This window comes from Marinobacter sp. THAF197a (genome assembly GCF_009363275.1).
Lineage (GTDB): Bacteria > Pseudomonadota > Gammaproteobacteria > Pseudomonadales > Oleiphilaceae > Marinobacter.
In genome coordinates, this window is the sequence record NZ_CP045324.1 from 4020219 (window position 1) to 4077889 (window position 57671).

General features: G+C 57.7%; 51 protein-coding genes (2 of these 51 cut by a window edge). 40 read left to right on the top strand and 11 right to left on the bottom strand.

The window, feature by feature from the left end; genetic code table 11:
- From FIV08_RS18540 to FIV08_RS18605, 14 genes are all read left to right on the top strand, one after another.
- Nucleotides 1-1153 carry the 3' portion of an EAL domain-containing protein gene (locus FIV08_RS18540; RefSeq protein ID WP_152439708.1) on the top strand. It extends 1061 nt beyond the left edge of the window, so the window shows 1153 of its 2214 coding nt (coding positions 1062-2214); its start codon lies beyond the left edge, outside the window; the stop codon is at nt 1151-1153.
- Between the two features lie 62 nt (nt 1154-1215).
- Nucleotides 1216-1536: a hypothetical protein gene (locus FIV08_RS18545; protein WP_152439406.1), complete on the top strand. Its 321-nt coding sequence runs from the start codon at nt 1216-1218 to the stop codon at nt 1534-1536.
- Nucleotides 1537-1782: 246 nt separating this feature from the next.
- Nucleotides 1783-2226, top strand: coding sequence for a MerR family transcriptional regulator (locus FIV08_RS18550; protein WP_152439407.1), 444 nt, complete (start codon nt 1783-1785; stop codon nt 2224-2226).
- Entirely contained in the window at nt 2219-4807 is a 2589-nt protein-coding gene (locus FIV08_RS18555; protein ID WP_152439408.1) for a heavy metal translocating P-type ATPase, read from the top strand. The genes FIV08_RS18550 and FIV08_RS18555 overlap by 8 nt, the downstream gene beginning before the upstream one ends.
- A gap of 132 nt (nt 4808-4939) precedes the next feature.
- Nucleotides 4940-5389 carry a DUF411 domain-containing protein gene (locus FIV08_RS18560; protein ID WP_152439409.1) on the top strand — a complete coding sequence of 150 codons (450 nt, stop codon included), beginning with the start codon at nt 4940-4942 and terminating at the stop codon, nt 5387-5389.
- Nucleotides 5390-5546: 157 nt separating this feature from the next.
- Nucleotides 5547-7265 (top strand): GGDEF domain-containing protein, encoded by a 1719-nt coding sequence (locus FIV08_RS18565; protein ID WP_152439410.1) that lies wholly within the window; start codon nt 5547-5549, stop codon nt 7263-7265.
- Between the two features lie 72 nt (nt 7266-7337).
- Nucleotides 7338-9323, top strand: coding sequence for a ribonuclease R family protein (locus tag FIV08_RS18570; RefSeq protein ID WP_152439411.1), 1986 nt, complete (start codon nt 7338-7340; stop codon nt 9321-9323).
- A gap of 245 nt (nt 9324-9568) precedes the next feature.
- The gene (locus FIV08_RS20000) at nt 9569-9760 is read left to right on the top strand and encodes a hypothetical protein (protein WP_152439709.1); all 192 of its coding nucleotides are present in this window, start codon (nt 9569-9571) and stop codon (nt 9758-9760) included.
- Nucleotides 9669-11237 (top strand): hypothetical protein, encoded by a 1569-nt coding sequence (locus FIV08_RS18580; RefSeq protein WP_058090799.1) that lies wholly within the window; start codon nt 9669-9671, stop codon nt 11235-11237. Before FIV08_RS20000 ends, FIV08_RS18580 begins: the two co-directional genes overlap by 92 nt.
- Nucleotides 11238-11250: 13 nt before the next feature.
- On the top strand, nt 11251-11892 hold the full coding sequence (locus FIV08_RS18585; RefSeq protein WP_058090800.1) for a CsgG/HfaB family protein: 642 nt from the start codon (nt 11251-11253) through the stop codon (nt 11890-11892).
- The gene (locus tag FIV08_RS18590) at nt 11876-13102 is read left to right on the top strand and encodes a hypothetical protein (RefSeq protein ID WP_152439412.1); all 1227 of its coding nucleotides are present in this window, start codon (nt 11876-11878) and stop codon (nt 13100-13102) included. Before FIV08_RS18585 ends, FIV08_RS18590 begins: the two co-directional genes overlap by 17 nt.
- Before the next feature lie 25 nt (nt 13103-13127).
- Nucleotides 13128-13574: a YcfL family protein gene (locus FIV08_RS18595; RefSeq protein ID WP_058090802.1), complete on the top strand. Its 447-nt coding sequence runs from the start codon at nt 13128-13130 to the stop codon at nt 13572-13574.
- Nucleotides 13574-14383: a hypothetical protein gene (locus FIV08_RS18600; protein WP_058090803.1), complete on the top strand. Its 810-nt coding sequence runs from the start codon at nt 13574-13576 to the stop codon at nt 14381-14383. Before FIV08_RS18595 ends, FIV08_RS18600 begins: the two co-directional genes overlap by 1 nt.
- A 57-nt stretch (nt 14384-14440) precedes the next feature.
- Nucleotides 14441-14644, top strand: a complete 204-nt coding sequence (locus tag FIV08_RS18605) for a hypothetical protein (protein ID WP_058090804.1) — start codon at nt 14441-14443, stop codon at nt 14642-14644.
- 10 nt (nt 14645-14654) lie between these two features.
- Here FIV08_RS18605 and FIV08_RS18610 read toward each other — a convergent pair whose 3' ends face one another.
- Nucleotides 14655-15554 carry an acyltransferase gene (locus FIV08_RS18610; RefSeq protein WP_152439413.1) on the bottom strand — a complete coding sequence of 300 codons (900 nt, stop codon included), beginning with the start codon at nt 15552-15554 and terminating at the stop codon, nt 14655-14657.
- Nucleotides 15555-15734: 180 nt separating this feature from the next.
- Here FIV08_RS18610 and FIV08_RS18615 point away from each other — a divergent pair, with 180 nt between their 5' ends.
- Complete coding sequence (locus FIV08_RS18615) at nt 15735-16886, top strand: alpha/beta fold hydrolase (RefSeq protein ID WP_152439414.1); 1152 nt, start codon at nt 15735-15737, stop codon at nt 16884-16886.
- 134 nt (nt 16887-17020) lie between these two features.
- On the opposite strand, the gene FIV08_RS18620 is transcribed toward FIV08_RS18615, so the two are convergent.
- Nucleotides 17021-17698: a haloacid dehalogenase type II gene (locus FIV08_RS18620; protein ID WP_152439415.1), complete on the bottom strand. Its 678-nt coding sequence runs from the start codon at nt 17696-17698 to the stop codon at nt 17021-17023.
- 140 nt (nt 17699-17838) lie between these two features.
- Between FIV08_RS18620 and FIV08_RS18625 the strand changes: the two genes are divergently transcribed.
- From FIV08_RS18625 to FIV08_RS18670, 10 genes are all read left to right on the top strand, one after another.
- Entirely contained in the window at nt 17839-18750 is a 912-nt protein-coding gene (locus tag FIV08_RS18625; RefSeq protein WP_152439416.1) for a LysR family transcriptional regulator, read from the top strand.
- A 222-nt stretch (nt 18751-18972) separates the two neighbouring features.
- Nucleotides 18973-20193: a Bcr/CflA family multidrug efflux MFS transporter gene (locus FIV08_RS18630; protein ID WP_152439417.1), complete on the top strand. Its 1221-nt coding sequence runs from the start codon at nt 18973-18975 to the stop codon at nt 20191-20193.
- 287 nt (nt 20194-20480) lie between these two features.
- Nucleotides 20481-20978 (top strand): thiol peroxidase, encoded by a 498-nt coding sequence (gene tpx / locus FIV08_RS18635; protein WP_152439418.1) that lies wholly within the window; start codon nt 20481-20483, stop codon nt 20976-20978.
- 282 nt (nt 20979-21260) lie between these two features.
- Nucleotides 21261-22592, top strand: coding sequence for an MATE family efflux transporter (locus FIV08_RS18640; protein ID WP_228715455.1), 1332 nt, complete (start codon nt 21261-21263; stop codon nt 22590-22592).
- Nucleotides 22593-22715: 123 nt separating this feature from the next.
- Nucleotides 22716-25523: a monovalent cation/H+ antiporter subunit A gene (locus FIV08_RS18645; protein WP_152439419.1), complete on the top strand. Its 2808-nt coding sequence runs from the start codon at nt 22716-22718 to the stop codon at nt 25521-25523.
- Nucleotides 25523-25861 (top strand): Na+/H+ antiporter subunit C, encoded by a 339-nt coding sequence (locus FIV08_RS18650; RefSeq protein ID WP_061331990.1) that lies wholly within the window; start codon nt 25523-25525, stop codon nt 25859-25861. The genes FIV08_RS18645 and FIV08_RS18650 overlap by 1 nt, the downstream gene beginning before the upstream one ends.
- Nucleotides 25858-27387 (top strand): monovalent cation/H+ antiporter subunit D, encoded by a 1530-nt coding sequence (locus FIV08_RS18655; protein WP_152439420.1) that lies wholly within the window; start codon nt 25858-25860, stop codon nt 27385-27387. The genes FIV08_RS18650 and FIV08_RS18655 overlap by 4 nt, the downstream gene beginning before the upstream one ends.
- A complete protein-coding gene (locus FIV08_RS18660; protein WP_106696101.1) occupies nt 27384-27878 on the top strand; it encodes a Na+/H+ antiporter subunit E in 495 nt (164 codons plus the stop codon). The genes FIV08_RS18655 and FIV08_RS18660 overlap by 4 nt, the downstream gene beginning before the upstream one ends.
- A complete protein-coding gene (locus tag FIV08_RS18665; protein ID WP_058090815.1) occupies nt 27871-28140 on the top strand; it encodes a K+/H+ antiporter subunit F in 270 nt (89 codons plus the stop codon). The genes FIV08_RS18660 and FIV08_RS18665 overlap by 8 nt, the downstream gene beginning before the upstream one ends.
- An 11-nt stretch (nt 28141-28151) precedes the next feature.
- Complete coding sequence (locus FIV08_RS18670; protein WP_072678092.1) at nt 28152-28481, top strand: Na+/H+ antiporter subunit G; 330 nt, start codon at nt 28152-28154, stop codon at nt 28479-28481.
- Here FIV08_RS18670 and FIV08_RS18675 read toward each other — a convergent pair.
- Nucleotides 28478-28906, bottom strand: a complete 429-nt coding sequence (locus tag FIV08_RS18675; RefSeq protein ID WP_061331993.1) for a thioesterase family protein — start codon at nt 28904-28906, stop codon at nt 28478-28480. The two genes, FIV08_RS18670 and FIV08_RS18675, sit on opposite strands and share 4 nt — an antisense overlap.
- Before the next feature lie 288 nt (nt 28907-29194).
- Between FIV08_RS18675 and FIV08_RS18680 the strand changes: the two genes are divergently transcribed.
- Nucleotides 29195-30823: an MBL fold metallo-hydrolase gene (locus FIV08_RS18680; protein ID WP_152439421.1), complete on the top strand. Its 1629-nt coding sequence runs from the start codon at nt 29195-29197 to the stop codon at nt 30821-30823.
- Nucleotides 30824-30836: 13 nt separating this feature from the next.
- Here the strand turns inward: FIV08_RS18680 and FIV08_RS18685 are convergent, their stop codons facing one another.
- On the bottom strand, nt 30837-30995 hold the full coding sequence (locus FIV08_RS18685; protein WP_068351496.1) for a YqaE/Pmp3 family membrane protein: 159 nt from the start codon (nt 30993-30995) through the stop codon (nt 30837-30839).
- A 191-nt stretch (nt 30996-31186) separates the two neighbouring features.
- Here FIV08_RS18685 and FIV08_RS18690 point away from each other — a divergent pair, with 191 nt between their 5' ends.
- The 3 genes from FIV08_RS18690 to FIV08_RS18700 are packed head-to-tail and all read left to right on the top strand — an operon-like array spanning nt 31187 to nt 34144.
- On the top strand, nt 31187-32605 hold the full coding sequence (locus FIV08_RS18690) for a succinylglutamate desuccinylase/aspartoacylase family protein (protein ID WP_416376901.1): 1419 nt from the start codon (nt 31187-31189) through the stop codon (nt 32603-32605).
- 46 nt (nt 32606-32651) lie between these two features.
- Complete coding sequence (locus FIV08_RS18695) at nt 32652-33620, top strand: DMT family transporter (RefSeq protein WP_152439422.1); 969 nt, start codon at nt 32652-32654, stop codon at nt 33618-33620.
- Nucleotides 33617-34144, top strand: coding sequence for a carbohydrate-binding protein (locus tag FIV08_RS18700; protein ID WP_152439423.1), 528 nt, complete (start codon nt 33617-33619; stop codon nt 34142-34144). The genes FIV08_RS18695 and FIV08_RS18700 overlap by 4 nt, the downstream gene beginning before the upstream one ends.
- Here FIV08_RS18700 and FIV08_RS18705 read toward each other — a convergent pair.
- Nucleotides 34139-35320, bottom strand: coding sequence for a MalY/PatB family protein (locus tag FIV08_RS18705; RefSeq protein WP_228715564.1), 1182 nt, complete (start codon nt 35318-35320; stop codon nt 34139-34141). The two genes, FIV08_RS18700 and FIV08_RS18705, sit on opposite strands and share 6 nt — an antisense overlap.
- A gap of 197 nt (nt 35321-35517) precedes the next feature.
- On the opposite strand from FIV08_RS18705, the gene FIV08_RS18710 reads away from it, so the two are divergent.
- Both FIV08_RS18710 and FIV08_RS18715 read left to right on the top strand, forming a co-directional pair.
- The gene (locus FIV08_RS18710) at nt 35518-36405 is read left to right on the top strand and encodes an AEC family transporter (RefSeq protein WP_152439425.1); all 888 of its coding nucleotides are present in this window, start codon (nt 35518-35520) and stop codon (nt 36403-36405) included.
- Nucleotides 36406-36439: 34 nt separating this feature from the next.
- Complete coding sequence (locus tag FIV08_RS18715) at nt 36440-37330, top strand: prenyltransferase (protein ID WP_152439426.1); 891 nt, start codon at nt 36440-36442, stop codon at nt 37328-37330.
- Here the strand turns inward: FIV08_RS18715 and FIV08_RS18720 are convergent.
- The gene (locus tag FIV08_RS18720) at nt 37320-38963 is read right to left on the bottom strand and encodes a methyl-accepting chemotaxis protein (RefSeq protein WP_152439427.1); all 1644 of its coding nucleotides are present in this window, start codon (nt 38961-38963) and stop codon (nt 37320-37322) included. The genes FIV08_RS18715 and FIV08_RS18720 overlap by 11 nt on opposite strands.
- A 206-nt stretch (nt 38964-39169) precedes the next feature.
- Between FIV08_RS18720 and FIV08_RS18725 the strand changes: the two genes are divergently transcribed.
- The gene (locus FIV08_RS18725; RefSeq protein WP_152439428.1) at nt 39170-41671 is read left to right on the top strand and encodes an acyl-CoA dehydrogenase; all 2502 of its coding nucleotides are present in this window, start codon (nt 39170-39172) and stop codon (nt 41669-41671) included.
- On the opposite strand, the gene FIV08_RS18730 is transcribed toward FIV08_RS18725, so the two are convergent.
- Nucleotides 41668-42519: a helix-turn-helix domain-containing protein gene (locus tag FIV08_RS18730; RefSeq protein WP_172972303.1), complete on the bottom strand. Its 852-nt coding sequence runs from the start codon at nt 42517-42519 to the stop codon at nt 41668-41670. The two genes, FIV08_RS18725 and FIV08_RS18730, sit on opposite strands and share 4 nt — an antisense overlap.
- Before the next feature lie 253 nt (nt 42520-42772).
- On the opposite strand from FIV08_RS18730, the gene FIV08_RS18735 reads away from it, so the two are divergent.
- Together FIV08_RS18735 and FIV08_RS18740 are read left to right on the top strand one after the other, a co-directional pair.
- Complete coding sequence (locus FIV08_RS18735) at nt 42773-43738, top strand: esterase/lipase family protein (RefSeq protein ID WP_152439430.1); 966 nt, start codon at nt 42773-42775, stop codon at nt 43736-43738.
- A 52-nt stretch (nt 43739-43790) separates the two neighbouring features.
- A complete protein-coding gene (locus FIV08_RS18740) occupies nt 43791-44834 on the top strand; it encodes a lipase secretion chaperone (protein ID WP_152439431.1) in 1044 nt (347 codons plus the stop codon).
- On the opposite strand, the gene FIV08_RS18745 is transcribed toward FIV08_RS18740, so the two are convergent.
- Complete coding sequence (locus FIV08_RS18745) at nt 44779-45753, bottom strand: LysR family transcriptional regulator (RefSeq protein ID WP_152439432.1); 975 nt, start codon at nt 45751-45753, stop codon at nt 44779-44781. The two genes, FIV08_RS18740 and FIV08_RS18745, sit on opposite strands and share 56 nt — an antisense overlap.
- A 355-nt stretch (nt 45754-46108) precedes the next feature.
- Between FIV08_RS18745 and FIV08_RS18750 the strand changes: the two genes are divergently transcribed.
- Nucleotides 46109-46990, top strand: a complete 882-nt coding sequence (locus FIV08_RS18750) for a DMT family transporter (RefSeq protein ID WP_152439433.1) — start codon at nt 46109-46111, stop codon at nt 46988-46990.
- Nucleotides 46991-47253: 263 nt separating this feature from the next.
- Here FIV08_RS18750 and FIV08_RS18755 read toward each other — a convergent pair whose 3' ends face one another.
- The 3 genes from FIV08_RS18755 to FIV08_RS18765 form a co-directional block, all read right to left on the bottom strand.
- Nucleotides 47254-47520 carry an EAL domain-containing protein gene (locus tag FIV08_RS18755; RefSeq protein WP_081496573.1) on the bottom strand — a complete coding sequence of 89 codons (267 nt, stop codon included), beginning with the start codon at nt 47518-47520 and terminating at the stop codon, nt 47254-47256.
- Nucleotides 47521-47653: 133 nt separating this feature from the next.
- Nucleotides 47654-48814, bottom strand: coding sequence for an NAD(P)/FAD-dependent oxidoreductase (locus tag FIV08_RS18760; RefSeq protein ID WP_053115264.1), 1161 nt, complete (start codon nt 48812-48814; stop codon nt 47654-47656).
- Between the two features lie 32 nt (nt 48815-48846).
- Nucleotides 48847-51465: a helix-turn-helix transcriptional regulator gene (locus FIV08_RS18765; RefSeq protein WP_104270339.1), complete on the bottom strand. Its 2619-nt coding sequence runs from the start codon at nt 51463-51465 to the stop codon at nt 48847-48849.
- A gap of 222 nt (nt 51466-51687) precedes the next feature.
- Here FIV08_RS18765 and FIV08_RS18770 point away from each other — a divergent pair, with 222 nt between their 5' ends.
- From FIV08_RS18770 to FIV08_RS18790, 5 genes are all read left to right on the top strand, one after another.
- On the top strand, nt 51688-52911 hold the full coding sequence (locus FIV08_RS18770; protein WP_199185490.1) for an alkane 1-monooxygenase: 1224 nt from the start codon (nt 51688-51690) through the stop codon (nt 52909-52911).
- Between the two features lie 137 nt (nt 52912-53048).
- Nucleotides 53049-53567 carry a rubredoxin gene (locus tag FIV08_RS20005; RefSeq protein WP_011783984.1) on the top strand — a complete coding sequence of 173 codons (519 nt, stop codon included), beginning with the start codon at nt 53049-53051 and terminating at the stop codon, nt 53565-53567.
- Between the two features lie 51 nt (nt 53568-53618).
- Nucleotides 53619-55073 (top strand): aldehyde dehydrogenase family protein, encoded by a 1455-nt coding sequence (locus FIV08_RS18780; RefSeq protein ID WP_011783983.1) that lies wholly within the window; start codon nt 53619-53621, stop codon nt 55071-55073.
- 27 nt (nt 55074-55100) lie between these two features.
- Complete coding sequence (locus tag FIV08_RS18785) at nt 55101-56699, top strand: GMC family oxidoreductase (protein WP_091642703.1); 1599 nt, start codon at nt 55101-55103, stop codon at nt 56697-56699.
- A 37-nt stretch (nt 56700-56736) separates the two neighbouring features.
- Nucleotides 56737-57671: the 5' portion of a long-chain-fatty-acid--CoA ligase gene (locus FIV08_RS18790; RefSeq protein WP_227714495.1), read on the top strand. 751 nt of this gene lie beyond the right edge of the window; only the first 935 of its 1686 coding nucleotides appear in the window; the start codon lies at nt 56737-56739; its stop codon lies beyond the right edge, outside the window.

The window sequence follows — 57671 nt, forward strand, 5'->3', positions numbered from 1 at the left end:
TCAGTTTGGCGACGAACTGCTGATAAAAGTCTCTGAGCGGCTGAACAGCCTGAGCAATGAGCGGATTCTGGTGGCCTACTCAGGCGGCGACGAGTTCATGATCTGCCAGCAACACGTCGACGACATTGACGATGTGATCCACCTGCTTGGCCAGATCAAGCAGTGCTTTGCAGAACCATTCGAGGTTCAGGGCGATGCCCACAGCATTACCGCCACCATGGGTGTCGCCGTGTATCCCCAGAGCGGACTGGACGCCGACACCCTGCTCCGGAACGCCGATATTGCCCTTTACCGTGCCAAGGAGCAGGGCCGCAATACTTACCAGTTCTACACCGAAGGCATGCAGGATCGTGAGGTGATGCGCCTGGAGCTGGACAAGGATCTGAGCCAGGCCCTGGCCAACGACGAGTTTGTGCTGTTTTATCAACCCCAGCTGAACCTGCAAACCGGTGAGATCAACAGTGTGGAGGCCTTGATCCGCTGGCAGCATCCCCGCCGCGGGCTTTTGGCACCCATCGAGTTCATCCCCCTGGCGGAAGAGAGCGGTCGGATTACCGAGATCGGCCGATGGGTGGTGCTTGCCGCCTGTCGCCAGCTCGCCAATTGGCGTGGCACAGCTTGCGAGCAACTGAGGATCGCGGTAAATCTTTCAGGCCGGGAGCTGGATGATGAATCATTGGTGGAACATGTACGGGATGCCCTGTTATCGGAAGAAGTGGACCCGAGCATGCTGGAAGTGGAGCTGACGGAAGAGATCTTCATCCAGAACATTGAACACAACCTGAATCAGTTGTCGCGTCTGCATCAGCTGGGGGTTCACCTGGCCATTGATGATTTCGGCGTGGGCTATTCGTCCCTCGGCTATTTGCGGGATTTCCCGGTAGATCTGCTGAAAATTGACCGGTCGTTTATCACCGATGTGACCGAGCGCCATGACGACGCAGTCATCACCCGGGCCGTGATCAATCTTGCCCACAACCTCGGCATTCAGGTGGTGGCCGAGGGCGTGGAAACCGAGGAGCAACTGAACTTCCTCAAGACGCACCGGTGCAACCTGGCCCAGGGCTATCTGATCAGCCGGCCGATTCCGGCTGAGGACCTGGAAACGGCCCTTGCGGAGGGCATTCTGTTTACCAGCCAGACTGTTAAATAGGGTTTGTAATTGCGGCTTCTGATCCCCAAACTTCTCTTTAACTTTTTCTTTGAGTGATGTTTATGTCTGCCAGATATCTGACTCCGGAGCAGGATGCCAGGCTGCGCCGCTGGGAGCGTTGGAACAAGAATTATTTTATCTTTGCGTTTGTCGCACTGATTGTGGTGTTGGTGTTCAGCAGTCAACTGGGCATTTCCAGCGGCGATGATTGGGGTTCGCTCGGGTTTTTGCTGGTGTTGCTGGTGGCTCCGATTGTTGTGTTGCAGTTGCGGCTTCAATGCCCGGTCTGTGGCGTGAAGATTGGCTGGCAGGCGAAGCTGATGGCGCCTGATCAGTGCAAGTCTTGTGGTGTGTTTCTTCGCTCTAAAAACTCTTCTTCCTGATATCCTGCCTGAAAACCTTTGACCTGTGAGTTGGTCCAAGGTTTTAGTCTACCCTCAATGTAGCGAGTGAGCCGCGCTGGCACGGGGGTAGCCCTTCCGAAAACCGCTGCAAGTACATCCCTGTACGCTTGCTCTCCGCCATCCATGGCTACGAGCATTTTCGGAAGGGCTACCCCCGCACCAGCACTCCGCCAACTTTAGTCGTGGATTCCTTTTGCATCCGCGAATTTGGGTGAGTGATCTGCCATGAAAGTGAAAGAACTGGCCAACGCCGCCAACGTAAACCCCGATACCGTCCGGTTCTACACCCGGGAGGGTCTGTTACAACCCACCCGCAACCCGGACAACAACTACCAGCAGTACGATGCCGAAGATCTGCGCCGGCTTCGGTTTGCCCGTAAAGCCAGGCAGTTGGGGTTTTCGTTGCCGGAGATTCGGCAGATTCTGGCCCGGGCGGATGATCAGCATTCGCCCTGCCCGATGGTTCGGGACGTGTTTCAGCAGCGGTTGGTGGTGGTTGAGCGGGAGATTGCTGAATTGCAGCAGTTGCGCAAGCGGATGATTTCGGCGTTGGCTGCCTGGCAGGAGATGCCGGACGGGACGCCGGATGGGCATACCATTTGTCGGTTAATTGAGCACTGGGACGATCCCTCGGCCGAGTCTTGTTGCGAGGAGCCAAAGCATGAGTGATGCACCTGAACTGAAACCGGCGCTGTCGATTTCCGGTGCCACCTGTCAGGGCTGTGCCAGGAAGATTCGCACGGCCCTGGAGCCGATGACCGGCAGTACCGAGCTGGTTGAGGTCGATTTAGACGCGCAGACGGTGGCCTTGCCTGACGGGGTGGATCTGGTCGAGGCGGCGCGGGTTGTAACGGAAACGGGGTATCCGGCAGAGCCTCTGACGAATTCAGAGCCTGCGTCTTGTTGCGCTTCAAAAACAGCCTCTTCGCACAACCGCACTTCCGGCGCTGGCCAAGCGCCCGCCGAGTCGGCAACTGAACCTGGTCAGGCAGCCGAAGCAGCGAAGGATGATCAGACTGCGCTGTCGGTTTCAGGGGCAACCTGCGCATCCTGTGTTGCCAGTATCGAGAAGGCGTTGCTGTCGGTGCCCGGGGTGACCCATGCTCATATGAACCTGGCGGATAACACGGCTACGGCCAGCGGCAAGGCCGAGCCGGATGCGCTCATCAAGGCGGTGGAAAGTGCCGGCTATGGCGCCAGTGTGATAGAAGATGCCGACGCCGCTGATGATCGCCGACAGGCGGAGGATAAAAAGCAGTACAAGGTGCTGCTGGTGAAGATGGCCATCAGTCTGGGCCTCGGCTTGGTGTTGATGGTCTGGGGTATGGGTTTCGACACCATGATGGTGACGGAGGCCAATCAGCTTACCTGGATCAATTTCGGCGTTCTGACCCTGGGTGTGATGGTCGCCACCGGCGGGCATTTCTTTACCGGGGCCTGGAAAGCGTTCAAGCACCACAATGCCAATATGGATACCCTGATTGCCCTGGGCACGGGTACGGCCTGGCTGTATTCCATGGTGGTGTCGAGCGTGCCGGAGCTGCTGCCGGAGATGGCGCGGCATGTGTATTTTGAAGCTTCCGCCATGATCATCGGCCTGATCAACCTGGGCCAGGCATTGGAGCTGCGGGCCAAGGGCAAAACCTCTGAGGCGGTGCGGCGGTTACTGGACCTGCGGGCCAAGACCGCCCGGGTGATTCGCAACGGCGAAGAACAGGACCTTCCCGTTGAGCAGGTTCGCAAGGGCGACCACATACGGGTTCGGCCCGGAGAGAAGTTGCCGGTAGACGGGGTGATCGTGGAAGGCAACACCCGCATCGACGAAAGCATGCTGACTGGCGAACCCATGCCGGTGAGCAAGGCGAAGGATGATGAGGTGTCGGCCGGCACTCTGAACACCCACGGTTCGATCATTTACGAAGCCACCCGTGTCGGCAGCGAGACGGCGCTGGCGCAGATCATCAAGCTGGTGAAAAAAGCCCAGGGCTCGAAACCGGCCATTGGCCGGTTGGCCGACAAGATTTCCTCGGTGTTCGTGCCCACGGTCATGCTGGTTGCCATCGCCGCGGCACTGGTCTGGTACAACGTGGGGCCAGAGCCGGCGGTGGTTCACATGATGATAGCGGCCACCACCGTGCTGATCATTGCCTGCCCCTGTGCTCTGGGCCTGGCTACGCCGATGTCGGTGATGGTGGGCGTCGGCAAGGCTGCCGAGTATGGCGCGCTGATTCGCCAAGGGGATGCGTTGCAGACCGCCGGCAAGATCGATCTGGTGATTCTGGACAAGACCGGCACCATCACCGAGGGCCACCCGGCCGTCACACGGATGACCGCCGTTGATGATAACGATAACACCCTGTTGGCGCTGGCAGCCGGGCTGGAGCGCCACTCCGAACACCCTTTGGCAGAGGCGATACTGAACCGGGCCAGCGAAGATGGCGTAGAGCCTGAAACCGTGACAGATTTTGAAGCGCTCAACGGTAAGGGCGTGCAAGGCCAGTTCGATGGCCAGACGGTGCGCCTCGGCAACCGGCGCTGGCTGGAGACAGAGGGCATCGACGTGACCAATCTGGATTCGGCTGCCAACACCATTACCGAAGAAGCCGGCACGCCGTTGTTTCTGGCACTGGGCGCTAAGGTGCTTGGCGTAATCGGGGTAGCCGATGCCATCAAGCCGGATTCCGAAGCCGCCATCCGACGCCTGCATGACGCGGGCATCAAGGTGATGATGGTGACTGGGGACGTTGATGCCACCGCCAAGGCCATCGCCGCCAAAACCGGTATTGATGACTACCGGGCCGAAGTACTGCCCGAGAACAAGGCCGAAGTGGTCAGCGAGATGCGCGGTAAAGGCTACACCGTGGCCATGGTCGGCGATGGCATCAACGACGCCCCGGCACTGGCGGCCGCAGATGTCGGTTTTGCCATTGGCACCGGCACCGATGTCGCCATTGAAAGCGCAGCCATAACCCTGATGCGCGGCTCCCTGCACGGCGTGCCGGATGCCATCGAAATTTCCCGGGCGACAGTCACCAACATCAAACAGAACCTGTTCGGGGCGTTTGTATACAACACAATGGGTATTCCCGTGGCGGCCGGCCTGCTCTACCCTGTCTGGGGCATTCTGATGAGTCCGATCCTGGCCGGGGCTGCCATGTCGTTGTCGTCGGTGACGGTGGTATCCAACGCCAATCGACTGCGCCTGTTCAAAACCAGCCAGGTCCCGGCTCAGCAAGAGGAGTGGAACTGATGGAGACAATTCTGGTCAACGCAGCAGGGCTGGCCCTGATGGCTGCCGTGGTCTGGTGGTTCTGGTTATCCGACAGCAACTCCGGCCCGAACAAATGATTCTGTTTACACATGCATGACTGAGGTAACCGCCATGAAAAAACACACCTTAGCCCTTGGCCTGGTGGCCGCCCTGGGGTTCAGTACCACAGCCGTCGCCGGCGGAGCCGCCCAGAGCATTCACGTCTACAAATCGCCCACCTGCGGCTGCTGTGGCGACTGGATCGACCACCTGGAAGAAAACGGGTTCGACGTCACCGCCACCGATACCGATGACATGGGCAAGATCAAGGCGGACGCCGGGTTGATTCCGGGCCTGGGTAGCTGCCACACCGCCTTTGTCGGCGACTATGTGGTGGAGGGCCACGTGCCGGCGGAGGATATCAAACGCCTGCTGAGCGAGGCGCCGAAAGCCACCGGTATCAGTGTTCCGGGTATGCCGATGGGCTCGCCCGGCATGGAGATGGGCGACCGTAAGGATCACTACAAGGTCATCCTGTTCAACAAGGAAGGCCAAACCCGGGTGTTTGCCGAGCACAACTGACCGTTTTGCGTTCAGGTCAGGATATCCGCGTGCAGCCGGCCCGGCTGCGCGCCCATGAAGCTTGCGGGTCTGTCTGTTTTTTCTACACTGTCGTTCCTGGCTGTTCTATTATGGGCGTCGGTGTTGGAAACAAAACAACTACTCGCAGGGATTCAGCTTGAGCCTTAAAACCCGCCTACTCGGCCTCGCATCGTTACTGATCATTCTCGCGGCGTCTGCCTCCTGGCTGGCCTACCGGGAGTTGTCAGAAGACATCATCGAACGCTGGGGCAAGCAGGTTACTGAAATTCAGGTGCGTTACGACAGCGCCCGACTGTTGCAGTCCCTGGAACGGGAAATCGGCCTGGCCAGGCAAATGGCGCAATCCTCTACCCTGCTGCAATGGGCCGCCAGCCCGGACAATTCCGAGCTAACCTCCGCTGCCATCCGCCAGATGGAAACCTTCCGCAATAACTTTCGGGACAACAGTTACTTTGTTGCCCTGCGGGAGAATGGTCACTATTACTACAACAATGCTGACAATCAGTATGCCGGTGACCAGTTCCGTTACGTACTGGACCCGGAGAAGCCGGATGATGCCTGGTTCTTCCAGCTGATCGAAGAAGGCCGGGATTTTCACCTGAACGTGAACCCGGACCAGGAACTCGGGGTTACCAAATTGTGGATTGACGTGCTGATGCGTGATGAGAGCAACGAGATTCTCGGCATGGTCGGTACTGGTCTCAATCTCGATACCTTCCTGCAAGACATTGTCGACATTGGCCAGGAAGGCATCACCACGTTGTTTGTGGACTACAACGGCGCCATTCAACTGTACCGCGACCACAATTACATCGACTTCGCCAGCATTATCAAACCCGAAGGCCAGAAGAACACCGTGGACCTGCTGTTTGAGGATCGCCAGGACAAACAGCAGATCCTGGGCATGTTGCAGATGCTCAAACAACGCAACGGTGAGGACGGCGCGGTGGAAAGCGGGTTTGTCACCATTGATGGCCGCAAGCACCTGGCCGGGGTGGCCTTCCTGCCGGCCATAGGCTGGTTCGAAATCACCTTGCTGGATCTGAATGCCCTGGTGCCAACCAGCTACCTGTGGCCTCTGGTGGCCGTCTTCCTGGTGGCGCTGCTGGTCTCGCTGATCGCTTTCCACCTGATCATTCAGTCACGCATTCTCAAACCGGTATTGAGCCTGGAGTCTGCGGTAATGCGCCTGCGGGAGGGGCGGTTTGACCTGCCCTACCTGCCCAAACCGGATAACGAAATCGGCCGGCTGGTGGACCACTTTGAAAAGATGACCCGCACGATGCGGGATACCACCGCCGAGTTGGAGCACAAAGTCGCGAAACGCACGGAAGAACTGCATCGGCTGGCACGGGTGGATGCCCTCACGGGCCTGAAAAACCGCCGCGGCCTGGATGAAGTCATCGAACAGGAAATCCAGCGGGCCGAACGCGAGGGTAAGGGATTCGGGCTGATCTGGCTGGACATCGACCATTTCAAAACCATCAACGACACCCGTGGCCATCAGGCCGGCGACGACATTCTGTGCCGGGTGGCGCTCTGGCTGAAAGCTGCCGTTCGCCCCTACGACCACCCGGGCCGCTGGGGTGGCGACGAGTTTGTGGTACTGCTGTCCCCCTGCGACAAAGACACCCTGGAACAGATCGCCAACCGGGTACGAACCAGCGTGGAGCAGGAAAGCCAGCGTACAGGTACATCGGTCACCATCAGCGTAGGTGGCTATTTCAGCCAGCCTGGCGATGATATGGACACCTTGCTCCGTAACGCCGATCATGCCCTGTATCAGGCCAAACGCGGGGGGCGTAACCGGGTTTGTATCCACGCTGCCACCGGCGAAGAGACACACCCGGCCTGACAGATCTGACTCCCACCTGCATAACCGTTATACTCCGCTGCATCACCCATTTTATAGCCAGGTCTTTTCTACATGCTCAATGCCGACGCTCTCAATCAGTTGCGCCAGCTGAAAACCGATATCAAGCAGAACAAGGTGGTCTTCCCGGGCACGGTCAAGCCCACCAACGGGCGCTTTGGCTTTGTGGCTCTGGATGAAGGGCGGGATGTGTTCCTGCCACCGGAAGAAATGCAGAAGGTGCTGCCCGGAGATCGGGTGAACGTCACCGAGCAGGAAGTGGAAAAAGGCAAAACCCAGGGCGTGGTGGACGAGCTTCTGGAATCGCACCTGACCACCTTTGTTGGCCGCTACCTGATCAAGGGCAAGGGCCACTTTGTGGCACCGGAAACCCCGGGCATCAACCGCTGGATCTTCATTCCACCGAAAGAACGCATGGGTGCCGAGCCCGACGACTTTATTTACTGCCAAATCCATCGCCACCCGATCAAGGACGGTAAAGGTCAGGCAAAAGTCCTGCGAGTCATCGGCAAGGCCGGCCAACCGGGCATCGAACGGGCGTTCACCCTGGCCAATTTTGACCTGGCGGACGCCTGGCCGGAAGAGGTTCAGAAACAAGCCGATGCCCTGACTGAAGAATCCGTCGCGACCCATACCGAGGGCCGGGAAGACCGTACCGAGCAACCCTATGTGACCATCGACAGTCCGGGCACCCAGGACATGGACGATGCCCTGATGGCCACGCCCAATGCCACTGGCTGGACGCTGTCCATTGCCATTGCCGACCCAACGGCGATGATCGAACCGGGCAGTCCGGCCGAGGAAGAAGCCTTCAACCGGGCCACCGCCATCTATTTCCCGGGCGAGCCGCTGCCCATGCTGCCCGACAGCATCAGTACCCGGCTATGTTCGCTGATGCCGGATGTAGCCAGGCTGGCTTTGGTGTGTGACCTGCAGGTAAATAACGACGGCAGCCTGGGCGATTACAGCTTCCGTCAGGCCATGATCCGCTCCAAGGGCAAGCTGAGCTACGAACTGGTCTCCCACCTGATCGAAGGCCGGGAAGACGACGAGATCAAGGCTCTGCCAGACGAGGTCGCCAACAGCCTCGACCAGCTGCATCAGGCCGCCACTGCCCTGCGTAAATGGCGCGCCGAACACGCACTGCTGAGCCAGGACCGGCCGGAATTCCGCCTGCGCCTGGATGAAAACAAGCGTATTCGGGTGATTGAACCCTCGGTGCAAAACGAAGCCCACCGGCTGGTGGAGGAAAGCATGGTGGCCGCAAACCGCTGTGCCGCGGACTTCCTGACCCAGCAGGGCAAAGGCCTGTTTATCCAGCACCCGGGCCTGCGGGACGACCGCACCGACAACATCCGGAAATTGCTGGAAAGTCATGCGCCGCACCTGGCCGAGCACGACGCCAGTACCGCCGAAGGCTTCAAAGCGTTGATGAAACACAGCGATCAGCCACAGGCCGAGGTACCAGTGAAAGCCATCCTGTCCCGCCAACTGGCCCGGGCCGAGCTGGGCTTTGACGCCGCGCCCCACCAGGGTATGGGGCTGGCTGCCTACACCACGTTTACCTCACCGCTGCGCAAGTTTTCAGATTTCTATGTACACCGGCTGATTAAAGCGGCGCTCTGGGATACCCCCATCAAACCTCTCAACAGCCAGCAACTGGAGGCCCTGCAGGCCACCCAGTTCCGCGCCCGCCAGGCCGCCAACACCTTGGAAACCTGGCTCAAGGCCGACTTCGCCAAGACCCTGCCGGAAGACCCCATGGAGGGCACCATCAGCCGTACCATGCCCTCCGGTTTCTTCGTGCGGCTGGACAGCAACGGGCTGGAAGGCTTTGTCAGCTGCAAGGATCTGGAAGGCAAGTACGGTTTTGACCCGGTCACCCTGCGACTGGTGCATAACAAGAACGGCCGTATCTTTCAGCTGGAGCAGCGGGTTACCGTCAGCTTCGCTGGCGTGGACGACGAGCGCCGGCAGATCAATTTCAAGCTGATCAAGGCCGAAGAAATCGCTGGCGCCCAGGAAACCACAGGCGACTGATTCCATCCAATCAGAGACCGTACCGTGCGTTGCAGATTATCCAGACGCACGGCATTTTTTCTGGAAAAGCGCTGAACAGCAGGGAAAATCAGCGCTCGATTCAAAAATTTACGATATTTTACAAAGACACCCGTTCTTGATTTTCGTCATTAATTCAAAGCAATAATCCACCATAGCCCTCCGTTTTGCCTGCCATCTCCCTGTTGGCCTGAAAAGCTCTATTCCAATAGTTCGCATCATGAAGTATTTGTAACCACAAATATCGACTACGTCACATCCGGCGACAGTCAATAGATCAGGCGCGTCACCGAAAGAGGCGCGCCATTACAGTCAGGGACCTAAACAATGAAGAAATTCCTCGACCGGGGGCGGCTAACTACAGCAACGTTGGTACTGGCAACGTTCGCGTTACCTGGCTGCATGGTGTATCAGATTGACCAAAGCTCGCTTGATAGGGACGCCCGCGCTTACCAGCAGCCCGCGCCTTTCCAGACCGAATCGCCGATTCTTACCCCTTGGCTCACACCGGCATCGGACGATCTGCCAACCGTAGAGGTGGTGCAATCCCAGGCAACCCAGTACAACGACATGTCGGGGCTGAATTTCGTTGCGAGCATTTTGACGCTCACATTGATCCCCGCCGTTGGATCCTATGACTACACCGATACGCTGACCGTCGCCTGGGAAGGCGAGACACTGGCCAATAGTTCGGCGAACTATGCGGTCAAGGAATATATGAGTTTGTACTTCCCAACCCCCATGCTGTTTATGGGGTCACTGTATGACATGGGCGGCCTTGATCTGGAAGACACGCAGAACACCATTGGTGTCATACATGCACGCAATATAGCCGATGCCATTGCTCGTCAGCAGCCGTTGTACGAGCGAGTACCCCAGAACGATCCAGAGGCCCTGGCTAACTTCGTGAAGTCTGGTAGCGCTCCGTTATTCCACCCCCGCGCAACCGCTCGAATTGCTGCCCTGGCTCCGGCAAACAACCCCATGGAGTATCACCAGCAATACGCAAACCTGTCAGGGTACGTCAATCTGCTTCCCCTGGAGTGGCAGGCCTGGCTGATCGGCCCGGATGGTCTGAAAGGCTGGCAGATTAAAGCCGCTTTGGACAACGGTGAGGACGAATCTGAGATGTTACGCAAAGTGGTCAGCAGTTACCCGGAAGAGCTGGCCGAATGGAATCGCACCGCCCGTCAAACCGAAGCCCGATACCGTGAATGGTTCAGCCACACCAACCCAGCACTGGTCTCGAACCTGCTGGAAGCGCAGTCACAGCAAAGAGCACAGTGGCCCTATTACGCCAATATGACCGAAGAACATCATCAAATACTGATCGAAAACGGTGTTCCAGACAGTATTGTGGCTTACATGACCAACGCAGAACGATCCTCCGAACTCGTCGCCGCAGCAAAAACCGGCCCATTGCAGGATTCCCAGGGCCGCATGCTTACCGAAGAACAGCTACTGGAACGTCTGGTGCGCAACGACAACAACGGACGATTTATGAGTCCCTACACGAGTGACGGAGTGCTGGCCGAATGGGTCAATCTGGCTAACAATGCAAACATGGGCGCAACTGCCGGCTCTGCTGTTGGCGCCGTAGCCGGGGCCTACGCCGCCAACAAGGCGCTGGACTTTGTTCCTTTCGGGCTGGGCGGATTGGTTGGCGGAGCCGTCGGTGCCGAAGTGGGTAAGGAAGTTGGGCGGGAGAGCGCCATCTCCGCCTCCGGCGGCTGGGAAGCCATCAAGTCGGCCTCAGACCGGAGCTTCGATTCCCTCCCCAATATGGCCCGCTACCTGAAACAGAAATACGGCACCACCGCAAACTTTACAGATGCGATGCGCGCCGCCACGCAGATTTACCCGGAGTTCAGTTCCGTACTGGCTTCCACCAATTAACCGGAGACGTTTTATGATGAAGGGAACCACCAAGGCACTGTTCACCGGCATGGCAGCAGCCTCTCTGTTGCTGGTTGGCTGCGCGGGCCAGATTGATAACACCCGTGGTAAGGCCACGGTTTACGAAGATGCCTCGACCACCGGGCGAGTGGGCGGTGTCGGCATCGAGAGCCAGGACATCGTGGCCATTACCGATCAGATGATGCGGGACATGCTGGCCAACCGCATGCTCGCCGGGCGCGACATTCCGCCCCGGATCATCATCGACAACGCATACATGCGTAACGAGAGCTCCTCGGTGGTCAACACCAATATGCTTACCGATCGGCTGCGCATTGAGCTGAACCGGGCCTCCAATGGCCGGATGATTTTCGTTGGCCGGGAATACGCCGGCATGGTGCAGCAGGAACGTGACCTGAAACGTGATGGTGCGGTGGATGGTGGCACCATTCGCTCCACCGTAGCCCAGGCCGGTGCGGATTATCGCCTGGCGGGCCGCATCACCTCCCTGGATGCCTCCGATCGCAGCGACGGCACCCAGTCTCGCTATAGCCAGATCAGTTTCGAGATGGTGGATATGGAGCTGGGCACCATTGTCTGGAGTGGCCTGTACGAAATGCGCAAGGCGGGCCGAGACGATGTGGTTTATCGCTGAGTTCAAACCGGCCGTTCTGGCCACGGCGGTGCTGTCGGTCGGACTGGCCGGCTGCGCCACCGGGCCGAAGACCTTCGACCGCGCCGGCCTGACCAGCGAGCAGGCGGCCGTTGTCGCCAGCAAGCCGACCGTCATTCGGCAGGATTACCAGAACCTGTATGAGGAGGGGCGCCGCAACGAGGTCCTGAACCTGATGGAGATCGGCCTGAAGGCGTACCGGGCAGGTGACCTGGACGAAGCCCGGCGCAGCCTGGACCGTGCCCGCGTGATCATCGAGAGCGTGTACGCCGACGATGAATCTGCCCGTAAAGCCCGCAGTATCTGGTACGAAGAGGCGGAAAAAGACTTCAAGGGCGAACCCTACGAACGGGCCATGGTGTATCTGTACCTGGGGCTGATTTTCCTGGAACAGGGGGATTACGGCAATGCCCGGGCCAGTTTCATCGGTGGCCTGCTGCAGGATGCCTTTGCCGAGGAAGAGCAGTTCAGCTCTGACTTTGCAGCGCTGATTTACCTGGCCGGCTGGGCGGCCCTGCAGATGGACAGCCAGCAGCTGGCGCAACAGCACTTCACCGAACTGCAGGCCTTCCGCCCGGATGCGCCTGTCCCCAATGGCGAGCACAATGCACTGCTGATTGTCGAAACCGGCACCTCGCCCCGCAAGCTGGGTGATGGCGTCGGCCACTATCAATTGGTGTACCGCCGCGGTCGAAACTTCAGTGATGTAGGCGCACAGTGGCAGCACGGCGATCAGTGGGAAACGGTGTACCCAATGGAAGACATTTACTTCCAGGCATCCACCCGGGGCGGCCGCGCCATTGACCGTATTGTGGAAGGCCAGGTGCAGTACAAGGAAACCACCCGCGATATCGGCACCAACCTGAGCGATATCAGCCAGAACAGCCTGTTGGCCGGCGCCAGTGCCTCCGCCGGGGGCGTACTGGGGGCAGGCTTTGCCGCCATCAGCCTGGTCAGCGTAGCCGCACAGGGTATGTCTGCTTCCGCCAACGTGCGGGCCGATATCCGTTACTGGCAGTCGCTGCCCGACACCCTGCACATCATCCCGGTGTCGGCCGAGCCCGGCCAGCAAGTGACCGTGCGCTTCCTGGATGCCAATGGCAACGCCATTCCAGGCATGACCGATACCACCGAATTCAGATTCGACGGACGGGGGCGAGGACTGGCCCTTGCGACGTCCCAACGGCCATAACCCGGCCGCCAAAAGGAGAGAGACCATGTTTCGAAACTTGATTGCTGTAGCCGCCGCCGGCTTGATCGTTGCAGGCTGCAATACCTTACCTGCGGATTCGACCGATATCGCGGAACGCACGGCACCGCTGGAATACAACACCGTGGTGTTCACCGATTACAACCTCAGCCGCACCTGGGACGACGGCATTCGGGACGCCGGGCGCGTTTACCGTTTGTCGGTTGAAAACCACGGCCAACGCCCTACCGAAACAGGGACCACCGAGGTATTCGCGGTGCTGCGTAACCACACCGATTTCGACTACCAGATCGAGGTTCGCACCCAGTTTTTTGACGACTATGGCGTACCGGTAGATGCCCGCCCAACGTGGCAACGCTCGACCATTCCGGCCAACAGCGTCAGTGCCTACAAAACCTTGTCCACCACGACCCAGCCACTGAAATATCGCATTGAAGTCCGGGAGATCAACTGATGAACCGCTCACTGGTTGCGGGCTTGTTGCTTGGGGCGATGCCTATGGTGGCGCTGGCGGCTAACGATCACCCGGCTGCGCCCATGAAGGCGCCGCATCAGAAACCCCTGACCGAGCAGGATCTGCGGGCCGAGGCCAACGCCTCCCAACGCACCGAATCGGCCGAGGCGATTATTGAGCGCTTCCGGGCAGGTCTGGGCAATTCCAATCCGAGGATCGCTGTTTTCTGGAACCGGGCCTTTAACGATCAGGTCAGCGACTGGGCCAGCCAGCGGCGGGTGGTGGTCTCAGAGCAAGGCAGTCTGCATGGCAGCATTCCGGACGGCAACGTGAGCCTGGACGGCAAAGCCCGTGGTGCAGCCCAGGTGGAAACCCGGGGGGCACGGCGTTCTGCCCCGATGGCACCGGCCTTTGATCTGCAGGCCGGATTGGTCTCCCAGCTGACCCGAGCCGGCGCCACCATTGTCGACCGCGATGCCATCATGCGCATTAGCGACAATGCCCTGGAGAACGGCGATTTCTCACGTCTGTCCCCAGACCAGGCACGACTGGAAATGCGGGCGCTCAGCCAACATGCGGACTATCTGATGGAGCTCAGCCAGGTTGCCGGCAATGAATTCACGATTCGCGTTCTCAACGTCACCAACGGCGCTATCCAGGCCATGGTCAGCTCTAATGGCGTGCCCCCAGCTACCGACGCCGATCGTCGGTGGATTGCTACAGACCGGGGTTTTGAGAAGCGGGAGCGACAGGTTTCCCTTAGGGATGTGGGCCAGGAACTGGCGCTGCAAACCCTGGCAGAACTTTAAAACCGGGGGCGTTGGCACCACGTATATCTAAGGGGGATCGAATAAGGGAGGTGCACCATGACCATCAGCCCCCAGGAATTTCTGAAGAAATACGGCTTCGACAAAGACGAGGAAGAGCGTGATCACAGTCTTCGTGAAAATGCGATGGATCACGCCAAACACCTGAAGCGCCCCCATGCCGGGACGCCTCACGATTGGGAAGAATGGGAGCGCTACAAGCGCGAACATCCGGATGAGGTGGAAGACGAAGACGAGTCCTGACCCGTTTCGTTCACGCGCTCTCAGCCAGCGCCTGACTCAGGCGCTGGTCCTTGCTTTGCCACAACTCTCCCAGCCATTCCTTCACATTCCGACGATGTTCGGCATCGCTGGAATAGTCTCGACCTTTCAAGTGCTCCGGAATTAACTGGGTGCTGATATCCAGCTGGACCTCCGGCACCCGGCCACACATGAAATCCCAGAAGGTAGGCGCGCCGTTGGGGTAGGCAATGGTTACGTCTACCAGGGTGTCGATGGAATCGCCCATGGCATCCAGCACAAAGGCGACGCCGCCGGCTTTCGGCAGCAACAGGTTCTGGTAGGGGGATTTCTGCTTGTCGTGTTTGGCTTTGGTAAAGCGGGTGCCTTCGACAAAGTTCATGACGCTTACCGGGGTGTAGCGGAATTTTTCACAGGCCTTGCGGGTGGCTTTCAGGTCTTCACCGCGTTTTTCCGGGTGCTTGATCAGGTACTCCCGGGTGTAGCGTTTCATGAACGGGAAATCCAGGCCCCACCAAGCCAGACCAATCACCGGTACCCAGATCAGTTGCTGCTTGAGGAAGAACTTGAGGAATGGCGCCCGACGGTTGAACACCCGCTGCATGGCAAAGATATCCACCCAACTCTGGTGGTTGCTGAGCACCAGGTACCAGCTTTCCCGTTTGAGATTGTCGGCACCCGTGACCTGCCAGCGGGTGCCGTGGGTCAGCTTCATCCAGCCCGTGTTGCAGGCCACCCAGGATTCCGAGATCCAGATGATCGCTTTGGTGCACAATACCCGGAACCCCTTGTGCGGAATGATCAGTTTCAGCACCGCCGGAATGTACAGCAGCAGGCACCAGAACAAGGTGTTGAGTCCCAGCAGAATGGAGTTGAGCACGCCAATGATCGGGGCAGGCAAGAAACTGAGCATGAGGATCCTGTTTTCATTGTAGTTACGGGAAGGCCGATATCATAACAATGAGATACAGGATTGGGCAGTGGCCTGAAGTGACCATTATGCCGGCCAGATGTGACGGTTTTGCCATGGCACCCGAGCAACTGCCCGCCTATCCTGTCCGGACCAGTGACTGAAGTATCAACGGAAACACACATGCTTAACCCCGTGAAAACAGCCCTCAACATCACCTCCGACCTCGCTCGCCAGGGCACCCTCTATGCCGGCAACGCCTTTGACCGGGTGTTTCGCGCCGCCAGCCTGGTGCAGGCGGGCCAGACCCCGTTTGAAACCCTCTATTCGGACGGATTGGTCAGCCTGCGTTACTACCCGCCACTGAAAGAGGATTTCATTGAGCTGGACGATCTGGTGATTCCGGTGGAACGCACAACCCATCGCACACCGATTGTGATCATCCCGCCCCTGGCAGTGAACATGCTGATCTACGATCTGTTCCCCCAGCGCAGTCTGGTGCGTTTTTTGAGGGCGAAGGGATTCGAGGTGTATCTGATTGACTGGGGCATTCCCAAGCGGGAGCACACCCACTACAACATGCATACCTATGTGGCGGAGTTGCTGCCGGCCTATCTGAACCGAGTGCGGGAGCACAGCGGCGAGCAGGAGCTGTCGCTGCACGGCTGGAGCATGGGCGGCATGTTCACGCTGTTCTACTCGGCCCTGAGCAAGGATCAGCACATTCGCAATGCCATTGTGCTGGGCTTGCCGATCGACAGCCATGCCTCCGGCGCCATCGGATGGATGTACCAGCGCATCGCGGATGTTGCCGGCGTCGTACGCAAACGCACGGGGTTTCAGTTGCACAGTATGAAGCCGCACTGGTTTCACACACCTGGCTGGGCCAACACCATCGGTTTCAAGCTGAGCAATCCGATTGGCAGTGTGATGGGTTACTGGGAGCTGATTGTGCGCCTGGGTGACCGGGAGTTTGTCACCAACCATGCCACCACGTCGGCGTTTCTGGACCGGATGGTGGCCTACCCCGGCGGGGTGATTCAGGATACGGTGGTGCGGGTGTGGATTGATAATCAGCTGGCTAAGGGGCAGATCCAGATCGGCGAGGATTTCGCGCGGCTGGAGAATGTGAATGCCAACTTACTGGCGATTGCCGGCCAGGAGGACACCTTGGCGACGCCGGGGGCGGCGAAGCGGGTGATGGATCATGTCAGTTCCACCGACAAGACGTTTCGGGTAGCGCCTGGGGGGCATATGGGAATTCTGGCCGGGAGTAAGGCGCCCAAGGCTTCCTGGCTGGAGCTGGCGGAGTGGCTGGATGCTCGGTCTGGCTGACCCGTTATCGGAGTCTGTCGGCAGGGGTTGGAGAGGGGTTCCAAAACGGAAAACGTGGTTTTCCTGATTGTTTTGGAACCCCTCTCCAACCCCTGCCTTCGCTGACTGTTTGATATGCCTATTGAAAGCTGCTTTCAGGTATTAAGAGCCTTGAGACTCTCGGGAAGTTGAGAAAGGCTTTGGATTACTGCTGACGGCTCTATGCCCCAGTCTTCGAAAACCCTGTTTTCATCCCGCTTTACCCAAATCGCTGACAACCCGGCCGCTCTGGCACCGATCACATCCCAAGCGTTGCTGGATACCAGGCACAGGGGGCTATCCCAGGCGCCGGTGGCGCGGCGGGCGTAGGTGTAGACGGCGGGATCGGGTTTGAAACTTTTGATGTCATCCACCGACACCAGGCCATCGAACTGGTCCAGCAGGTTGTTGTGGCCGAGCACCTTTTCCAGGGCGGGGTAGCTGCCGTTGGAGAAGGCAAACAGAGGGTATTGGCCTTTCAGGGCCTGCAGGGCTGGCAAGGCATCGTCAAACGCGGGGAGGGACAGGTAGGCGGCCATGAGTTGGTCTTCCCGCGCCTTGCTCAGCTCCAACTGGTGCACGGCCATGGCATAGCGCAGCGCCTGGCGGGTGCATACGCCGAAGTCTTCGTAGACTCGCATCAGGCCCTTTCGGAACGAAAACTCCAGCTGTTTTTCCCGCCAGAGCCCGGCAACCGCCGCTGCCTGCTCGCCTGCATCCTGCTCAAGCAGCCGGGACATGCCCATCGGATCTACTAAGGTTCCATAAACATCAAACGCCAAAGTGGTTTTCATGTTTGCTCCTGTTCCGGGGAAGTGCGCCTCAATATTGAACGATTACTCAACTTAGACCAACCGGACTTTAGTGGCAAAACCGATCAACCAGGCCCGGTTCCCTGATGACTTGGCTCTTGCGCTCGCCTAAACTGCCAACCATGAAGCCTGTTGATATGTTGAACCTGGACCTGAGATCACTCGCCACCTTCGTTGCTGTACTCGACGAGGGCGGGGTGTCGCGTGCGGCCGTTCGGTTGGGGGTGACGCAATCGGCGGTAAGCCATACTCTGGAGCGTTTGCGCCAGGCCTTCGGCGACCCACTGTTTGTGAAATCCGGCCGGGGCATTGTGCCAACCGACTATGCCCTGCGAACCGGGCCGCACATACGTCAGCTACTGGACGACCTGCGCACCCTGCCCTCGGGGCCGCCGTTTGAGCCGGCGACGGCGGAATTTACATTTACCATCGCGGCCAACGACTACCAGCGGGATCTTTTGTTACCAGGTTTGGTGAAGACGCTCCGGGAGCAGGCGCCGGGTATTCACTTGCAGGTCATTCCCTCCGGTATTCCCAATGCCGATCTGCTGCGCAAAGAGGCTTGTGATCTGGTGATCAGTCCGTTTGCGCCGGAAACCACAGATATCATGCAACGGGGTTTGATGGCGGACCGGATGGTGGTGTTCTACGACCAGAATCACCGTGACGCGCCGGCTGACCTGAAGGATTACATGAACGCCGACCACATCACCGTGCTATTCGCCACTGGCGAGAAGCCCGGGCTGGACAGCACCATGGAGGCACGGGGGCTGAAACGGCGCAGCGTGGTGACCGTCTCAAACTTTTCCGGACTGCCTGCCTTTTTAAGAGGTACCAACCTGCTGGCATCGGCCCCGGAACGGATGAGCACGCAGCTGATGCAAGACTTCGCCTACGTGCCTCTACCCTTTGAATACAACCCCTTCACTTTACTCATGCTCTGGCACCGCCGCCACCAGACAGACCCCGCCCACCGCTGGGTTCGCAACCAGGTGAACTCCGTGGCGGCCACCATGAACGGTCTTCACGATTAATCAATCGATTTTGCTCATGTATTGCATGAAAGGGGACGCCGTTATTTTTGCGAGCCGATCGTCCTAGACTTCCCGCCCTAATGTTGCCTGTCAGGTTGGGGGACGGCTTTCCAAAACCTTGCGGAGCCAGGGATGGCGGAGCAGAGCGTACAGGGATGTATTCACAGCGTGTTTTGGAAAGCCGTCCCCCAACCTGACACTTCACCGAAGTCAGGAATCGACGTGCTCGCACTCACCAGCATCTGGACAACCATTCTATTGGCCGCCGCCGTGGCACTTGGGCCGATGGCTATCGATATGTACCTGCCTGCGCTGCCGCAGATTGGTGCTGACTTTAATGCCGGTACCGATCAGGTTCAGTTCACGCTGAGTATTTACCTGATTGGTTTTGCCCTTGCCCAGCTTGTTTGTGGACCGTTGGCAGACCGGTTTGGACGAAAACCCGTCATGATCGGCGGCATGCTGCTTTTCGCCCTCGCCAGCATTGGCTGCGCGCTGGCCAGCAACATCGAATCATTGCAGTTGTTCCGATTCCTGCAAGCACTCGGCGGTTCCGCAGGACCAGTCCTCGGCAGAGCCGTGGTGCGGGACGTTTATACGCCCCGGGAAGCGGCAAAAATTCTCGCCCTGCTGGCCGGCATGATGGCTTTGGCACCGGCGGTGGCTCCGACGCTCGGCGGCTTCATCGTAGCCACCATGGACTGGCACTGGATCTTCATCGTCATGGCCGTGTATGCCTTGGTCATGGTCGCCGTCATCGCCTTTGGCATCCCCGAACCCCTGCGCCCGGAAAACCGCCAGCCGTTCCGATTCTGCCACCTCATGCGCAACTACCGCCGCATCAGCACCGACATGACGTTTATCGGTTACACCCTCACCAGCGCCGCCATCTACGGAGGCCTGTTCGCCTTCCTGTCCGGCTCCGCCTTCGTGCTGATCGACGTCCTGGGCGTCGCCCCCGAACACTTCGGCCTGTACACCGCCATCACCGCCGGTGGCTACCTACTCGGCAACATGGCCTCCATCCGCCTGGCAAAGCGTTACCTGCCAGACCAGATCCTGCTCTACGGCCTGGCCACCACCCTCACCGCCGGCGCCACCATGGCCTTACTCGCCTACCACAACGTCCACAGCCCCTGGGCCGTGGTGTTACCGCAAGCCCTGTTCATGGCCGGCACTGGCATGGTCCTGCCCCAAACTATGGCCGGCGCATTAGCCAACCACCCCACCATGGCCGGCTCCGCCTCCGCCCTCCTCGGCTTCGTCCAAATGGCCGCAGCGGCAGCAGCCGGCGCCCTCGTCGGCATCCTCCACGACGGCACCCCACTGGTCATGGCCACGATTATTGCGATATGCGCAGGGCTCGGCCTGATTGGTTACCTGTTTCTAGTACAGCGATACCCGGCACCGGGTTTTGAAGCTCAAAGTGCTGGTTCAAACTGATAAAGCCTTTGGTCAGAATAATCTCGAACGTTCAATAAATTGAAAACCCGCGAGAAAGCCCGGAGTTCGGGTAGGGGGCTTGTTTCCAAAACCTTGCGGAGCCATGGATGGCGGAGCAGAGCGTACACGGATGTATTCACAGCGTGTTTTGGAAACAAGCCCCCTACCCGGACCTGCACCGAGGTTAAAGCTATGCACGGATTACTGAAAGGGGATGAAAACTCATCCAAAGTAAGCTACACAGAGTAGATTGCAGAGATCCAAAACCACAAGACAAGGAGCACACCATGAGCAACGTCACCCTGGACGGCAACCCCATCGACGTCAGCGGCAAATTCCCCCAAGCCGGTGAAAACGCCGCCCCGTTCACCCTGACCAACAGCGGCCTAGAAGAAGTAAAACTCGACAGCTGGCCCGGCAAACGCAAGATTCTTAACATCATCCCCAGCATCGACACCGGCGTCTGCGCCGCCAGCACCCGCAAATTCAACGAAAAAGCCGGCAGCCTGGACAACACCGTCGTCCTCGTCGTCTCCGCCGACCTCCCCTTCGCCGCCGCCCGCTTCTGCGGAGCCGAAGGCCTGAACAACGTTGAAACCCTCTCCACCTTCCGCAACTACAGCTTCCAGCAAGACTACGGCGTCGCCATCCAGGACGGTCCCCTTGCCGGTCTGTGCGCCCGTGCGGTTGTGGTCCTCGACGAGAACAACAAAGTGCTGCACAGCGAACTGGTCAACGAAATCAAAAACGAGCCAGATTACGAAGCGGCGCTGAAGGTTCTGTAAGTAATCCCCAACCGGGTGGCCAGAGCATTTACGCAGCCTCGATATCGTTTTGGACTACCCGTTCCGAGTTTGGGCTGCGCCGGCAAGACTCCGGCGTTAGGGCACCCGGTTGGGGTGGGCTTTCCAAAACTGTGCGGAGCCATGGATGGCGGAGCCCAAGCGCCACATGGATGTGCCGAAGGAGCGTGTTTTGGAAAGCCCGCCCCAACCGGGTGCTTCCTCCGAAGCCAGACCTGTTAGAATCCACGCCCAGAATCCAAAACCCAAGGCACCGACCCCCAAGTGCAGAACCAACCCCAAAGCCCAAGCCTGGCCCGCCAGCTCTACCACATGACCTGGCCCATGCTGTTCGGCGTGCTCTCCCTGATGACCTTCCAGCTCACCGACAGCGCCTTCGTCGGCCAGCTTGGCCGCGACCCCCTCGCCGCCCTGGGCTTCACCGTGCCCATGCAACAACTGGTCAGCGGCATGTACGTGGGCCTCGGCATCGCAACCACCGCCATCATTTCCAGAACCCTGGGCCAGGGCGACAACCTCCGCGCCCAACGCCTTGGCGGCCTCGTCGTCAGCATCGGCGCCAGCCTGGCGCTGATCCTGTGCCTCTCAGTCTGGCTATTACAAACCGGGATACTCAACTTCCTCGGCGCCGAAGACCAACTCCGGCCAACCATCCGGGAATACTGGGTGCCCTGGCTTATGTCCGCCTGGCTTGGCGCCTTGCTCTACTTCGGCTACGCCGTCTGCCGGGCCAACGGCGACACCAAGTTACCCGGCTACATGATGATCGCCACCAGCCTGCTCAACATTGCCCTGGACCCGCTGTATATTTTTGTCTTCGGCTGGGGCCTGCCCGGGGCTGCCTGGGCCACCATCACCGCCTTCGGGATTGGCTCTTTGGTAGTTTTCCCGGCACTGGTCAAACGCCAATGGCTGCGCTTTGACCTGCTGCAACTGCAACTGGCCAAAGCCATCAAGCAGCTCGGCGGCATCATGGGACCGGCGATGGTCAGCCAACTGATGCCGCCCCTGTCCGCCATGCTGGCCACCTCGCTGGTGGCCGGGTTTGGCTCCGCCGCCGTCGCCGCCTGGGGGCTAGGCACCCGGCTAGAGTTTTTCTCCATCGTGGTGGTACTGGCACTGACCATGTCCATGCCGCCAATGATCGGCCGCATGCTCGGGGCCGGCGAGCTAGACAACATCCGCAAACTGGTGCGCATTGCCGTGCGCTTTGTGGTGGTCTGGCAACTGGTGCTGGGGCTGGTTTGGCTGGCGGCCTCCGGGCTGGTCTCCACCCTGTTCAGCCGTGATGGTGATGTCCAGGACATCCTGCTGAGCTATCTGCTGCGGGTGCCGCTGAGTTATAGCGGCCTGGGGGTCTGTATGCTGATGGTTTCGATCAACAATGCCCTGGGATTACCCATGCGGGCGCTACTGATCTCAACCCTGCGGCTATTCGCCTGCTACCTGCCCCTGCTTTGGCTGGGCGCTCAGGTGTCCGGTCTCACCGGGTTGATGACTGGGGCCCTGGTCGGCAACCTGGCAGCCGGACTGATGGCGTACAGTCTGTACCGCCAAGGAATGACCCGTTTGCGACAAAAGTACCCGGCCACTTGACGGTTAACAATGAATTTATGTGCTAGTCTTCGGTAATCTGTTTTAGCTATCACGCCCGAGCCTGATCGCTGCGGGCGGATGAACAATTAACCCAAATATTCCTTCCGGGCTACCGGCCTCGCTATGTTACCAGGACTCATCATTTTGCTGCCGGTGCTGGGAGCGTTTGCTTCCTGGTTACTGAGCCGCCGCTCTGCCGGCACCAGCATCCGTGCTCACGCACTTCTGGCTGCCGTTGCACCTTTTACCGGCGTCCTTTTGCTGGCAAGCCATTGGCCGCAGGCTTCAGACCAGAACGCGCTGGTCACCACCGTGCAGTGGATTCCACAACTGGGGCTCAACCTGTCGTTCCGGCTGGACGGCCTGAGCTGGCTGTTTGCCACCCTGATCACCGGCATTGGCTGCCTGATCATTCTTTACGCCCGTTACTACTTCGATGGCAAAGCCACTGCCCCGCGTTTCTTTATCCTGATCCAGCTGTTCATGACCGCCATGCTGGGCATCGTACTGTCTGAGAACCTGCTGTTCATGTTGGTGTTCTGGGAGCTGACCAGCCTGGTGTCGTTCCTGCTGATCGGCTTTAACTGGTCCAGCCGGGGCGCCCGCCGGGGTGCCAGGATGTCACTGGTGATTACCGGTGGCGGCGGCCTGGCCCTGCTGGCGGGTATTCTGCTGCTGGGCAATATGGCCGGCAGCTTCCAGTTATCTGACATTCTCGCCCAGGGCGAGATGCTCAAACAGCACAGCCTGTACCCGCTGATGCTGAGCCTGGTGCTGTTAGGCGCATTCACCAAATCTGCCCAGGCCCCCTTTCACCTGTGGCTGCCCCATGCCATGGCCGCACCCACGCCGGTATCGGCGTATCTGCATTCGGCCACCATGGTCAAAGCCGGCCTGTTCCTGATGGCCCGGCTGCATCCGGCGCTGGGCGATACCGAACTCTGGTTTGCGCTGGTAACCGTCACCGGCATGGTCACCCTGATGGTGGGCGCCTTTGTGGCCATGTTCATGCATGACATCAAGGGCTTGCTGGCCTATTCCACCATCTCTCACCTCGGGCTGATCACCCTGCTGATCGGCATGGGCAGTGAGATGGCCATGGCAGCGGCGCTGTTCCACCTGGTCTGCCATGCTCTGTTCAAGGCGCCCCTGTTTATGATGGCGGGCTACGTGGACCAGGCCACCGGCAGCCGGGATATGCAATTGATCAACGGCCTGTGGCGCTGGATGCCGGCACTGATGATTGTCACCATCGTGCCCGCTGCCGCGATGGCTGGTTTACCGCTGATGAGCGGCTATCTGAGCAAGAAAATGCTGTTTTCCGAAAGCCTGCTGGTGACGTCACCCCACTGGGCGGATGTGGTGATCCCGGCCTGGGTCACCGTAGCGGGTCTGTTTTCGGTGGCCTATTCGGTGCGCATCTTCCACAACGTTTTCTTTAATGGCCAGCCACGAGATCTGCCGGTGTGGCCGCCAAAGCGTAAGCCAGCCGCCGCATTGTTGCCGTTGGCCATTCTGGCGACGTTATCGTTGCTGGTTGGCTTGGTTCCCCAGTGGATCTACGACCACCTGGTGCATCTGGCGGTGCTGCAGACCACCGTGTCTCATTTACCAGCCTATGATTTCAGTGCCCTGTCCAACGCCCACACCCCTGCCATGATGAGTCTGGTGGCTATGCTCGGCGGGCTGGCGGTTTACAGTGCCCGCAAGCCGTTGTTCGCCATTCATGCCCGGTTACCGGAGGTGGACGCCAAGGACATTTTTGAAACCGCCATGCAGCGCACTATTCGCTTCTCGCAAACGCTGGTTTATCGTCTGGAAAACGGCTCCCTCCAGCGCTACCTGGCACTCATCCTGTTAACCACCGTCGCCCTGGTGGCCTGGAGCCTGAGCGGCCTGGAACGGTGGCGCGGGCCTGTGCCAATGACCGCCCTGGACCCACTGGTGGTGTTTGGCATCAGTATCCTTTGCCTGTCTGCCGTGGGCGTTGTGCTGTGTCATCGTCACCGCCTGCCGGCCCTCTTGCTGCTGTCGGTCACCGGCCTGTTTGTCACCCTCACCTTTGCCTGGTTCTCCGCACCGGACCTCGCCCTGACGCAACTGTCGGTTGAAGTGATGGCGGTGGTGATCATGATGCTGGCCCTGTCGTTCTTACCACAGAGCTCACCCAAGGAATCCCGCTTTCCCCGAATTGCCCGGGATCTGTTCGTGGCCCTGGCCGCCGGCGGCGGTGTGGCCGCGTTCACCTTTGCCGTGCTGACCCGCCCGGTAAACTCCATTTCCGACTTTTTCCTGGCCAACAGTGTGCCCGGAGGCGGCGGCACCAACGTGGTGAATGTGATCCTGGTGGATTTCCGGGGGTTCGATACCCTGGGTGAGATCACGGTACTGGGCATTGCCGCCGTGGCGGTGTTCGCCTTTACCCGCAACCTGAACCTGAAAAAACGGGTGGCGGAATCCGGCCACTCCCATTGGGTAGCCGAGCCCCATCCGGTCATCCTGCAGATGGTGGCGCACATGGCTTTGCCCATTGCCCTGCTCGTATCGGCATATATTTTCCTGCGCGGCCACAACATGCCAGGGGGCGGTTTCATTGCGGGATTGGTCACGGCCGTTGCGCTCACCCTGCAATACATGGCCGGTGGCCTGGTCTGGGCCCAGGCGCGCATGCGTACGCACTTCCGCTCGCTCATTGGTGCGGGGCTGCTGATCGCCCTGCTGACCGGTGTTGCCAGCTGGGTGCTCGGTTATCCGTTCCTGACCACCACCTTTGCCCACCTGCACTGGCCGCTGATTGGCGAGTTTGAACTGGCCAGCGCCCTGCTGTTTGATCTGGGTGTTTACACCACCGTGGTGGGTGCAACCCTGCTGATTCTCGCGAACCTGGGCAAACTGATGACCATTGCCGGCCCAGGCAAGGAGGTGGGCTGATGGAACTGATGATCGCAGCCGCCCTGGGGATCCTGACCACCTGTGGAGTATTCCTGGTTCTGCGTGCCCGCACCTTTTCCGTGGTGCTGGGCCTGACCTTGTTATCGCACGCAGTCAACCTGTTCCTGTTCAGCATGGGCCGGCTGACAACCGGCGCCCCGGCCATTGTCGGCCTGACGGAATCCAGTGCAGACCCGCTGCCCCAGGCACTGGTGCTGACCGCCATTGTGATCAGTTTCGCGATGACCGCCTTCGTGGTGGTGTTGTCCCTGAAAGCCGCCGTGGAACTGCGCAATGATCACGTAGACGGCGAAAACCCGAACGAGGACCGGCCATGACCCACCTGATGATTCTGCCGGTCGTCATCCCCATGCTGGCCGCCGCCTGGTTGCTGGTAAACCACCGGGCCAGTATCGGCCGCCAGCGGGTGTGGAGCATTCTGTCCACCAGTTTGCTGGTGGCGCTGGGCGTGTGGGCGGTTATTGCGGCTCAAACCGATTACCACACCTACTGGCTGGGCAACTGGCAGCCGCCCTTCGGCATTGTGCTGGTGCTGGACCGGCTGAGTGCCATGATGCTGCTATTGGCCGCCTTACTGGCCCTGTTCTGCGTTCTCTATGCCAGCCGGGGCAGCGACCGGGAGGGTTCCCATTTCCATGCCCTGTTCCAGTTCCAACTGATGGGCATTAACGGTGCCTTCCTGACCGGTGATCTGTTCAACCTGTTCGTATTTTTCGAGATCCTGCTGCTGGCTTCCTACGCCCTGTTGCTGCACGGCGGCGGCCGGGCCAGAAGCCGGGCGGGCTTGCACTATGTAATCATCAACCTGCTCGGCTCTGCCCTGTTCCTGCTGGCCCTTGGCATTCTTTACGGCCTGACCGGCACCCTGAACATGGCCGACCTGGCGGTGCGGATTGCCGCCGCCAGCCCCGATGACCAAACCCTGCTCAAAGGTGCCGCCCTGCTGCTGATGGTGGTGTTCGGTATCAAGGCCGCAATCCTGCCACTGCTGTTCTGGCTACCCAGGGCCTATTCGGCCTCCAGCGCTCCGGTGGCGGCGCTGTTTGCCATCATGACCAAGGTGGGCTTTTACGCCATGGTGCGGGTGCTTCTGGTTGTGTTCGGGCTCGACCCGACGCAGCCCCTCAATGCCGGGGTGTTCCTGTGGCTCTGGCCACTGGCGCTGGCCACCCTGGGCCTTGGTGCCATTGGCGTGTTGGGGGCCGCCAGCCTGCGTACCATGGCGGCGTACCTGGTGATTATGTCCAGCGGCTTGCTGATGGCCAGTTTTGCCATGGCCGAAGCCACCGTGCTGGCCGCCAGCCTGTTCTATCTGCTGCACAGCACCTGCCTGGCCGCGGTGTTTTTCCTGCTGGCTGACCTCATCGGCCGGCAGCGGGCCGACGGCTACGACTTGCTCTCGGTAACCGCGCCTCTGACCCATCGCTGGACCCTGGGCACGCTGTTTCTGGTGGCGGCGGTCAGTATGGCGGGGCTGCCGCCGTTCTCCGGGTTTATCAGCAAAGCCTGGCTGCTGCAAAACGCCACCGGGCATCCGCATTATCTCTGGCTTTGGGGTATCACACTGTTAGCCGGGTTATTCATGATTGCCGCACTCAGCCGTGCCGGCTCCGGCTGGTTCTGGAAACCGGAGCCGTTCACCGGCCGCCAGCGCCGCAAGCTGGACCCGGCGCGGGTGGCCACGGTGTCAGTGCTTATCGGCATCAGTGGCACCCTCGCCCTGTTTGCCGCGCCGGTGATGGAGTATATGACCGCGACCGCAGGCCAGCTCTATCATCCGTCCGCCTATGTTCAGGCGGTGCTCGGTGAGCCCGCCACGAAAACGGGAGGGCTCACCCCATGAACTGGTTACAGCGCTGGGTGCCACACCCTCTGTTCGCCGGCTTTCTGCTGCTGTTATGGCTGCTGATGAATGAGTTCAGCTTTGCCCACCTGTTGCTGGGTGCGGTGCTGGCGGTGGTGATTTCCCGGGTCACCCAGCCGTTCTGGCCGGAGCGTTCAAAGATCAAGCATCCGGGTAGGTTGCTGCGCTACCTTGGCCGGTTGTTGATGGACATCCTGAAATCCAACCTGATTGTCGCCCGGCGCATTCTGTTCTATTCCCGGCAGCTGGAGCCAGGGTTCTTCACTTACCCTCTGACCCTGACCGACGATTTTGCCGTGACCATATTGGCCAGCACCATTTCGCTCACCCCGGGCACGGTGAGCGCCCACTACGATCGCGAGGGCCGGTGCCTGTTGATTCACTGTCTGCATCTCGAGGATGAGGCTGCGCTGATTCAGGACATCCGTGAGCACTACGAGAAACCGTTACAGGAGATTTTCGATGATTGAATGGGCGGTTAACCTGGCGATCACTGTGTTTGCGATTGCCATCCTGCTGAACCTTTACCGGCTGGCCATCGGGCCCGACATCGTTGACCGGATCCTGGCGCTGGACACCCTGATGATCAACAGTATTGCGTTGATTGTGCTGTTTGATATCCGGCTGTCGCTGGGCATCCTGTTTGAAGCTGCCATGCTGATTGCCCTGATGGGGTTTGTCGGAACCGTGGCAATGACCAAGTATCTGTTGCGGGGGGATGTGATCGAATGACTGCGTCAACCATGCCGTTCGTTCTTGAATTGGTGATTTCGCTGTTCCTGGTGGCCGGCGCCTTGTTTGCGCTGATTGGCTCTGTTGGCCTGGCCCGGTTGCGGGATTTCTTTATGCGGCTGCATGGGCCCACCAAGGCCAGCACCCTTGGCCTGGGCTGTTTGCTGATCGGCTCGTTGCTGTTTTTCAGTTTCCAGCGCGGCGCGCTTTCTGTGCATGAGGCGATTGTGACCGTTTTCCTGTTTGTGACTGCGCCAGTCAGCGCCCATATGATGGCGAAGGCCGCCCTGTTCCGGGGTGTGGATAAGGGCGGCCCAAGCCGGAATTACCCGGACCGTTAGCCGGCAAACCTGGCCCGGAAGCTCTCGGGCATGGGGGTGACTTCCCGGGTTTTGTAGTTGAAGAACACAAAACCGTATTTAGCCATGGCCACCGATTGGCCGGTGTCGGCTTTGGTAACCCGGAACACGAAATCGCCGCCGTATTTGTTGAAATCCATCAGGCCCACTTCGAAGCGCAGCATGTCCGGGTAGAAGGATTCGCCCTGGTACATGGTGGCCAGGTCGGTGACGATAATGCCGGTGCCGTTCTGGTCGGCTTCTTCGATGCCGTGTTCGACCAGGAACTGGGCGCGGGCCTCGGAGAGCATGGAGATCAGGGCGTCGTTGCCGAGGTGGTTGGCGCCGTTGATGTCGGTGATTCTGACGGGCATTCGGGTTTCGAAGCTGAAGGCGTTGTCGGGAAAGTCTAGTTTGATTCTTGCCACGGGGGTGTCCTGATCTGGTTCAACATTGGATTGGGCTGAATCATACGCTTCCGGTTGTGACTTCTCATCTTATGGTGCTATCGGGTATCTTGCTTCTTGTTCCTGCGCTTTTTGTTTCGGAGTAAGCGGCGCTTGGGGCTGGGCTTTCCAGAACACGCTCCTTCGGCACATCCTTGTGACGCTTGGGCTCCGCCATCCATGGCTCCGCACAGTTCTGGAAAGCCCAGCCCCAAGCCCCGCCCAGACTTCCTGCATGCGCCCAATAAAACGTCATAATAAGAGTTACTTATGGATATTCGCCCGGCTGCCACTCTGGTTCTTACCCGCGATACCGAAAACGGCATTGAAGTGCTTCTGCTGCAACGCACCTGGGAGGCTATTTTCCTGCCCGGTTACTATGTGTTCCCCGGCGGGGCGGTGAATGAGCAGGAGTCGGAGGCGCAGCCGCATGTTGTGGGTGTTGAAGACGCGGATATCAGTCAGACCATGAGTCTGGATGAGGGTGGCGCGGATTTCATGTTGGCGGCGGTTCGGGAGTGTTTTGAGGAGGCGGGGGTTCTGCTGGCTCAGGATGCGAATGGCAAGCTGGTTGGCGCAGACCATCAGGTGCATGGTGAGCGGCAGGCGTTGTTTCGGGATGAGGTGTCGCTGGCGCAGTTGTGTGAGAAGCATGGGCTGGTGGTGCCGCTGGACCGGTTGGCGTATTTGAGCCATTGGGTGACGCCGCCGGGGCCGCCTCGGCGGTTTGATACGCGGTTTTTTGTGGCGGTGGCGCCGGAAGGGCAAGTGGCTGGGCACGATGGTCAGGAGACGATTGATCATGTGTGGATTTCACCGGCGCAGGCGTTGGAGGAGCATCGGGCGGGGCAGCGGTTGTTGGGGTTGCCGACGATCCGTACCTTGCGGGTGTTGTGTGATTTCAGTTCCACCGCCGAGTTGATGCGCTATGCCCACGCCAATCCGCCGGAGGCGTTCCCGACCGATCCCTGGCCGGCGCTTCGCAAGGGTAAGCCGGTGATGTTGGAACCCAACGCGCCGGCTTACGATGAGGCGGTCAAGCTGGACCCGGATGGGGAAGGCACCACCCGGGCGGAAATCGTGCCGGGGCAACCGGTTGAGGTGGCAGCCGGAGTGGTACGGTTGACGGCCCCGAACCCGGGGATGATGACCGGGCCGGGCACGAATACCTATATTCTGGGCTTTGAGCGGTTTACGGTGATTGATCCGGGGCCGGCCAATAGCGCCCATATTGACGCGATTCTGGAGGTAACCGGCGGGGTAGTGGACCAGGTGCTGGTGACCCATACCCACCTGGACCACTCACCGGCAGTGTCGGTGCTGAAGGAGCGAACGGGATGCCGGGTGTTTGGCTGGCCGGCCCCGGAAGGCGCCGGGCAGGACCAGTCCTTTAAGGCGGACGATGAGCCGGAGCATGGCGACCTGATTGTCAGCGAGGCGGGCATCCTGAAGGTAATTCATACCCCCGGGCATGCATCCAACCACCTGTGTTTCCTGCTGACGGACCAGGAGTTGCTGTTCTCCGGTGACCACATCATGCAGGGCTCAACGGTGGTGATCAATCCGCCGGACGGCGATATGAAGGCCTATGTGGAATCCCTGTACGAGCTATTGGAGGAGCCTGTGCGCTTTATCGCGCCCGCCCACGGCTTTCTGATGGGGCAACCGGAGGCGGTGATTGATTACCTGATCACCCATCGGTTATCGCGGGAGCACAAGATCTTCCGGTCACTTCAGGCCCTGGCGCCGGTGTCCCTGAAAGATCTGACGGCGAAAGCCTACGACGATGTGCCTGCGGCCATTCATGGACTGGCAGCACGATCAGCCCTGGCACACCTCCTCAAACTTGAGGCAGAACAACGGGCATACCAGTCAGACAACCTCTGGCATACTCACTAAGCCTGGTACCGGGCTACTTCTTGGCGATGATCCACACCGCGTGCACGATGCCAGGAATGTAGCCCAGGATGGTCAGCAGTATGTTGATCCAAAAATGCTTGCCCAGCCCCACCTGTAAAAAAACACCTAATGGCGGTAACAGAATCGCAACCAGAATTCGCAAAAGGTCCATTTAGTTCTCTCCTCGTGGCACGTATAACAGTCATATCTCTGAAAGATAGCAGTGTTATTACATTCAACCACATTGGGCCATTACAGATGGGCCCGTGATCATGAAAGTGGCATTAAACCTCTGTCACAGCGGTATTCATGAACCATACAGGGCCCTATCCTTGGGGCCACTGGACAGGTACTCGAGGACTTATGCTGTTTCAAAGGCCCAGACACTCCACAATCCGACATTTTCCGATCTGGCTTTTCGCTGCCGCCCTGCCAATGGTCACCTTGGCCGACACCAACGATTCGTCTGTGCTGGTGGCCCAACTCGCAGAGGATGAAAACGTTGAGGATGTGGTGCGCTCTGAACCCCGCCGCAGTCCAGGCGAAGATGGCGACGCCAGCGACGACGAACAGGAACCATCGGCGCCAGACACCAACCAGCAAACACAAACGGTCAACACCGTGGTGGTGCCCGTTACCCGCAAGATTGCCCCCAACATCGACCTGAAAGAGGTGGCCCCCCTGCCGGAACCCGAGCCGGAACCGGAAACCCTGCCGGGGGCGGAACTGTCTGCAGAGGAACTTCAGGTAGTTCAGGATACTGCACAAGGGGAAACGTCTGCCCCTGAGGACGAGGCCGACGCGCCGGTAGAACCCCTGCCGGCCGAAAGTTTCACCCTGCTAGGCAAGGAAGTGCTGCCCGGCACCTCGACGCGGCTGGCCTGGTCCCCCCAGATCCAGATTGCCGGCCTGTCACAAATTACTCCTGTTCTGGTGGTCAACGGCGTGAATGCTGGGCCAACCCTGTGCCTGACTGGCGCCGTACATGGCGATGAGCTTAACGGCATCGAGATTATTCGCCGCACCATGTACGACCTCAATCCGGAGAAACTCAGTGGCCGGGTGATCGGCGTGCCCATTGTCAATCTAACCGGCTTCCAGCAGGGCAGTCGGTACCTGCCGGACCGTCGGGATCTGAACCGCTTTTTCCCGGGCCGCAAGGACGGCAACCTTGCCGACCGGGTGGCCTACTCGTTGTTTGAGAATGTTATTCGGCACTGCGACATGCTGGTGGACATTCACACCGGTTCCCTCAAGCGCACCAACCTGCCCCAGCTGCGGGCCGACATGAACGATCCGGACGTGGCGGAATTCACCCGTGGGTTTGACCGCATGGCGGTGGTGCACAGCTCCGGCTCCCCGGGCATGCTGCGCACGGCAGCCGTCCAGGCAGGTATCCGTGCCGTGACCATGGAAGCCGGGGAGTCGTTGCGAATTCAGGAGCATCAGATCGAAGCGGGGGTAAATAGCCTCAACAGCCTGCTGGAGAAACACGGCATGATCTCCAGGATGTTTGTCTGGGGCGATCCGGAACCGGTCTATTATGATTCCACCTGGGTGCGCGCCGAGCACGGCGGCATTCTGTTCAGCGAGATTAACCTGGGTGCCAATGTCTCCGAAGGGGAGGTCTTGGGCTATGTGGCTGATCCGATTACCAATGAGCAACACCCGATACGCTCCACCTCCAACGGCCGGATCATCGGCATGGCGGTTGATCAGGTGGTGATGGCCGGCTTCGCCGCCTACCACATTGGTACGGAGGCAGAAGTTCCAGGAGAGTAGTATGCTAGGGGTTTTACCCGACAGCCTATGATCCACAGGAGTTCATGTGTCTTCGGCAAACTCTGGCATATTATCCCGAATTCCCGGCCTGGCCTATGTGGGCCTGGTGCTTACGCCGCTGTTCTGGGCCGGCAATGCCGTGGTCGCGCGAGGCACGGTTGAGCATGTACCGCCCCTGTCGATGTCTTTCTGGCGTTGGGTGATTGCCCTCGCCATATTGCTGCCCTTCGGTTTCCCTGGCATGTGGCATCATCGCCGGGTCATCCGTGCCCGCCTGGGTTCGATGCTGGCACTGGCCACCTTCAGCGTGGCCGCGTTCAATTCACTGCTCTACTACGCCGCCATCACCACCACCGCCACCAATATTGCCCTGATCAATGCCACCATTCCTATTTTCGTGGCCCTGCTGGCGTGGATGCTTCTGGGCGACCGCACACGGCCAGTTCAGGCATTGGGCATCGCCCTGGCCATCGGAGGCATCCTGACCGTGGTGGCCCGTGGCGAGCTCTCGGTTCTGACCGGCCTTCAGGCACAACCCGGTGACCTGATCATGGTGGCGGCCGTCTTCAGTTGGGGGTTGTTCTCGGTCTTGCTCAGACGGCAGGCGGTGCCGTTACCGGCCCTTACTTTCCTGACCACCCAGATTCTGCTGGGCACGCTGGTGATCCTGCCGTTTTACCTGGTCGACCTGTTTTTCTTCGCCGGGGGCTTCGAGCTGACCCGAAATACGGCCATGTCGCTACTGTATTTCGCCATATTCCCCGGTATCCTTGCCTACGCATTCTGGAATCACGGCGTGCATGCGATCGGCCCGGCCAGGGCCGCGATATTCATGTACCTGACCCCGGTCTTCGCATCCATACTGGCCGGCATTTTTCTGGGTGAGTCGCTTGGCGCGTTTCACATGATTGGCGGCCTGCTGATTCTCGCAGGCCTGGTGTTGGCCACGCGAACCGGTCGCCGACAGGCTGCGTATTCACTTCGGAGTCAGGAACAAAACGGGAGAGACACATGATGAAAGCCACCACCAGCATCAGGCGAGCCCGCACACTTTATGGTCTGTTGTTGATGATCCTGGCACTTGGCATGCCTGCATTGGCGTCTGCCGAGGCCTGTGATCCGGAAGACCATGAATGGGTGCCCAGCCGCTATTACCCGGCGGGGTCTGTGGTGTTTCACAACGACAACTGGTACGAGTCCCGTGAAATTCACGAGGGTATGGAGCCGGGTATCACATTCGATTGGAAACGCTTACATTCGGTGCCAGATTGTGGTGGTGAAAACAGGCCGCCCGACCCCATAGACCCGGCTGATGTGGAGGAAGGCGTTACCCAGACGGACAGTAACACAGAGTTCTGCGAACGCCCGGAACAATGGCTGTTTGCTGAGAGTTACTCCGTCGGCAGCCAGGTCAGCCATGGCGGCAAGATCTGGGAAGCCATCCGGGATACCAAGGGCGACATGCCGGGTATCCAGGAGCCACCGCACTGGAAGCTGGTGGAAGACCACTGCGCCATCCAGTCGCAACCGGCACTATAAGCCAGCCAGCGCTGCCTCGATCCGGGCAATGACCTGTTCCAGCACGGATCGCGGGCAGCCAATGTTCAGGCGCATAAAGCCACTGCCCGTGTGCCCGAAGGACAACCCCGGGTTCATGCCCACGCCGGCGTCCTCAACGAAAAATTGTTTGAGGCCGGCATCATCCAGCCCCAGGCTCCGACAGTCGAGCCACATCAGATAGGTGCCTTCCGGCGCTGCAACGTCAATGCCTGGCAATCGCCGGAACACCGCGTTGGCCACGAAATCCCGATTGGCCTGCAGATAGCCGAGCAGTTCGTCCAGCCAAGTGGCGCCGTGGCGATACCCCGCTTCAAAGCCGGCAATGCTGAACGGGTTGCACTGGGGCAGGTGCATGGACTCAAACACCGCTTTCATGGCCTTGCGCCGTTCCGGATCTGGGATCACCAGGGCGGACAAACCAAGACCGGGCATGTTGAAACTCTTGCTCGGAGCCACCGCCGTCACCAGCGCATCATCCTCTTGGGCCAAGCTGGCCAGGACGGTGTGCCGAGCAGCATCCGGATAGGTCAGGTCGCAGTGGATCTCGTCCGAGAGCACCACCAGGTTGTGGCGCCGGGCAACGGCCAGCAGCTCTTTCAGCTCCGCTTCCGTCCAGACGCGGCCGACCGGATTGTGGGGGGAGCACAACAACAGCACCCTGGCATCGGGCCGGGCAGCGCATTGCTCGAGATGCTCCAGATCCATCCGGTACTGCCCGGTCTGCGGATCCTGAACCAGCGGGTTTTCAATCACTTCACGACCGCTCTGGCGCACCGAGCTGAAGAAAGGTGGATACACCGGCGGCTGGATAATCACGCCCTCACCCGGTCCGGCATAGGCCATACAGGCGGCATTCAGGGATGGCACCACCCCCGGCGCCATCAATATCCACTCCCGGCGAATGTGCCAGCCATGGCGCTGCGCAAACCAGTCGATCATTGCCTGGTACAGGCTGTCAGGAAACAGGGTATAGCCGTATACCGGGTGCTGCGCCCGCTCTGTCAGAGCGCGGATGACCGCCTCGGGCGCGGCAAAGTCCATATCCGCCACCCAAACCGGAATGACATCGTCCCGGCCAAACACCGCCTGGCGGGCATCAAATTTGACCGAGCAGGTATTTTCACGTCGAACAGGGTGATCAAACGCACTGGCCACAAACGAACTCCCCAACTGGTTGAAAGGCTGCCGAAGGCTATTGTGGTAGCCCCGGCCAGCGACCGCAACCAACCTTGGCAGGCGCCTCCCGCTTTGGTCGAACATGGGCAAGTTTTGCTTGCCGAAACGGTCCGATACTTGCGAACCTAACCGTTTGTTGATGGTTGTCGTCCCGAACGTTTGTCGGAGTTCTCCCCATGATCGGCCAGATCCTAGCTACCATGCTGCCGGTATTCCTGATTGCAGGCTGTGGCGCCCTGTATGGCCGCTACCGCACACCAGACATTCAAGGCCTGAACGTTCTCAACATGGAACTGTTCGTGCCCATGCTGGTGTTTGCCGTACTGGCCGACCAGCAGGCGCCCCTGCAGGACTATGGCTGGCTGGCGCTGGCGGCTACGGTGGTCGTGCTCGGTTCTGGCATCATTCTGTACCCGGTGGCCCGCGTTCTGAACCTGAACCTGAAAACGTTCCTGCCGCCGATGATGTTCAACAATTCCGGCAACATGGGTATTCCGTTGCTGGTACTGGCGTTCGGCGAAGCGGCCCTGCCGGCGGCAATCGTACTGTTCATTGTTGAGATGCTGCTGCACTTTTCCGTTGGCCTGTACATGCTGGACCCGTACACGTCGATCATTCGGCGATTGCGGCTACCCATCGTGTTCGCCAGCATCGCCGGGCTAACGGTAAACTTCAGCGGTGTTGCCCTGCCTGGCTGGCTGCTGGAAACCCTGAACATGCTCGGTGGCGTGTGTATCCCCTTGATGCTGTTTGCCCTGGGGGTGCGGATGCTGGATGTCGATTTCCGGGACTGGAAACTGGGGCTGATTGGCGCCATTGCCTGCCCGGTCAGTGGCTTGCTGCTGGCCTGGCCCATGATTGCCATACTCGACCTGCCGGGCCTTCAGGTAGCCTGCCTGTGGGTGTTTGCGGCGCTCCCGCCTGCGGTGCTCAACTACATGGTGGCGGAGCAGTATCAGCAGGAACCCCACGCGGTGGCATCGCTGGTATTATTGAGCAACCTGGGCAGTCTGGTGGTCATGCCCATTGTCCTGGGCCTGGTGTTCGCAGCCGGCTACGTCTGACCGGCTCACCACTTCACATGGATGAATAAAGCGGATGTCTGAAACCGTTGCGGTGGTGCGCGCTGCTCGCCCGAACTTCCTGCTGCTGGCGCCACTGTGTGTGGGACTGGGCCTGGCCGTTGCCTGGCGACAGGGCCAGCCTCCGGCGCTGATCGACACCCTGCTGGTGTTTGTGGGTGCCGTGCTGGCCCATGCGGCGGTTAACCTGCTCAATGAATATGAGGATTTCCGGTCCGGACTGGACCTGATCACCCGGCGCACCCCTTTCTCCGGCGGCAGTGGCGCACTACCCGAGGTACCCTCCGCAGCGCGGCGGGTATTGTGGGCCGGGCTCGGCACCCTGGGGTTGGTGATCGCCATCGGCGTGTACTTTTTGTGGCTTCGGGGTTTGCCCATGTTCGTTCTGGGTGCCGGTGGGGTGGTACTGGTGCTGACCTATACCCGCTGGATCACCCGTTCGCCGCTGTTATGCCTTTTGGCACCGGGCATTGGCTTTGGCCCGGTGATGGTGTTGGGCACCCTGGTAGCCCTGGGTGCCCGGCTGGATGCCGCTGCCCTGATCTGCGCAGCCGTCGCACTGCTGCTGGTCAGCGAGCTGCTGTTGATCAACCAGATCCCGGACGCGGATGCTGACCGGCAGGTTGGCCGCCGGCACCTGGTGATCACCCTTGGGCCGGAAACCGCCAGCAGGATCGTGGCTGGCCTGCTGGCCGGCAGTTATCTGCTGATCGGAGCCGGCATTCTGACCGGAATTCTGCCGGTCGCAGCGCTGATCGCCCTGCTGCCGTTGCCACTGGCCCTGTGGATCAGCGTGCGCCTGCCCCATGTCCTGAATAAAGCAGGCGAACTGAACCGCCTGCTCGGTGCTAATGTGGTCACCCTGCTGTCGACCCTGGCATTGCTGATGGCGGGGCTCAGCCTCTGAACCGGAACACGCTGACCCGTGAGCGCAACTGGCCCGCCAGCACGGCCAGATCCCGGCTGGCACCGGCCACCTGATCCGATCCGGCAGAGGTTTCAATGGTGGCATCGTGAATCCTCGCGATGTTGCGGTTCACTTCCTCCGCCACGGAACTCTGTTCTTCTGCAGCGCTGGCAATCTGGGCATTCATGTCGTTGATGGAAGCCACCTCTTCCCGGATGCGCCCAAGCGCGGTTTCTGCCTCGGCGGTCTTCTCAACCGTCACCCGAGCCAGATCCCGGCTTCGTTCCATTTCACCGGAGGCCTCACCAGCACCGGCCTGCAACCGGCCAATCATGTCCTGAATTTCCCGCGTGGAATCCTGGGTACGGGATGCCAGGGAACGCACTTCATCAGCCACCACCGCAAAGCCCCGGCCGTGCTCACCGGCACGAGCCGCTTCAATGGCCGCATTCAGCGCCAGCAGGTTGGTTTGCTCGGCGATGGCGTTGATCACTTCGATGATCTTCTCGATATTACCGCTGTCTTCCGACACCCGGTTTACAGAAGCCGCCGCGTCCTCCAGCTTGTTCGCCAACTCGGTGATTGAGCTGGCGGTCTCCTTGACCACCTGATTTCCGGTTTCAACTTCCTGGTCAGCCTTGCGGGTTGCTGTCGCGGCGTTAGCGGCAAAGCCCGCCACCTCGTTCACCGTGGCGGCCATCTGGTTCACCGCGGTGGCCATCTGCTCGGCCTCAGTGGCCTGCATACGGATCTGTTTGCTGTTGTTATCTGAGGTATCTTCCAGCTCGCCAGACGCGTTAGACAGCTCCTCGGCCGCAGACCTTACTTCACGGATGATGCCCGTTAACCGGTCAATGGTATCCGCCAGAGCGCCCATCACGCTGTCCGGGTAACGGGTTTCCAGATTTTGCTCCAGCTGGCCATCCGCCAGCTGCCGGATAGCCGCCGCCACTTCCTCGGGCTCCGCGCCGAGAATGCGCTTGAGCTTGCGGATGATCACCGTCGCCACCAGTACACTGACCAGCACAGCAAAACCGGTAATGGAGAGAATCATGATGTTGAAGCCACTGGCGGCGTCGCGCACTTCTTCCAGGTCAGCGGCAACGGTGTCTTCCTGATAATCAATAAACGCGTTAACCCGCGCCAGCCACTCGCTGTAAGCCGGTGAAACCTGATCCAGCAACAGGCGCCGGGCCTGCTCGGTATTGCCTGCGGTTCGGAGAGTCACCACCTCATCGGTCAGGGCGAGGGTTCGCTGCTCGGTGGCTTCGATGTCCCGCAGCAAACGGCGCTCCTGATCCGTGGCCCCCTGGCGCTGGAACATCTGGGACATGGCTTCCGCATTCTCCCGGTACATCGCCGCCAGGTCATCGATGGTGCGAAGGTGTCCACGCAGGGCTGCATCGCTGTTCACCAGCACCACATCCCGAATGGCAATCGCCCGGTCATGCACGCTGCCGCGGAAATTAATGGCGAAGCGCTGTTTGAGCGAAGCGCCCTCATTAACCGAGGTCAGGGTCCGGTCAATGAATCCCACCTGGTGATTACCCACAACGCTGACCAGCACCATCAGCGCTACCATCAACCCAAACCCCAACGCCAGGCGTTTTGCTACCGTGAGCTGGCCAGTCATATAAGCACTCCACATATTGGTTAAGTGGAGAGAATTACGATTAAAAAAAGGAATGGATTTATTACTTTTGCAAGATTTTGTAAATTCTTAAACCGTCTGCCACTCAGCCCCCTATCGAACCGTCCGTTTTCCTTGCAACTGCCTGGACTTTGGCCGATGGTTAGAGGCAAATCTGCCTGATCTGGTAATGATATGGAGGTCTGTCCATGAGTGTTCTGCTTCTGGTTCTCAGTGCCCTGGTGCTGATCTATTTCAGCATCGGCGGTAAAACCGCCGCGATTGTGATGTCCGTGGCCACCCTAGTCGGGGTCGCCAACGACGGCTGGCACCTTCTCAGTTTTGTCATCGGCGGCCTGCTGTTAGCGTTGGCGTTACTGATCACCCTGCCCGGCGACCTGCGCCTGGACAAATTCAGCCGGCCCTTACTGGGCTGGGTCCGCAGCCGCCTGCCCAAGCTCTCGCCAACCGAGCAGGAAGCCCTGAACTCCGGTTCGGTAGACTGGGATGGCGAACTGTTTTCCGGCAAGCCGGAATGGAACAAGCTGCTGGACGCCGCTCCGGCGCATCTGACCAGCGAGGAGCAAGCGTTTCTCGACGGCCCGGTGGAAGAACTGTGCAAGATGCTGGATGACTGGCAGATTACCCACGAACACTACGACCTGCCAGACAAAGTGTGGAAATTCATCCGTGACAAGGGCTTCTTCGGCCTGGTCATTCCCAAGGAAGACGGGGGCCTGGGTTTTTCCAACACTGCCCACTCCGAAATCGTGATGAAAATCTCCACCCGCAGCGTATCGGCAGCAGTGACCGTCATGGTGCCCAATTCCCTGGGCCCGGGTGAGCTGCTGATGCACTACGGCACCGACGACCAGAAACACCACTACCTGCCGCGCCTGGCCAAGGGCAAGGAAATCCCCTGTTTTGCCCTGACCTCACCGGTGGCCGGCTCCGACGCCGGTGCCATTCCGGACAAAGGCATCGTCTGCAAGGGCGAATGGAACGGCAAGGAAGTGCTGGGCCTGAAGGTCACCTGGAACAAACGCTATATCACACTCGCCCCGGTAGCGACTCTGATAGGCCTGGCCATCAAGGTCTACGACCCAGAAAAACTGTTGGGTGGCAACGACGACATAGGCGTCACCTGCGTGATGGTGCCCCGAGAGACCGACGGCGTGAATGCCGGCGCCCGCCACCTGCCCATGAACACCGTGTTCATGAATGGCCCCACCTGGGGTACAGAAGTGTTTATCCCCATGGAACAGGTCATCGGTGGCCAGGACATGCTTGGCAAAGGCTGGAAAATGCTGCTGGAATGCCTGTCCATCGGCCGCTCCATCTCCCTGCCGGCTCTCGGCACCGGCGCAGGCAAACTGGCCAGCCTGGCCACCGGCTCCTACGCCTATACCCGGGAACAGTTCGGCCGCACCATCAGCCAGTTTGAAGGCGTTCAGGAAGCCCTGGAGCCCATCGCCGGCTACACCTACATGATGGACGCCGCCCGCCTGCTGACCGCCGGCATGCTGGACCGGGGCGTGCGCCCATCTGTGCCCTCGGCGGTGCTGAAGTACCGCAACACCGATCTGATGCGGGAGGTGATCAACCACGCCATGGATGTAGTCGCTGGCCGGGGCGTGATCACCGGCCCCCGCAACTTCCTGGCTCGGGCCTACCAGGCAGTGCCCATCGGCATTACTGTGGAAGGCGCCAACATCCTGACCCGCAGCCTGATGATCTTCGGCCAGGGCGCCATTCGCTGCCATCCGTTTATCGTGGAAGAAATCGAAGCCGCGGGCATGGAAGATGAAGACAAAGCCGCAAAACAATTCGATGGCATCTTCTACCGCCACCTGGCCCACACCACCCGCAATGCCCTGCGGGCGTTCGTACTCGGCCTGAGCAAGGGCTGGCTGGAAACCGCGCCACGCCAGGGCGACATCCAGAAATACTACCGCCAGCTGGGCCGATTCTCCGCTGCCTTCGCATTAATGACCGACGTCACCCTGCTGACCGTCGGCGGCGGCCTGAAAGCCCGCCAGCGCTTGTCTGGCCGCATGGCCGACTGCCTGGTCCAGCTCTATTACGCCACCGCCGTAATCAAGCAATGGCATGAGGAAGGCTACCCGGACGACCAGCGAGACCTGGTGGAATGGTGCCTGCAAACCTGCCTGCACGACCTGCAAGGTTCCATGCGCGAAGCCATCATCAACTTCCCGGTCCCGGCCTTACGCTGGCCGCTGCGGATTCTGGTGTTTCCGCTCGGCGCCACCGGCCTGAACGGCCCGGACGACAAGCTGGGCGCGAAAGTGGCCGCGACCATCGTGAACGACACCCCGGTGCGCCAACGCATCAGCCGCGGCACCTTTATCAACATGGATCCCGACGACCCGCTGGGCCGCGTACTGAATGCCTATAACCTGGCCAACGAAACCGCCGAGATGCGCCAGCGCCTGCACGAAGCCATCCGCAATCGTGACGAAGACGAGCTGGACGGCATTGCCCTGCTGATGGGCCATCAACGTAAAGAGCTGGTGGACTGGGCCTGTGCCCAGGGCATTGTAACGGCCGATGAGTGCCCGAAACTGGAAGAGGCCCTCACTGCGCTGTACGACGTTATCCGGGTGGATGCCTTTGATGCCGATGGCCTGAAAGCCCTGGCCAAGGGAGCCAAGGGCAAGCGCAAAGTGGTTGAGCGCCCTGCGAAGGGCTAGTGTCCCGTCTGACACGTCGGAGTGGGTAATCCTGCTCCGGCGTTATGGCCAGCCAGGCCACCGACAGGCGCACCATGACCCACAAAGATACTGCCAGAAAGCATCGTGACGATGTCTGACGGTGTCATACCCAGGGTCATCCGGAAGGTATGGGAGAAGTGAGCGGAATCCGCAAAGCCCGCTGCGATCGCGGCGTCAGTGAGTGATGCGCCACGCTCTACGCCGGTAAAGGTCACAAATAACCGGTGCCACTGCCGATAGCGACGCACAGGCACCCCTACCTGGGCACGAAATAGCTCTACCAGACGGGAAACCGAGAGGTTGACCGAGTTCGCCAGTTCCTCCACCGAGACATTTCTGCCGATCTCCGACTGAATCCGTTCCACCACCCGCGCCACCCGCGGGTCGGTTTCAGGATAGGGCTGGGCCGCCGGGTTGATCCCCGATTCCAGTGCATCGAAGGCTTCCTCCGCCTGCACGGGAACGTTGTAGAGCGCTTTGAGCCAACGTTGAAGTGAGTGCTCACCATGAAAGCCGGCGTACACCCCGTCCTGATGCCTGGCCATGCTGTGAGACAACAGACGGAAATCCTGCCCCAGGGCATCCAGGTAACAGGCCGCGACCAGCTGGCCCTGGGGATCAATCCTGGCGCTTTGGCCCGGCGCCAACAGCAGCGAATGCTCATGCCAGACAACGTTTGATCCCGGCAACACCAGTTGCACGGGCCCTTCGACTCCGATGACCAGCGAAGCGGCCGCTTGGCTGAACTCAATCGGATGCCGCAAGCGCCCGACAAACAGGGTGCGCCGGGGCCAGAGATACAACAGGTTGGAACGTGAATTATCCATGGGCATCAACGCATACCCGCTGCATTTTTGCGCCGGGCAAACGGTTTCTTGTTGTTGTATGTCTGCCCGAGTGTATAAGCATTTCTCAACAATCACCCACGAAAGATGCCGGTTACGTGATCAATTCCGGTGTTTTTGTTGTTGGCCTGCGAACTCGTCAGTTCTTACAAGCGCAGAGCACCCATCCATGAGTAGATTCGGAGGGCAACACCATGCAGTCATACTGACAACAAACACAAAAAGGAACGACACCATGAACTCGTGGATAAAAAGCGCGGTCGCAGCGCTGATATTGAGTCTATCCCTGCCTGCACAGGCCGGTCTTTTCGACTGGTTATGGGGATCAAATAAACAGGGCGCAACGAAGCACCCGATCGTCCTGGTACCCGGCATTTTCGCCTTCGATACCATTGCCGGCGTTGATTACTGGTACCGCATTCCCAACGCCCTCGAGAACGAGGGAGCCACGGTATTCGTGCCCAAGATCAACGCCTTCGACAGCTCAGCCATGCGCGGTGAGCGACTGATCCAGCAACTGGACGCCATCCGGGCCGCCTCCAATGGTGCAATCACCCGTTTCAACCTGATTGGCCATAGCCAGGGCGGGGTGACCTCCCGCTATGTCATGAACGTTCGGCCCGACCTGGTGGCCTCGGTAACTACCCTGCACTCTCCTCACAAGGGCTCGCCCCTGGCAGACGTAGTGACCGGCGTCGCTCCAGAAGGGTCACTGACCGGCGTCGGTTTTGAAGCTCTGGCAAATACCGTGGGCAATCTCGTTAATCTTCTGTCTGCCAACAAGGCGGACCGCTCCGACATCTACGCCATGCTCGCCGAATTCAACAAGCCCGGCGCCGCCGCCTTTAACAACCTGTTCCCAGCCGGCTTGCCAGCGTCTGAGTGCGGCCAGGGGCCATCAAGCGTCAACCTTGGAGGCCACGCCATCCGCCTGTATTCCTGGAGCGGGACCGCCCAGTTCACCACCGGCCTTGATCCCTCAGATGCCCTGTTCGGCATCACCAGCCTGGCCATTCCAGGGCCCGACGACGGGGTCACCGGCCGGTGCTCCAGCCACTTTGGCCAGGTGATTCGCGACGACTACTTCATGAACCACCTCGATGTGACCAACCAGGTTCTGGGTATGGTGTCGCTGTTTGAAACCTCGCCGCTGACCCTGATGCGTAACCACGCCAGGCGCCTCGCTAACGCCGGGCTGTAAAACCAACACCCCACTGGCCAGCCCGGTGGGGTGCCTTCAGGGGCCTATATTTATGAACCACCGCAGCCGTTTCCTCCTGGTGGCCGGCATTATCACCATAGCCGGCACCCTGACTCTGACCCAACGGGGAACCACCGAGGGTCCAGACACCGCTATTCAGGCACCGAAAATCTCCACCGACCAGGCCGGTACCCCCGGACTACCTGCGCACAACCTCAGCCAGAAAAACGTCCCGGAGCTGCCTCCTGAACTCTTTGGCCTGGAACCGAAGGGTGCGCTTTCAGCCGATGCCAACCACCACCTGGTCCCGGATGAAAACCTGCGCAACCTGTTTGATTTTCACCTGGCCAACCTGGATCGTGAACCCATGGACCTGGTTCTCAACCGTATCAGAGCAACGCTGGCGAACCGGCTAGGCGAGCCGGCTCGAAGCCAGGCCCTGGCATTGCTCAACGATTACGTTAACTACCGGCTGGCACTTACCCGCATTGACCAGAACCTGCCACCGGGTTTCGACCACGATGGCTTCGATCTCAACGCTTTGACCCTGCGCCAGAAAGCATTGCAGGCGGCCCGCGCCGAGCATTTCACACCGCAAACCCACGCAGCCTTTTTCGGCGAAGACGAGCAACTCGACAACTACACTCTCGAGAGACTGGCGATTGAACGCGACGAAGTGCTCACCGAACAACAAAAAGCCCAACAGCTGGCACAACTGGAACACGCTCTGCCGGAAAGCATTCAGCGAACCCGAACCCGGGCCACCATCAACAGCAACCTGTTCGAAAAGACCGAAGCCATGAGAAGCAACGGCGCCACAGACGCCGACATTTTCCAGCTAAGGGCACAAAACCTGGGCGAAACCGCCGCAGCCAACCTGGCGGAACTCGATTTACAGCAACAGGCATGGCAAAGCCGGCTTGACCATTACCGGCAAGAGAAAGCCCGGATCACCAATGCCAGCCTCAGCCCTGAAGACCAGCGAAACGCAGTCAGCGAGTTACAACAGCGTCTCTTTGAGGGACCTGAGCGACTGAGAGTCAGAGCTCTGGATGCCGAAGCCCGGCGCTACCCGATCGCAAACCACCCCGAATAGCCTCATCCACCAGCCAGCGGCGCAGCGTCTGAATCCCACGCTCCCGCCGGCGGCTGGTCTTCCAGGCAAAGTAGAACTTGTCACCCGTCACCACCGAATGGGCGGGCAACCGAACAAAATCCGCCGAATCCTTGCGGGTACTGAGCATGTAGTCATTGGTCAACGCAATGCCCTGATGAAAGCGCGCCGCCTCCAGCGACAACAGCATATGGCTGGAATGCAGCAGCCGACTGGACGCAGGCAGCTTCATACCGGCCTCCTGATACCAGGCCTCCCAGTCGCCGCCCTGCCTGTCATAGATACTGTGAGTCGACAGCAACGGAAACCGGGCCATCTCTGCCGGCGCTATCGGCTGCTCATCCCGCCGCTCTGGCTCCGCATCCCGCCCTAACTCCCGCCGTATACGCTGCCAATAATCCTGACTGCACACCGGGAACAACCGCTCCTCATACAGCAGATCGTAACTGTAGGCCCGCGAATCCCGGTGAATCGTAATAAAACAATCCGCCACCCTATCCGACAACACCGGATTCTCACTGCTCATCTCCAAAGCCAGATCAATCTGCGGATGCAAACGCTGCAAATCCGGCAACCTCGGCGCCAGCCAGCGCACCGCAAACGAACTGAACACCGACAACCGCAACCGCGACTCCTCATGCCCCAACAGTTGCTCACTGGCCCGCTCGATCTGCAACAGTGCCGAACCAATCGCATCCAGATACTGCCGCCCCTCATCCGTCAGCGTCACCTTCCGTCCGGAACGCCAGAACAACCGCTCGCCCAGGTAGGTCTCCAGCTGTTTGATCTGGTGACTGACCGCACTCTGGGTGATCGACAGTTCCTCGGCAGCCGCCGAAAAGCTGTTAAGCCGGGCAGCGGCTTCGAATACAGGGAGGGCTTTGAGGGGCGGGAGTCTCATTGTGGCTCACTATCGAATTTTCTAATAGATGGAGAATATTGATCATTTTATCGGATAGTTAAGCACGCCTAGAATCCACTTCCAAGTGTCAGTCCAATTCGAGATTGAGATTCGATCTCACGAAACGTGGTATTGCGCAAGGCCAGAGCTACCGGGGCTTAGACGGCTATTTTTGTTCTATCAGGATAAGCGCCTCACAATTTTAACGTGAGATTCGAGCCGTTTTTGTCTCGTTCTGGGTTTCGTCAGTCCGCTGTTGTGAACCGAGTTTTCTGACGGTAAGCGACACTAAATCACATTCACATAGGCGCGATAAGGCTCGCCCTTTCGACGCAGAGACTCCGAGGGAGGCACCATGTCCGGAAAAACCGTCAACAGCGCTATGCTATTGCTGGTGATAGGCAACGCCATGGCCATCATCTCGGATGTCTTCATCAAACTGATGGAACCCGGTGCCCCCATATTCCAGTTTGCCTTCCTGCGATGCATCATTACCCTGCTACTGCTTCTGCCGCTGGCAGGCCAGCTCAACCGCAAACACCTGTTTACCGGACTTAAAGTGCACGCCGCTCGCGCCCACATCCACCTTATTGGCCTGCTGTGCATGGTTATTGCGCTGGCGAACCTGCCACTGGCGACCGCCAACGCCGTGTTCTACGCTGCGCCAATACTCGTCATGGTCCTCGCCGCGCTCATCTTTCAGGAAAAGCTGTCAACAATGAGCGTAATCGCTGTGTTCAGTGGGTTTAGCGGGATTGTGGTGATACTTCGGCCGGTAGAGTTCAACTGGGCCGCTATCGCAGCTCTGGCAGCTGCCCTTACCTTGGCAATCAACGCCGTCATGGTACGCAAGCTGCCCAAAGAGCAGACCACGGTGCATAAATTGCTGCTGAACTACTTGCTCATCATCCCCGCCGCCGGTGCCCTGGCACTTTGGGAAGGCGCCGCCTGGGACAGCAGCATACTGATCAGCGCTGGAGGTTCAGCCGTGTTCATACTGGGCTACAACATCACCGTATTGCTAGCCTACAAACAGGTGGATGCCAACCAGGTCACCAGCGCTGAATATACCGGCCTGATCTGGGCCGTATTGATTGGCTGGATAGGTTTCAACGAGATGCCCGACCTCTGGTTTGCGGTGGGCAGTGCCATGATCGTAGTGCCGCTAATACTGGTAGGGCTGCGCTCGCGTGATCGGAGTCACCGGGTGCTTCAGGCCTACCCAACCACAGGTTGAGGCCCTCGGCTAATGATGATGCGGAGTGACTCATTGGATAAGAGGGTCGATGCACCCGGGTAAGTCCATTGTGCGAAGTGTCGGATCGAATTTGTTTGCTATGACCACAAAGCACACCTTTTCAGATAGGGGCTTACCCAATCCGCTATTCGGAAACAAAGCACGCTGAGGTCGCAAAGCGAACGTTCAGATGGTGCGATAACGCCGGCGCACACTAAGCGTCCGGTGATCCCAAATTGATTCGATGACCACCATCGGGCCAATTAAACCCAGTCAGTAACTTGTAGGTACTCCTCGCACCTTTTGACTGAGAGCGGCTTAGCATATAGATAGCCTTGTCCCGCATCACAGCCAAGGATTCGGAGATGGTTTTCTTGCTCTTTGGTCTCAATTCCCTCGGCCAGTACATCGAGTCCTAGGCTATGTCCCATCTGAATAATCGCTTTGGCAATTGCTCCACTTTCCTGGTCGTTAGGTAAGCCCCGGGTGAATGACTGGTCACTGTGGCCATCACAGCTGGGCTGGGCGATTCTGTATCTCCTGCTCTACAGCAGAGCTTGTGGGAGGGCCAGAATCCCCCTGCAGCTGGATATGCTCAGTCACGAGGCTCGACACATAGAAATCTCAGAGATGAGAATGAGCTGCATCCCATCTCGCTTACACTTACCCGGAGAGAGCTTTAGATAGCTTGGCTTGCCGGGTGGGAAGATTGACCGTTTCAGCTGCGATCATCCGGTCTCCGGAAAAGAGCCAGAATTCACAGGCATTGTCACTCTCTGTGGGACGCCGCTGAATTCGGTCGTATCCAGTGGCGATTCCAATACACTGGACTTTCATGCCGTTGAGATCTGACCAAAAACGAGGAGGAGAGGCAGGCGGAGACGGTTTACCACAAATATGAGCCGCCGCAATTTGTGCTTGAAGCATGGCATTGTGAATAGTTTCTATTCGGATGGGTGTATTGGTGGAAACGTTGACGGCTTTAGCGCAATCTCCGATCGCAAATATGTCAGGGTCGGAGCTACGCATGCCGCTGTCTACTATAATACCACCGTCGCAATCCAGGTTTGCGTCTTGCGCAAGTTCGGCATTGGGGATGGCTCCTATACCGATAACAACGACGTCTGCGGGTTTGGTAGTGCCGTCGGACAAACGGATACCGGAAACTCGGTCTCCCTCAGTGAGAATCTGGTTGACGCTAGCATTGAAGTAGAACATTACGCCGGCGGAGGCCATGCGGTTTCTGACAAAATTACTTGTTAATGGTGACGCTACTCGACACATCGCTCGGCTGTTGGCCTCAAACACAGAGACTTGTTTTCCCTGTAGATTGGCAGCGGAGGCGACTTCAAGCCCGATAACACCCGCGCCGAGAATGGCCACCTTCTCGCATTCCGGGGCTAACAGGGCATTACGTAATGCGGTGGAGTGGTCAAGATTCCTGAGATAGAAAACATTTTTTGCGCTCTCACCAGGTAAATCAATAGGACGTGGCCTCGCTCCTGTTGCCAAAATCAGCGTGTCGTATTTAATTTTCCTGCCGCCTTGAATCACTACTTGCTTTGCCGATCGTTCAAGCGCTATTACTTTACCGCCTTGTTCAAATTCAACTTTGTTGTCCCGAAAGAAATTAGGAGAACGGATCGGAGTTGGCGAGGGCAACTCATCTGAGGTCAAATAGGCTTTGGACAACGGGGGACGCTGGTAAGGCAGCGTGTTTTCCTCGCCCAAAATGGTAATCGTTCCGTCGAATCCATTCTGGCGGAGAGCCTCTGCGGCGGTCAGGCTGGCTATTCCAGCGCCAATGATAACTATTTTTTGCATATTCGCTCGATTCCTCTTTTGTTTTTGTAGCACTATAAAAGTCCGCGCAGTCGAGCTTCAGTGACTGCCTGAACCCGGTTGGTTACTTTAAGTTCGCTGAAAATCTTCTTCATATGCCATTTGACGGTATCCTCCGTCACAAGAAGCCGTTCAGCGATTTCTCTGTTGGTCATTCCGTTGCTTACGCATTTCAACAGAGAAATCTGCTTTATCGTGATGGTTGAGTGGGCATTGCCGGGCACAGGTGGCACGCTGGAGTCTTCTATTCTGACATCGGGATCCTTCGTAGCTTTAGCTTCAGAGTCGTCTGGCAGATCGTTAAAAAGATCCTGAGCAAGGGGGCTAAGAGAAAGTAGCGCTTCTTTGATCCAGAGCCGTGTGAAGTGACAGTTCAAATGTTCCGAAAGTAGGTTTGCATCAAGAATCATGCGCTTCGCCGATTTTGATGAACCGAGGGCAAACGCTGCCAGGGCCTGACAATAGTGGGCGGCGATCCTGGTTCTAGCGTCTGAAATTGCGCTGGCGCTTTGTAGTGCTTGTTTGGCATATTTTTCGGCGACACCAAACTGTTTCCCAAGCCGTAGTCTATACATTGAGGTTACCAGGGCCATACGTGCTTGAATGGCCTGGTTTTGATTTGGCAGGAACGTCAGCTCACATTCATCGGGGAGTATAGGTGGACCCAATTCCTCGTTGTTCAGGAGAGTAAACTCAGCTAACTGAACTTTAGTCAGGATATTTAGACGAGAGAGCTCTCGCTCGCAGGAGGCTAAGCGGGATTGTTCCAACAAGGCCATGGCTCTATCTCGGAACCCTTGGTGGTACAGAAAACGGCTGTAGGCCTGTGTACACCCCCACAGAATATCTGTAACGCCATAGTTCAAAGCGAAATCGAACGAAGCCTGTGCAGATTCCTGGGTAACCAGGTGATGGTTCTGTTCGTGCAGGATTTGTAACTCAAGGGTGCCAAACATTTTATTTAAAAAAGTTTTTGGCACCTGAATCTTTTCTGCTGTTTTATTCGCTTGAAGCAACACACTCCTTGCTCGGGCGATGTCCCCCTTGAACAGTTCACCCTGAATTTCTGCAGTTTTAAGCCAAATAAAAGCGTAATGTTGATTGGATGACTGGATGGCCACAGCCGCTCGATGGGACAATCGCTCCAACTCTTCAAAATGGCGTCCACTGGAGGCAATGAATGCCTGGCAAGTAAGTGCTGCGCCTTTGCCAACCATGTTACGGTCGCCAAAGGCGTCTATCCATTTTTGACAGAGAACCTGACTCTCCAGTAATTTATCCTGTGTAGCTTTGCCTATCGCATTAACCAATTCCCGCCATCCTTCCTCATCAAGATCGCCCACCCCCCTGGAGCTCGGATGAAGCGAACTAACCAGTATTTCCTCTGCTTGACGAGCTTGTTGGCTGAAATACAAAATCCACGCGTAACCTATGCTCAAGGCAGCGATTTTTTTTATCGTACGAGCCGGTACTTTTCCAAACCAGGTACGAAGTACTTCGATTTCACCCTGTCTGAGTGCCACGTCCAGGATAATGCTGTCACTTACGACGCGAGCCCATCGATGGTCACTGGCTTCCAGAGCTGCATTGATTGAATGGAGGTACTCTCCCCTACGCCAATGCCAGAACGCGACCCGTTTCAGTACATACGAGCGACGTTCTCGTTGGGTGGTGTTAAATAAACTACGCAAATACTCTCGCAGCACAGGGTGCATATCCATACGATCAGCAGAAGTCCCGGTGGGAGCTAAAAGAGCATAATGTTCGTTAAGAAACGTAATTTCCCGGTCGGCCTCTTCTGTCTTATAGACATAGCCATAGCATTCAGCGCTGATTACTTCGAGCATCGCTGCATTGCAAAGAAAGGTCCTCGTACTATTGGGTAACGCAGTTAAGAGGTTGTCCCTGAAATACGAGCGAGTTTCCGGCCAAGTCGCTGCGGGGAGATTTGGGTTTGGGGTTCGGCACATAAGCCTGACAAGTGCTGGCCATCCACCGGTCGCTTTTATGATGTTGCTGGCTTCGGGGCCACCCATACCCGATAATTCACTAACCTCCTCTTCTGTAAATACAAGTTCATCAGCACCATACGTTACAACACCCGCCATCATAGACAAACGTGGCAACGCCCCGACGCGACTCGGTGCAATGAAAAATTTCACATTGCTCGGTGTTTCACAGATTAAATCCTCAATCAAATCCGCGGTATGTTTAGCCTCGCCAACCCCATCAAGGCAAATTCTTATCGTCTTTTTTGCATTACACAGTGCGTTTCGAAGAACTTCGATGGTGTCGATGTCACTTTTTATCGTGCGCCAGGATTCAACTCCTTCGAGTTGATATAAAACTAACGCTGCAAACAAACTGCCATTAACGTCACATGAGTCAGGGCACGACCGGGTATTGATATAAACGGCGCTCTCAAGTTCCAGTTCGCGAGTGTTTGCTGCCAAGGCCACTTGTACAGATTTTCCATAGCCTGGCGGGGCCCGATACAGAACTACCTTTGATTCAGGCGTAGCAGAAGCGCTCAGGCAATAGCGGTCTAAACACCCTTGAGTAATGAAACACTGACGAGCCCACATCCTTTCAGACATCCTCCGACACCAGTCTTCCAAGCTATGGCGGGTCATGACAATCCGATCTCCTGCTTCGTCTCCCCGAAACGCGAGGGCGCTATGGGGTGAAAGCATATTGATAGATGTCTAGTGCGAAAACTACCCCTTAGAGTAGTTGTTTGATCTCCGGTTCTGGCCAAACCTGTTCATGCCTACAACTTGTCCGTTCACCTGAGGGACTCGGTGTTCGCACAATGTAGAAAAATGATCAAGCTGAAAAACAATAAGGTGATCCTAATGTCAATGTCAGAAAATGTCTTAACAACAGAGTCTCTTCAGAGAGACCCTGATGCCGAAGGTTATGTGGACAGAAAACGCCACCTGTGGGTCCTTTCTGTGCTGTGGCCAGCGACGCCTCTTATTGGCCTTTATTTGGTATCCCAAACTGGATGGAGCATTTGGTACGGATTGGTGTTGATCCTTTGGTATGGCGCAGTTCCCTTGATTGATGCCATGTTTGGAGAGGATTTTTCCAACCCCCCCGAGTCGGCCGTGCCTCGGCTTGAACAGGATCGTTACTACCGGGTACTGACCTACTTAACTGTTCCTATTCATTATGCGGCCTTGATTGTCAGTGCCTGGTGGGTATCCACGCAACCAATGAATGTTTTCGAGTTTCTGGCATTGGCCCTTTCCCTGGGAATCGTGAATGGTCTGGCTCTGAACACAGGCCACGAACTTGGCCATAAAAAAGAAACGTTTGACCGTTGGATGGCGAAGCTTGTCCTCGCCGTGGTCGGATATGGTCATTTCTTCATTGAGCACAATAAGGGGCATCACCGTGATGTGGCTACGCCGATGGACCCGGCGACATCCCGCATGGGTGAGTCCATTTACTCATTCTCACTGCGTGAAATTCCCGGTGCTTTCAAGCGGGCATGGGATTTAGAGGAACAGCGCCTCAGTCGTTGTGGAAAAAGTGTCTGGAGCCTGGAGAACGAAGTTCTTCAGCCTATGATTTTGACCGCTGTGCTTTATGCGGGATTGCTGGCGTTTTTTGGTCCCTTAATGCTGATCTTTTTGCCCATTCAAATGGCCTTTGGCTGGTGGCAGCTGACCAGCGCCAACTACATTGAGCATTACGGATTGCTGCGCGAGAAGATGTCGGATGGACGTTATGAGCGTCAACAACCGCACCACTCATGGAACTCAAACCATATTATGTCGAACCTGATTCTGTTTCATTTGCAACGACATTCCGACCATCACGCCCATCCTACAAGGTCCTATCAATCGCTTCGCGACTTCAAAGACCTGCCTTCCTTACCATCGGGATATCCCGGGATGTTCCTGGCCGCAATGTTTCCCTCATGGTTTCGTTCGATAATGGACCACCGGGTGCTGGATTGGGCTAAAGGAGATCTCGATAAGATTCAGATTCAACCCGGCAAGCGTGAATTCTATGAGCGTAAATTTGGTGGGACTGATTCTGAATCAGTCGATACCGCCGCGGCTAAATGATCGGCTAATCGGAACTTATATACCTCGTTTACTTTATTTACGTTGCAGAAAAAGAGCCTCTGACGTGCACCTGAAAGAGGGTGCGCGTCGGGCGCTACCAAAACAAAGACAATAATATCGTTTGAAAGGTGCTCTAAATGGCTAAGTATCAATGCCCTGATTGTGGTTATGTATACGACGAAGTGGTTGGTGATCCGCACGAAGGCTTTCCTGCAGGAACGACATGGGAAAAAATTCCTGAAGACTGGTCCTGTCCAGACTGTGCCGTCAGGGATAAGGTTGACTTCGTTGCGCTTCAAGAAGCGAACCCGGAACTTTCGGTGTCCGCAACCAATACAGCGGTCCGCCCTGCCAGCCAAGCTAAGACCGAGGGAGCATCGCAGAAAGCAACGGGCGCATCTACTCCTTCAGCTAAAAATAAAACAAAGCCCAAAGCGAAACCCAAGCCTAACTCTTCAAAATCGCCGAAAGACTCGACTCAAAAAGATACCTATCGGAAGTGGGTCTGCATCACTTGCGGCCATATCTACGATGAAGCTCTCGGAGATGAAGCCGAAGGCTTCCCTGCCGGCACTCGTTTTGAAGATATTCCAGACGATTGGTGCTGTCCGGACTGTGGTGCCACAAAAGAGGACTATGTCCTCTATGAAGACTAGTAATCCGATGGAAAATAACAACAGTCTCGTTCGGCAAGAGGTGATTTTATAATGCAGATTGCTAGTCTGGCGAAGGTTGGGCTGCCCAATGTGTCAACCAGCGATACGATTGATTCAACGTTCGCGGCCCTACAGCGGGCACAACTTGCGCGTCGCGGAAGTTTTACCTTGGAGGCTCGAATAGCGCAGCTCGACCAGCTGCGGGATTCAATTAAACGCTACGAATCAAACATCATTGCGGCTTGCGCGGCGGACTTTCGAAAACCCGCTCCAGAAGTCAAATTAACTGAACTCCTGCCGGTGCTTCAGGAAATTCGACACACTAAAAAACACTTGCGTAAATGGATGCGTCCGAAGCGAGTGGCTGCATCCGTTGGTGTTCTGGGCACGAAATCTTATGTTCGGCCAGAACCAAAGGGAGTGTGCCTGATTATTGCACCGTGGAATTATCCGCTCAATCTTGCGCTCGGACCTCTCGTCTCAGCGTTGGCTGCAGGGAACGGAGCCATCATTAAACCCTCGGAAATGACACCACATACCTCAAAGGTGATTGCCAACATTGTCGCCGAAACCTTCCCTCCCGATCTGGTTTCCGTGATTGAGGGTGATGCCGCGGTAGCGCAGAAACTGTTGGCCTTACCCTTCGACCACATATTCTTCACGGGCAGTCCTGCGGTAGGCAAGGTGGTCATGGAGGCTGCCGCCAAGAACCTTTCCTCAGTGACACTGGAATTGGGGGGTAAGTCCCCGACCATTGTTGGCCCAGATGCCAACATAAAGAGGGCTGCGAGAAACATTGTCTGGGGTAAGTTTGCCAATAATGGACAGACCTGTATCGCCCCAGATCATGTTTTTGTGCACGTTAATATCGCAGATCAATTCAATGAAGCACTTAAAACGGAAATTGGGCGAGTCTATGGAAAAACACCAGAAGCCCAGAAATCGACCGCCGACTATTGCCGGATTGTAAATCGACGTCATTTCCAGCGAGTTTCAAACCTGATAGATGATGCCAAAAACAAAGGTGCAAGAGTCTTTGAAGGCGGTGTTACAGATGCTGAAGAGAATTTTATTGCTCCGACGTTGATTTCAAATGTATCGAGCGACATGGATATTTCACGTGAGGAGTTATTCGGCCCGATCTTACCCGTTATTGAATTCGACGATATTGATCTGGTTATCAAGAAAATCAACGATAACCCTAAACCGCTTGCGCTTTACATATTCGACAAAAACGAGGCTTTTGCCACGGATATTATCGAGCGAACGAGCTCCGGCGCTGTAGGAGTCAACCTTACAGTTGTGCATTTTCTACATCCGGGCCTGCCGTTTGGTGGAGTTAATAATTCCGGGATAGGGGCGGCACACGGTGAATACGGTTTCCGCGCTTTTTCGCATGAAAAGGCGTTGATGGAGGATAAACATTCTCTTATGCATCTTCTTTTTCCACCCTATACAGCCTGGGTCCGGCGTCTTATAGAGGCTGCTGTTCGTATTCTGGGCTGAGTATAATCAAATAATAAGAGAGTTATTATGTACGATTACATTATTGTCGGTGCGGGATCGGCGGGCTGTGTATTGGCCAATCGGCTTACGGCGGACTCTTCAAAGCGAGTAGCGTTGCTAGAAGCGGGCCCAAAGGATAAAAATCCACTCATACATATGCCTATAGGTATAGCACTCCTTTCCAATAGTAAAAAGCTGAATTGGGCTCTTGAAACCGAACCTCAAGAACATCTGAAGGAGCGCCGCCTGTTTTGGCCTCGTGGGAAAACACTTGGCGGGTCCTCTTCTATCAACGCCATGGTCTATATCAGAGGTCACAAAGCCGATTATGACCACTGGGGTCAAGTTGCCGGGACCGACCTCTGGGGATGGGATCGCGCTTTAAAATTGTTTCGTCGACTGGAAGATAATAAACGTTTTGGCGCAGATTCTTACCATGGGGAGGGCGGTGAGCTCACCGTAAGTGAACTCAAATCAGTCAATCCGTTGAGTCGAGATTTTGTTCGAGCGGCACCTCATGTAGAGCTCCCGATAAACACGGACTTTAATGGAGAGACGCAAGAGGGATTGGGACTCTACCAGGTGACACAAAAAAATGGTCGCCGTTGGAGTTCAGCGCAGGCATTTCTGCGTGTCGCGGAGAACCGGCCTAATCTTGATGTGCTAACGGACGCGCGGGTAACCCGGGTGGTAATGGACGGTAAGCGGGCAGTCGGCGTGACACTGAACCAGGGGGGCGAATATCGCCAGCTTAGACTCAATAACGGCGGTGAAGTCATATTGTCTGGTGGTGCGGTTAATTCACCACAACTACTTATGCTTTCGGGAATCGGTGATAGCGAAGAGCTTGGAAAACACGGGATCCCCCTTGTGCATCATCTTCCTGAGGTCGGCCAGAATCTGGTTGATCATTTGGATATTACGATCATGCACGCGGCAAACTCACGTTTGCCCATTGGCGTTGCTCCCAGTTTCCTGTTTCGGGGCGTGAGCGCATTATTCTCATATATCTTTGCGCGACGTGGATTTCTTACCAGTAATGTTGCCGAGTCCGGAGGCTTTGTTAAATCCGAGCGCTCGTGCGAACGGCCAAATGTGCAATTCCACTTTTTGCCAACTTACCTGAAGGATCATGGACGAAAAGTGATGGCCGGGTATGGGTACACCTTGCATATTTGCGATCTAATGCCCAGAAGCCGCGGTTTTATTGGTCTCAAAAGCCCTGACCCATTGGCCGACCCGTTGATTCAACCCAATTATCTCAGTAACCCCGAAGACATCAAAACAATGATCTCGGCCGTTAAATTTGGACGACGGATACTCGGGGCACCAACAATGGCTTTACATAGTAAACGAGAAATTAAGCCCGGAAACTCGGTGTCTTCGGACAGTCAGATTGCGGACTTTATCCGGGAAAATGCAGAGACTATTTACCACCCCGTTGGCACTTGTCGTATGGGCGCGGATCCGGATTCAGTCGTTGATCCGGAATTAAAAGTCAGAGGGATTGAAGGGCTAAGAGTTGTCGATGCCTCGATAATGCCCAGTTTGGTTGCCGGTAACACCAACGCACCCACCATGATGATTGCCGAAAATGCAGCCGACATCCTCTTGGGAAATGTTTAGGTTCAAACCCGGATTATGCCTTCTACATTGGACCTTAATGACGCCAGATACTCGCGTCAACCAACTACAAAAACGACAGGAGATAAACGTGCTTGGCCAAATGATGAACATGGAGCTCACCGTGAATTCCTTGATCGACCATGCTGCTCGCTACCATGGAGACGCTGAGATTGTGTCGATAGGAACGGATGGAAATCCCAGTCGATCTGACTGGGCAACTGTTTCGGAGCGGTCGCGACAACTTGCGTCAGCGCTTCGAACGGCAGGCTATGTCCAGGGGGATCGGTGCGCGACCATTTGTTGGAATAACGTGGGGCACCTGGAATGTTACCTTGGCATCTCTGGTGGCGGGATGGTGTGTCACACCATTAACCCGCGACTGTTTCCAGAACAACTCGTTTACGTTATCAACAATGCTCAAGACAAAGTCATATTCTTTGACAAAACGTTCCTTACCATTGTTTCAAATATCCGAGACCGACTGGAGACGGTTGAGAAATTTGTATTGATGTCCGAACCGGACGAAGAAATTGCAGCGCAATTTCCAGGCTTGTTGTTTTATGAAGAGTTTCTCCAGCGAGGAACGCCTAACGCGAATTGGCCTGAAATCGCCGAAAACCAGGCCTCAAGCCTCTGCTATACATCGGGCACCACCGGAAATCCCAAAGGGGTGCTCTATTCACACCGCTCCACCGTTCTGCACGCGCTGGTAGCTGCTCAACCCGACGCACTGAATTTATCGGCACGGGACGTGGTGATGCCGGTTGTTCCTATGTTTCACGTAAATGCGTGGGGGGTACCCTACATTACGGCGATGGTTGGAGCCAAACTGGTGTTGCCTGGTCCTGGCCTGGATGGGCAAAGTTTGGTCAAGCTGATCGATTCAGAAAGCGTAACGATTGCGCTGGGTGTGCCTACGATTTGGCAGGGACTTCTCTCGGCTTTGGACGAGCTTGGCTCCTCGGCACAGTC

Bases quoted from the DNA above. Each gene is read 5' to 3' on its own strand.
- FIV08_RS18680 (WP_152439421.1), top strand. From the start codon at position 29,195: ATGGATATTCGCCCGGCTGCCACTCTGGTTCTTACCCGCGATACCGAA.
- FIV08_RS18550 (WP_152439407.1), top strand. From the start codon at position 1,783: ATGAAAGTGAAAGAACTGGCCAACGCCGCCAACGTAAACCCCGATACC.
- FIV08_RS18660 (WP_106696101.1), top strand. From the start codon at position 27,384: ATGAACTGGTTACAGCGCTGGGTGCCACACCCTCTGTTCGCCGGCTTT.
- FIV08_RS18750 (WP_152439433.1), top strand. From the start codon at position 46,109: ATGTCCGGAAAAACCGTCAACAGCGCTATGCTATTGCTGGTGATAGGC.
- FIV08_RS18745 (WP_152439432.1), bottom strand. From the start codon at position 45,753: ATGAGACTCCCGCCCCTCAAAGCCCTCCCTGTATTCGAAGCCGCTGCC.
- FIV08_RS18670 (WP_072678092.1), top strand. From the start codon at position 28,152: ATGCCGTTCGTTCTTGAATTGGTGATTTCGCTGTTCCTGGTGGCCGGC.
- FIV08_RS18605 (WP_058090804.1), top strand. From the start codon at position 14,441: ATGACCATCAGCCCCCAGGAATTTCTGAAGAAATACGGCTTCGACAAA.
- FIV08_RS18715 (WP_152439426.1), top strand. From the start codon at position 36,440: ATGTCTGAAACCGTTGCGGTGGTGCGCGCTGCTCGCCCGAACTTCCTG.
- FIV08_RS20005 (WP_011783984.1), top strand. From the start codon at position 53,049: ATGGCTAAGTATCAATGCCCTGATTGTGGTTATGTATACGACGAAGTG.
- FIV08_RS18600 (WP_058090803.1), top strand. From the start codon at position 13,574: ATGAACCGCTCACTGGTTGCGGGCTTGTTGCTTGGGGCGATGCCTATG.
- FIV08_RS18720 (WP_152439427.1), bottom strand. From the start codon at position 38,963: ATGACTGGCCAGCTCACGGTAGCAAAACGCCTGGCGTTGGGGTTTGGG.
- FIV08_RS18580 (WP_058090799.1), top strand. From the start codon at position 9,669: ATGAAGAAATTCCTCGACCGGGGGCGGCTAACTACAGCAACGTTGGTA.
- tpx (WP_152439418.1), top strand. From the start codon at position 20,481: ATGAGCAACGTCACCCTGGACGGCAACCCCATCGACGTCAGCGGCAAA.
- FIV08_RS18780 (WP_011783983.1), top strand. From the start codon at position 53,619: ATGCAGATTGCTAGTCTGGCGAAGGTTGGGCTGCCCAATGTGTCAACC.
- FIV08_RS18610 (WP_152439413.1), bottom strand. From the start codon at position 15,554: ATGCTCAGTTTCTTGCCTGCCCCGATCATTGGCGTGCTCAACTCCATT.
- FIV08_RS18650 (WP_061331990.1), top strand. From the start codon at position 25,523: ATGGAACTGATGATCGCAGCCGCCCTGGGGATCCTGACCACCTGTGGA.
- FIV08_RS18620 (WP_152439415.1), bottom strand. From the start codon at position 17,698: ATGAAAACCACTTTGGCGTTTGATGTTTATGGAACCTTAGTAGATCCG.
- FIV08_RS18595 (WP_058090802.1), top strand. From the start codon at position 13,128: ATGTTTCGAAACTTGATTGCTGTAGCCGCCGCCGGCTTGATCGTTGCA.
- FIV08_RS18690 (WP_416376901.1), top strand. From the start codon at position 31,187: ATGCTGTTTCAAAGGCCCAGACACTCCACAATCCGACATTTTCCGATC.
- FIV08_RS18545 (WP_152439406.1), top strand. From the start codon at position 1,216: ATGTCTGCCAGATATCTGACTCCGGAGCAGGATGCCAGGCTGCGCCGC.
- FIV08_RS18710 (WP_152439425.1), top strand. From the start codon at position 35,518: ATGATCGGCCAGATCCTAGCTACCATGCTGCCGGTATTCCTGATTGCA.
- FIV08_RS18655 (WP_152439420.1), top strand. From the start codon at position 25,858: ATGACCCACCTGATGATTCTGCCGGTCGTCATCCCCATGCTGGCCGCC.
- FIV08_RS18740 (WP_152439431.1), top strand. From the start codon at position 43,791: ATGAACCACCGCAGCCGTTTCCTCCTGGTGGCCGGCATTATCACCATA.
- FIV08_RS18555 (WP_152439408.1), top strand. From the start codon at position 2,219: ATGAGTGATGCACCTGAACTGAAACCGGCGCTGTCGATTTCCGGTGCC.
- FIV08_RS18560 (WP_152439409.1), top strand. From the start codon at position 4,940: ATGAAAAAACACACCTTAGCCCTTGGCCTGGTGGCCGCCCTGGGGTTC.
- FIV08_RS18665 (WP_058090815.1), top strand. From the start codon at position 27,871: ATGATTGAATGGGCGGTTAACCTGGCGATCACTGTGTTTGCGATTGCC.
- FIV08_RS18700 (WP_152439423.1), top strand. From the start codon at position 33,617: ATGATGAAAGCCACCACCAGCATCAGGCGAGCCCGCACACTTTATGGT.
- FIV08_RS18765 (WP_104270339.1), bottom strand. From the start codon at position 51,465: ATGACCCGCCATAGCTTGGAAGACTGGTGTCGGAGGATGTCTGAAAGG.
- FIV08_RS18625 (WP_152439416.1), top strand. From the start codon at position 17,839: ATGAAGCCTGTTGATATGTTGAACCTGGACCTGAGATCACTCGCCACC.
- FIV08_RS18770 (WP_199185490.1), top strand. From the start codon at position 51,688: ATGTCAATGTCAGAAAATGTCTTAACAACAGAGTCTCTTCAGAGAGAC.
- FIV08_RS18645 (WP_152439419.1), top strand. From the start codon at position 22,716: ATGTTACCAGGACTCATCATTTTGCTGCCGGTGCTGGGAGCGTTTGCT.
- FIV08_RS18760 (WP_053115264.1), bottom strand. From the start codon at position 48,814: ATGCAAAAAATAGTTATCATTGGCGCTGGAATAGCCAGCCTGACCGCC.
- FIV08_RS18585 (WP_058090800.1), top strand. From the start codon at position 11,251: ATGATGAAGGGAACCACCAAGGCACTGTTCACCGGCATGGCAGCAGCC.
- FIV08_RS18735 (WP_152439430.1), top strand. From the start codon at position 42,773: ATGAACTCGTGGATAAAAAGCGCGGTCGCAGCGCTGATATTGAGTCTA.
- FIV08_RS18570 (WP_152439411.1), top strand. From the start codon at position 7,338: ATGCTCAATGCCGACGCTCTCAATCAGTTGCGCCAGCTGAAAACCGAT.
- FIV08_RS18725 (WP_152439428.1), top strand. From the start codon at position 39,170: ATGAGTGTTCTGCTTCTGGTTCTCAGTGCCCTGGTGCTGATCTATTTC.
- FIV08_RS18615 (WP_152439414.1), top strand. From the start codon at position 15,735: ATGCTTAACCCCGTGAAAACAGCCCTCAACATCACCTCCGACCTCGCT.
- FIV08_RS18785 (WP_091642703.1), top strand. From the start codon at position 55,101: ATGTACGATTACATTATTGTCGGTGCGGGATCGGCGGGCTGTGTATTG.
- FIV08_RS18590 (WP_152439412.1), top strand. From the start codon at position 11,876: ATGTGGTTTATCGCTGAGTTCAAACCGGCCGTTCTGGCCACGGCGGTG.
- FIV08_RS18685 (WP_068351496.1), bottom strand. From the start codon at position 30,995: ATGGACCTTTTGCGAATTCTGGTTGCGATTCTGTTACCGCCATTAGGT.
- FIV08_RS18730 (WP_172972303.1), bottom strand. From the start codon at position 42,519: ATGGATAATTCACGTTCCAACCTGTTGTATCTCTGGCCCCGGCGCACC.